Consider the following 57,671-nt stretch of genomic DNA (forward strand, 5'->3'; position numbering starts at 1 on the left):
TTGTATTGATATTAATTGCCTCTATTTTAATGGCGTCCATATCGGTGATTCAGTTTAAAAACGAAGCCCGAAGGTACCACCAAGAACGACTTGACCGAAAAGAAGATGCGGTAAAAGAACACATCAACTACATTTTATCCAATACCACTTATCCACTTACCGAGAGAAATCTTCCTTATATTTTTAAGGATAAAATTCATGAATTATCCGATATTCATAATGTAGAAATAAACATTTATAGTCTTACCGGAAATCTATTAAAAACCTCCAAAGCCTCCTTTTCTGTAGATAATGTTTCGCCTCCCATTCCAAAATACGTTGTTAAATTGGTGCAATCGTCTATCGAAAAGCGCTATGTAGATATTAAAAGTGTCGATGGCGTAAAAATTCGTTCTTCCTTTAGCCAAATTAAAGACGACAAGTTCAAACCCCTCGGAATATTGAATTTACCTTATGTAGAAGACGACAGTTTTTACGAAAATGAAATTCAGGATTTCTTAGTGCGATTGAGTCAGGTTTACTTTTTTATGTTGATTATTGCCTTTGCTTTGGCGTATTTTCTTGCGAGTTATATCACCAAATCGTTAAAAACCATTTCAGACAAAATTAACCAGACGAGTCTGGATCAAAAGAATGAAAAAATTGTCATTGAAGCCAACAGTCGCGAAATTAATTCCTTGATTAACGCCTACAATAGAATGGTGGATAAACTAGAAGAAAGTGCCACGATGCTGGCGCAATCCGAAAGAGAGCAGGCTTGGCGCGAAATGGCGAAACAAGTGGCCCACGAAATTAAAAATCCGCTTACACCAATGCGATTGACCGTGCAAAGTTTCCAACGAAAATTTGATCCAGAAGATCCCGATTTGAAACAAAAACTAAACGATTATTCCAAAACATTGATTCAGCAAATTGACACTATGAGTTCGGTGGCATCGGCATTTTCTAACTTTGCCTCCATGCCTGCACAGCAAAATGAAACTTTAAATGTGGTGGAAGTTGTAGAATTTTCTCTAGAAATTTTCAACGAAGAATACCTTCATTTTGAAAGCGAAGAAGAAGAAATCATCACCATCATGGATCGAACCCAATTGGTTCGAATCATCACCAATTTGGTCAAAAACGCCATTCAAGCCATCCCCGAAGAGCAAGAACAAAAATCGATTGTGGTAGCCGTAAAACGAGTAGATAATATGGTAAATATAACCGTGAAAGACAACGGAATAGGAATAGAATCCGAAAATATGGAGCGCATTTTCGAACCAAAATTCACCACCAAAAACAGCGGTATGGGACTTGGTTTAGGAATTATTAAAAACATCATTGAAAATTACAAAGGAACTATTACATTTGAAACCCAGCCCGGAAAAGGAACCACTTTTATTGTTTCCCTTCCTGTAATTTAAAATTTGTAGCGAACCGTTTGGGCATTTTAGTAAACATCGTTCCCGCTTTTCGCTGCAATCTCGCCAAGAAAAATGGCGAGGATTTCCGCTGCAATCGGGGCTAAACAGAAAAGTCCTTTTGTGAAAATAAAATTAAAAACAAAACATAAAACCAATACAAATTTGCACCATTTACAATTTGTGAAATTATCTAAATAATAAATTCGTGACAATTGGTGAAATTCGTGTTTAAAAAAACAAATTATGACCTTCGAAAACATTCTTATTACCTCCGAAAACGGAATTGGGCAAATCACCATCAATCGCCCATCTAAATTAAATGCTCTAAACGTTGCCACTATTAAAGAGTTGCACGATGGTTTGGAAAGTTTAAATAACAACACCGAAATTAGAGTGATTATCCTTACTGGCGAAGGAGAAAAAGCCTTTGTTGCTGGTGCCGATATTTCAGAATTTGCACATTTTTCAATTGAAGAAGGAGCAAAATTAGCACAACAAGGACAAGAATTATTATTTGATTTTGTTGAAAATTTAAGTACTCCCGTAATTGCAGCCGTGAACGGATTTGCACTTGGAGGCGGATTGGAATTAGCCATGGCATGCCATTTCCGAGTGGCCTCTGATAATGCCAAAATGGGCTTGCCCGAAGTTTCTCTTGGAGTCATCCCAGGTTATGGTGGAACCCAACGTTTACCGCAACTTGTTGGAAAAGGTCGCGCCATGGAAATGATTATGACTGCCGGAATGATAACTGCCGAAGATGCCTACAAAGCAGGATTAGTCAATCATGTGGTGCCACAAGCCGAACTTTTAGATTTTACAAAAACCTTGGCGCAACGTATTATGAGAAACTCTCCAGTTGCCATTGGCAAAGCTATAAAATCTGTAAACGATAATTTTAAAGATGGAGTGAATGGTTTTGAAACCGAAATTCAAAACTTTGGAGATTGCTTCGGTACCGACGATTTTAAAGAAGGAACTACTGCTTTTTTGGAAAAAAGAAAGGCCGCTTTTAAAGGAAATTAAGGGTAAATGTTCAGTCTCCAGTGTTCAGTGTTCAGTTAAAAAAAAATTTCAAATATCATTTTATTATAATTTTTTGATATTGTAATATCATTTTATTATACTTTTTTGATATTGTAATATCATTTTATTATATATTTGCATTGTAAATAGGTGTAAAATGATAAATAGAACGCAACAAAAAGAAATAGATTCCTATCTTTTTAAAGGAAAAGCAATACTACTATTTGGCGCAAGGCAAGTAGGTAAAACTTCTTTGATAAAAAATACAATTCGCAACTATCCCTATTTATGGCTAAATGGTGATGAGCCAGACACCAATCTTTTACTAGAAAACATTACAACCGATAGATTAAAAGCATTAGTAGGAGATAAAAAAATTCTAGTGATTGATGAGGCTCAAATGGTGCATAATATTGGTTTGTTAATAAAACGGATGGTAGATAATTTCCCTGAAATTCAAGTAATTGCATCTGGTAGTAGTGCCTTTGAACTCGCAGATAAAACCAAAGAAAGCATGGTTGGGCGAAAAGAAGAAATGCATCTTTTTCCGTTTAGTTATCAAGAAATGGTGCATCATACTAATTTTGTAGAAGAAACAAGATTAGTACCGCATCGATTAATATTCGGCTACTATCCCGAAGTCGTGAATAATCCTGGAAAAGAAGAAAAAATACTGAATGATTTGGTAGACGGCTTTTTGTATAAGGATATTTTGAATCTAGAAGGCATAAAAAAATCAAGCACTTTACAACGTCTAGTCCAAATATTGGCGCATAGAATTGGAAGTGAAATAAAATATTCTTCCTTGGCTAATGATTTAGGAATAAATAGATTGACCGTTGAAAAATACATTGACATCCTCGAAAAAAACTTTATCGTTTTTAGTCTAAATGCGTTTAGCAAAAATCAAGATAATGAACTAAAAAAAGGAAGGAAAGTATATTTCTGGGACAATGGATTACGAAATAGAATAGTTAAAAATTTCTCGCCAATTGAACTTCGAGACGATGTTGGCGCATTATGGGAAAATTTTATTATCAGCGAAAGAAAGAAAAAATTATCGCAAGAAAATCAATATAAAGATACTTTTTTTTGGCGCAATACACAGCAAGCAGAAATAGATTATCTGGAAGTTAAAAACAACGAAATCGAAGCATTTGAAATAAAATACAGTCCAAATATAACCGTAAAATTTACGAAATCCTTCACCGAAAAATACCATCCAAAATCAACTCAAGTAATTCATAAAGAGAATTTCTGGGATTTCTTATTGATTGATTTAAAATAAATTAAATCTATTTCTCCCCTTCCCATTCGGCATAAAACTGCGAAAGGAAATTTTCCATGAATTTATGCCGTTCTAAAGCAATTTTTTTTCCAGTTTCGGTATTCATTTTATCTTTTAGTAAAAGAAGTTTTTCATAAAAATGATTCAGCGTTGGTGCTTCACTATTTTTATATTCCTCTTTAGTCATGTGCAAATTTGGCGGAATATTTGGAAGATACAAAGGGCGGTTTTTAAATCCTCCGTAATTAAAGGTGCGTGCAATTCCAATAGCTCCAAGAGCATCTAATCGGTCAGCATCTTGCACAATTTCCAATTCTTTAGAGAAGAATTTCATTTCGAAATTGCCACCTTTAAATGAAATATTTTTAATAATTTGAACCACATGAGCAATAACCTCTTCGGATGCTTTTTGAGATTCTAAGAACTCACGCGCCATTTTTGGACCTATAGTTTCATCCCCATTATGAAATTTACTATCGGCAATATCGTGCAATAATGCTCCAAGTTTTACAATTTCTAAATTGCATTCTTCCGCATTAGCAATTAATAATGCATTTTTATACACTCGTTCTACATGAAACCAGTCGTGCCCCGCTTCGGCATTTTGTAGTCTTTCTTTTACAAAAAGGATGGTGTTATCTAATATCGACATAAAATTTGGGGTAAAAAAATCCTTTCTTATTAAAGGAAAGGATTCGGTATCTTTTTAATTATTTTTTCTAACTAATTAATGCGGGTTGTACCCATTTAAAAATATGCGTTTCTTCAGGAAGCACTAATCTTTCCGAAATTTTAGCCATTCTAGCAGGTAATTTCATTAAATAATCTCTTGCTTTTTCAGCTTCATCCGTAAGACTACCAATTTTATCAATTTGCCATTTTTCAATAAGTTTCTGCATAATATCTACATAATCATTGGCGGTATAAACCCCAAGTTTTTGTGCAGAATCTGAAAATTGATTGAAAGCAGTACTAATAGATTGACCAGATTCTCTTAAAAAATGTGCTGGCATAGTAATTTTTTGTTTCATCATGTATTGAAACGCCAACATCATTTCGCTTGGGTCAACTTTAAAAATTTGATTTACAAATTCGCTGTACGCATGGTGGTGGCGCATTTCATCGCCAGCAATCATTTTGCATACTTTAGAAAGTTTGTTATCGCCATATTGTTTTGCAATTTGCGAAACTCTATTATGCGAGACGTAGGTTGCCAATTCTTGAAAACTGGTATATACAAAATTCTTATAAGGGTCTCTCCCAGTTCCAATATCAAAGCCGTCGTTGATTAAATGTTGCGTAGTCATTTCTACTTCGCGCATGTTTACACGCCCCGACAAATAAAGGTATTTATTAAGCAAATCGCCATGACGATTTTCTTCTCCAGTCCATTGGCGAATCCATCTGGACCAGCCGTTGCGTTCTAAATTATCAATTCCTTCCACTTCCATCAACCAAGATTCGTAAGTAGGAAGCGCTTCTTCGGTAATGGTATCACCAACCATGGCTACCCAAAAATCATAGGGTAACTCTTTAGCAATTTCTCTTAATTCTTTAACGTCTTCGAAGAAAGTATCGCTTTGAGAATCGGGCAAAAAATCAGACGGTTGCCATATTTTTTCCACTGGAATTAAAAATTGATCTATGAAAGAATCAACGTTTTTTTCTAAAAACTGCATTACTTCCAAACGGATATTAGTTATCGACATTTATTTTAAATTTAAGATTTTGGGTATTAAACTATTTCGTATTCCTAATATAAGGATTTTATTATTGTTTCTTCTGTTTTGGTTATTAATTCTGCAAACGGATAGTCTTTAATAGCTAAAGGTTCGTGGATGATAAATTCCAATTTATTTCCTAATCCCATAGGAAAAGGTCCAAATTTAACCATTTTCCACGAATTATTGATAGAAATTGGCACAACATAAGCCGAAGGCGCGTATTTACAGAGAATTTTTAATCCACTTTGTGCGAATTCTTTTGGTTTTCCGTCTTTACTTCGGGTACCTTCTGGAAAAATTACTGCTGAACGATTATTAATTTCAATATATTCTGCCAAACCTTTAATTAAAGGAATCGCTTGTTTTGGATCTTTTCTATCTATAAGAATAGAGCCTCCGTGACGCAAATTATACGACACACTCGGAATTCCTTTTCCTAGTTCCTTTTTACTTACAAATTTAGTATGGTGTTTTCTTAAATACCAAATTATCCCTACGATATCATACAAACTTTGGTGGTTTGCTACAAAAATAACGGGTACATTTTCTGGAATTAATTCTCTGTTTTTAAATGTATAAGTAGTTCCAAGAATATTCGTACATCGAACTAAAAAAAAATTTAAATAATCAACACTTTTTTTATGTGCTTGGTATCCAAAAACGTTAAAACAAATCCACTGAATGGGATGAAAAACGGCCAAAAAAAGTCCGAAACAAAGGTAATAAACAGCCGAAATTGGATAGGAAAGTAACTTTTCCATAGGAGTAAAAAATTTGTTTGTAAAAATAAGAAATATATTTTGGTTAGAATTGTTTAAAACTCATTTTGATAAACTTCTTTTACTTCAAAAAAAATAATTATTTTTACGAAAAATACGAGCAATTTAAATGAAAGAAAAAATGAGTTCAGAAAAAGAAGCTAAATTAAAAGCATTACAGCTTACTTTAGACAAATTAGACAAAACTTACGGAAAAGGAACTGTAATGAAAATGGGCGATAAGGCCATTGAAGAAGTAGAAACTATTTCGTCTGGGTCTCTAGGAATCGATTTAGCGTTAGGCGTAAATGGATATCCTAAAGGTAGAATTATAGAAATATACGGACCAGAATCATCTGGTAAAACTACCTTGACGCTTCACGCAATTGCTGAAGCTCAAAAAGCAGGTGGAATTGCTGCATTTATTGATGCGGAACACGCATTTGATAGAAATTATGCTGAAAAATTAGGAGTAGATATTGAAAACCTTATCATCTCACAACCCGATAATGGGGAACAAGCATTAGAAATTGCTGAGAATTTAATTCGTTCGGGTGCAATTGATATTGTAGTCATTGACTCGGTTGCTGCCTTAACTCCTAAAAGTGAAATTGAAGGCGAAATGGGAGATTCTAAAATGGGATTACATGCGCGTTTAATGTCGCAAGCCCTAAGAAAATTAACAGGAACCATTAGCAAAACACATTGTACCGTTTTCTTTATCAACCAATTGAGAGAGAAAATCGGAGTAATGTTTGGAAATCCAGAAACTACCACTGGGGGAAATGCATTGAAATTTTATGCTTCCATTCGTTTGGATATTCGCCGTTCTTCTCAAATAAAAGATGGGGATAACGTAATAGGGAATAGAACCAAAGTAAAAGTGGTTAAAAATAAAGTGGCTCCACCATTTAAAGTGGCAGAATTTGACATCATGTATGGAGAAGGTATTTCTAAAACGGGAGAGATTTTAGATTTAGCGGTTGAATTTGAAGTAATTAAAAAAGCGGGATCTTGGTTTAGTTATGGTGAAACCAAACTTGGTCAAGGAAGAGATGCTGTGAAAGCTTTAATTAAAGACAACCCAGAATTAGCAGACGAATTAGAAGTAAAAATAAAAGCAATTATTAAAGAAAATAATGCTTAAAAATTAAGTCACGCCTTGAGCGTGATTTTTTTTATATTTAACGCAACCTTTTTTACTATTTTGCATCTAACAATAAAAATACGAATAACCATGAAATACATTTATTTACTTTTAGCCGTTGGATTTTTAACTGTATCCTGTGAGCCTAAATTCGATGAGCCAACAGAAACTTTAGAAACATTGCCAGTTAGTCAAGTAACTATACCTGTAAAATATGCCAAAGACAGCATCACTGAAATTCAAGTACAATATATTCGCCCAACGGTTTGCCATTCTTTCTATGATTTTTATTACGAAAGAAGTGGGCTTAATAGAACGGTTGCAATTATTGCATTTAAACAAAATGGAGGTACTGCTTGTCCACCAAGTCAATTATCTTACACGGCAATTTTAAAATTTAAACCAGCCAATTTAGGGACCTATCATTTTAAGTTTTGGACTAGTACGGATGCTCAAGGAGTGGATCAGTTTATAGAATACGATGCAATAGTTAATCATTAATGAAATTAATTTGACAATAGATCAACTTATAAATGATTGCAAAAAAAATGATATTAAAGCACAAGAACTACTTTACCGGCAATTTGCTCCAAAGATGTTCTCGGTATGCTTGAAATATTCACGGAGTTACGCCGAAGCGCAAGATCATTTACAAGACGGGTTTTTATTGGTATTTGAAAAAATAGATTTATTTGAATTTCGAGGTTCATTTGATGGCTGGATAAAAAGGGTTATGATTAACCATGTGTTACAGCAATATCGAAATAAAAGTTTTTTAAGTATAATTGATGAAAACACTCCCGAAGAAATTGAGGTAGAAATAGATTCCGAAATTTCGACCGAGTTTTTAATGAAGATAATTCAGGAATTGCCCGATAGGTATCGATTGGTTTTTAACTTAAATGTTTTTGAAAATTATACCCATCAAGAAATAGCAACGGCTCTAGGAATAAGTGTTGGAACCTCCAAATCGAATTTAGCAAGAGCAAAAATGATATTAAAAGAAAAAATAGAAACCACTACTGGTAGCGCAAAAATGCCCTCTATAAAATGAGTGAAAGAAAAAATATAAATAAACTTTTTCAAGAAAATTTTGAAAATTTTGAAATGCAACCAAACGAACTAGTTTGGGAAAATATCAAAAGAAAATTGGAAGAAAAGAAAAAAAAACGAAGAATTCTCCCATTTTGGTGGAGACTTTCAGGTGTTGCCGCAGCCTTAGTTATAGGGCTTTTGGTGTATCATAAAGAATCGGAAACTTTACCAAATAATGGTACTACTGTTGCACATCAAGAAAATGAAATTCCAAAGAAAGTAGATGCTTCTAATTCCGAAACTACATTTGAAAAAAACAAAGAAATTGCAGTTTCTAATAATGAAAAATCTACTTTAAATGCGGTTGTTGCAAATGGAGTTACAAACGAAGATAGCCATTTAAAAAACACCTCTAAATTTAAAAAATCAAATTTAAAAAAGAATTCGGAAGTGGTTTCTAAAACCGCTGTAGCAACTTCGGAAAATAATAATTATACTAGAAAAATAAATAAAAAATCTATTCTTACATCAAGTAAAAAAAAGACTGCCGCTGTTGCTTATACCAAATCTAAAGTAACAAAATCCAGAAATAAATCGCATTTTGTAACGTCTAAAAATGCTATTGCTTCGGCTGTTAATGAGAGAATAAAAACAAAAAAATCCAAAGCAGAAAGTACTATTCCGAATTCTAATTCAGAAAAAGAAAATATCGTTTACAATACTATTTCTTCAGAAAAAGAAAAATCAAGAGTTAATCCAAATATAAAATCGGAATCGACTTTAAATCTAAAAACAGATTCTATAAAAGTTGCAGCTGTAGTGCCAAATGCGCTAGAAGAATTACTAAAAGAAAAAGATTCTGCAACGACGATTACCAAAGCAAAATTAAATCGTTGGCAACTTTCTTCCAATCTTGCCCCAGTTTACTTTAGTTCTACTTCTAAAGGATCCCCACTGGACGCAAAATTAGACACCAACGACAAGGCCTATACCGCTAATAATACCAGTTATGGTTTGGGAGTAAATTATGTAATTAACAAAAAACTGAAAGTGCGAACTGGGGTAAATGTTTTGAATATAGAATATACAACTACCAGAATTGTATATTACCAAAACAACTTCGCTAGTGTTAATGGTAAATTGAATAATTTAAATCCTAATGCGGCAGGTTCTTTAATAACTATTGAAAGTTTGAATAATGTAAGATCTCCGTTAAATAAAATTAGTCAAAGATCAGAAGGTAGTTTGAATCAAAAGTTTGGCTATATTGAAATGCCTTTGGAATTGACTTATACAGTTTTAAATAAAAAATTTGGCATTGATGTTATTGGAGGAATGAGTACTATGGTTTTGAATAGGAATGAAATTTATTTGCAATCGCAGGATTTAAATTTAAAAATAGGAGATGCTAATAATTTAAACCAAGTTCACTTTAGTGGAAATTTAGGTTTGGGATTAAAATACGGCTTGTTCAAGAATTTAGATGCACGAATTGAGCCTATTATAAAATACCAATGGAATACATTTAGTAATGATTCTGGTAATTTTAAACCTTATATTTTTGGAGTATACTCCGGTATACTATATTCTTTTTAGTTATGATTATAATTAGTTAAGTTGTCATTGTTTTTCAGGCAATGACGAAAAAGAGCGCCTAGTTAGCGCTCTTTTTTATGGATTGTATTTATTTAGTTGGTCTAAAATTATAGTTCTTGTCTTGTCTTTAACTTCTTTTCGATTGTCTAAAGTCTTACCTTCTGTTTCTATAGAAGTATGCACACTGGCTCGTAACAGCCCTGGAGATCCACTAAAAAAAGTGTAGGATAATCGTTTCTTATTATCGGCAAAAGTCATCGGAACTATGGGTATTTGATGTTCTATTGCCAAACGAAAAGCACCATCTTTAAATTCGTCTAAAACTATCGATTCGTCGGGAACGCCACCTTCTGGGAAAATACAGATGCTAAGGCCTTGGCTGAGTCTTTTTTGGGCACGATTGTATACTTCAAAGCGGCTTCTAGAACTATTTCTATCCACCAAAATACAGGTTCTTTTATAAAAAAAACCAAATAACGGAATCTTAGCCAATTCTTTTTTGCCTACAAAAACAAACGGATTTCGTTCAATAGCCAACATCAACATAATGTCAATCATAGAGGTGTGGTTGGCTACAATCATGTAACTTTTTCGCAATTCCAATTCTTGCTCCCGGTCTACTTTATAATAAAATCCCATTCCGAGAAGGATTCCTTTTGCCCATATTCGTGCCATTACAAAAAAATACTGGTACCATTCTTCTCTCAGAATCGAAATTACCAAAAAAGGGAACATCAACACAATGAAAAAACCCATTAGAATGTAAAACCAAATGCGCCAAAGAGTCCAAAAAATAATTTTTACTATTCTCATAAGGTCAAAAATAAGGAATAGTAAGGTAATTTTAATACAAAGGTTTAACTTTGCATTAAATAAATTTACAATGGCAAAAATACTCACTGGAGTTCAAAGCACCGGAACCCCACATTTAGGAAACCTTTTGGGGGCAATTATCCCTGCAATTGAATTATCTGAAAATCCCGAAAACCAATCGTTTCTTTTTATTGCCGATTTGCATTCGATTACGCAAATAAAAGATGGTGAAACCCTACGCAACAATACCTACAGTACTGCTGCTGCTTGGTTGGCTTGTGGATTGGACGTTAATAAAGTGACTTTTTACCGACAAAGTGATGTGCCGCAAACTGCCGAATTATCTTGGTATTTGAGTTGTTTTTTCCCCTATCAAAGATTAAAATTAGCCCACTCTTTTAAGGATAAAGCCGACCGATTGGACGATGTAAATGCTGGACTTTTTTCGTATCCGATGCTAATGGCTGCCGATATTTTATTATACGATGCTAATTTTGTTCCGGTTGGAAAAGACCAGATGCAACACATCGAAATTACTCGAGATGTGGCTTCTAGATTCAATCATCAAATGGGAGAAACCTTTGTAATTCCGGAAGGGAAAGTACAAGAAGAAACCATGTACGTTCCTGGAACGGATGGTCAAAAAATGAGTAAATCCCGTGGCAATCTTATCAATATTTTTATTGATGATAAAGCATTGCGCAAGCAAGTTATGGGTATTGAAAGTGATAGTACGCCTCTAGAAGACCCTAAAAATCCAGATACTTGTAACGTTTTTGGTATCTACAAATTACTTGCTACCGAAGCAGAAATTGCTGCCATGAGACAAAATTATCTTGGTGGAAATTACGGTTATGGTCATGCAAAACAAGCACTTTTTGAACTTATTTGCGAAAAATTTAAAACCGAAAGAGAAAAATATAATTACTACATTTCTAATCGTGTCGAAGTAGACAGTTTGCTAAAACTAGGGGCTGCTAAAGCGCATTTAGTTGCTAATGAAGTATTGCAAAAAGTTAGAGTGAAACTAGGATTTGAGTAAAGACAACCAAAATTTACAGAGATTTTATTTTAGGAGTCTAATTCTTGTAAATTATTATGAATATCATCATAATCTTTTACTAAAACAATTAATAAATCCAACTCGTCACCCTCTGGTGTATTAGGTTTAGCGTGGAATATTTCCATTAATCTTATTGAAGCATTTTTGTAATCTACTTCAGTTTTTAATACATTCCAGTTCATCATTATTACTATTTAAAGTTTAAAAAATCTACTGACTACAACGCACCATCAATAATAGTAATCGAATTACAATAATAACCAAAGCAATAGTTCCTCCTGTAGTTAATGCCGAACTACTGCTAGAGGAGGTCTTTTGGGTTCTCGCAATAGTATCTTCTTTATTCATTTTCAAAAGATTAGCTAAATCGTGATCGTTTGTCTTATAATTAGCCATTGCCATTTTCATGGAATTATTGTATTCGGTTTGGATTCCGAAATTAGAGAAAGGAGTAAATTTTGATAATAACGCTTTTATTTTTTCGTCTATTTGTGGCGATTTAAAATGAGATAGTAAATCGTAAAAACTTCGGTATTTTATAAAATTTATACTGATTGCCTCATTTACCGAAGGGTTTTGCTCCAACGTTTGTAATACAAAATCAAATTTTTCTGAAAGTTTTACTTCTAATTTTTCTAATGATTTTTGTGGTAAATATTCTTTCACAACTAGAAAATCATCTATTTCTTCAAACTTTCCGTGGGCTACTTTTTGTTCGAAATAGGAGTCCAATTCGTCAAGCAAAAACTTTGCAATAAATGCTTGAATCGCTTCATTGGAAACCGAAACAACTCTATCGGTACTAAACCTGCCTCGGGAATGATTTGTTTTTGCGAAAAAATTGTATAGTATTCTATTATAGGCAATAAACCAAAGTTCGTTAGGATAATTTTTTAGGGCTTCTGTCAAATTAGATGCAACCGTAGTACCCAAATTTGGATTCTGTATTTTTTGTAGATCTATATATTTGGAAACTTTTAGAGTGTCTTCTAAAACAAATTCGGTAGCATTTTCTTGGTAAATACCTGCGGCTTCAAATAATTCAATACTATTCATAAGAAAAAAAAATAATGAAAAGCAAAAATATAATTTTAATTGTTTTGTCCTAATTTATTTACAAATTAATGTTTAAATCGCCTCAAACAATTTACCTGGAAGTGGTCGTATTACCCCTTTTAATTCCATATTTATCAAAAAAGAGGAGATTCTAAAAATTGGGAAGTCACATTCTAGCGCAATAATATCAATTTCTGTTTTGCCATTTTGAAGCAAATAATCATAAATTTTCTGTTCTATTTCATCCAAAGAAACGAATAGTTGTTTTTGGATGCCTTGGTTTTCCTCTTTAGTTTCTAGTTCCCAATTCAAGATATATAAAATATCGGCAGCCGAAGTCAATAAATGCGCACGTTGGGTTTTTATCAAATTATTACAACCTTGACTGTATTTATCGGAAGTTCTACCGGGCACCGCAAAAACATCTCTGTTATATTCATTTGCTAAGATTGCAGTAATTAGAGAGCCTCCTTTTTCGGCGCTTTCTATTACAATAGTTGCTTCGGAAATTCCTGCTACAATACGGTTTCTTTTTACAAAATTCTCTTTCTCTGGATTGGAGGTACTCCAAAATTCGGTAAGAAAACCACCGTTTTTTTCCATTTTGGCACAGTATTTTTTATGTGTTTTAGGATATACTTGATTCAATCCATGGGCCAAAACACCTATGGTTTGCAAATTGTTATCCATTGCGGCTTGGTGGGCAACAATATCTACGCCATAGGCAAATCCGCTAACGATAATGGGGTTTAAAGGAGCAAGATCTTGAATTAATTTTTTGCAAAATTCCATGCCGTAAGACGAAACTTGGCGGGTGCCCACAATGCTAATTACTTTTCGGGTGTTCCAATTTATGTTTCCCGAAGAAAACAAAACCACAGGCCCGTCAATACAATGTTTCAAACGTTCGGGATAATTTTTATCTAAATAAGAACAACAAGAAATAGCATTATCTTTAATAAATTGCATTTCTTTTTGAGCAATATCCAAAACCGATTTGTCTTTTAATTTTTTTAGCAATACCGCTCCAACGCCATCAATATTTTTTAAAAAATCGGATTTGGCTTGGAACACTTTTTCGGCAGAACCGCAATGATTAATAAGTTTTTTGGCTACTATATCGCCAACGCCTTCTATTTTTAATAGTGCTAAGAGGTGTATTAATTCCGTTTCGCTCATACTTTTAAATTGTGTAGTATAAAAATAAGGAATAAATTAAAATTGTTAACAAAATTTGTTGATAAAGTTTTGCGCTTTCCATTAAATACTTAATTTTGTAATTATGAAGATGGATTTATATATTTCGCAATTACTCTATCGGTACCAGTGTGTTACCGTTCCTGGCTTTGGTGCTTTTTTAACCGAAATCCAGTCGGCGCAGTTACACGAAGGGTTGCATTCGTTTTATCCTCCAAAAAAATTGGTTTCTTTTAATTCGTATTTGAAAAATAACGACGGATTATTAGCAAATCATTTTGCCCAATCGGAAAAGATATCTTACGAAGCAGCAGTTGCCATTATTGAAAATCAAGTGCTTAATTGGAAATCTAAATTACAAGATTTAGAAACAATTAGTATAAAAAATGTTGGTGATTTTTCTTTAAATGCTGAAAAAAATCTTGTTTTCACTCCTTCGGATTCGGTGAATTATTTAACGGATTCTTTTGGGTTGACTACTTACGTTTCTCCTGCAATTAAAAGAGAAGTCTTGCAACAAGTTGTTGAAAAACAAGAAGAAAAAGATCCAATTGCACTAGTTCCTGAAGAAAGAAATTCTAATCCGTTCTTGAAATATGCTGCCATCTTTGTTTTAAGTGCTGGCTTGCTTGGTGCTGGAGGGGTTTTAGGAAATAACTATTACCAACAAAAAGTGCAAGAGGAAACTTTAGCGGTTCAAACTAAAGTACAAAAACAAGTGGAACAAAAAATTCAAGAGGCTACCTTCTTTATTTCTAATCCACTTCCAGCGGTAACCTTAACGGTAAAAGGCAGTAAAATGCCGTATCATATTGTAGCGGGTGCTTTTCTAAAACAAGAAAATGCGGATAAAATGTACGAGGAGCTTATTCATCTTAAATATCCAGCTAAAAGGATTGCAAAAAATCAACACGGTTTATATCCTGTTATTTATAAGAGTTATTCTTCGTATAGCGAAGCGCAAACCGAAATGCAAAAAATAAAAAAATCACACAATCCCGAAGCGTGGTTGTTGATTGAAGAACTATAATAAAATCCCGAGGTATCGGGATTTTTTGGTTTTATGGTTTTTTTGACACGAATTGCAGGAATTTTCACAAATTATATTGTTGCAGATTTGCACGAATTGCAAGCCTCGTTTCCTAACTAAGATTAAAGAACAAATGCAAAAGATTTCGTGTTAATTCGTGAAATTCGTATTGCAAAAATTAAAATAAATACCTTTGCAAAAAAACAACATGACTCCAAAACACCCTATTGATTCCTTAACGATACTTACCGACTTGGTATTGCCAGGCGAAACCAATCCTTTGAACAATCTTTTTGGAGGGGAATTATTGGCTAGAATGGATCGCGCGGCCAGTATTGCTGCTAGAAGACACTCCAGAAGAATTGTAGTGACCGCTTCAGTAAACCACGTTGCTTTTAACCGTGCTATCCCTTTAGGAAGTGTGGTAACTATAGAAGCCAAGATTTCTAGAGCATTTACTTCCTCTATGGAAATTTACTTGGATGTTTGGATTGAAGATAGAGAATCTGGAATTAGAGCCAAGGCAAACGAGGCTATTTATACTTTTGTAGCAGTAGATGAAACGGGAAACCCTGTTTCGGTGCCCGCACTAGAACCTCAAACAGAAGAAGAAAAGCTGCGCTTTGATGCAGCTTTAAGAAGAAAACAATTGAGTTTGGTTCTTGCCGGAAAAATGAATCCACACGATGCAACCGAATTGAAGGCGTTGTTTGTGTAAACAAATTTATTTATTTGACTTTGTAATTGAAGTGGTTTAATTAAAAAGAGTAGCTATTTAATACTAGTATTAATGACACCCACAATCATCCTCACCACAATTTTTTTTAGGTTTAGCTCCGCTCTGTTCGCCTTTGGCTCGAGTTTTCTTCCCAAAAAATTTATTGTACAAATAAGCTAAGGCAATTCCTAGAGCGAAGTAAACGAGTATTTGTTGCATTTTTTAAATAAATTGATAGAGATTATTTCAAAAACTGGTAGGCTAAAAGTGCCGTTAGATATGCAAAACCACTCATAAATACCAACTGAATTGCTGGCCATTTCCACGAATTAGTTTCTTTTTTCACAATTGCTAAAGTACTCACACATTGCATGGCAAAAGCATAAAAAAGCAAGAGGGAAACCCCAGTAGCAAAATTAAAAGTCTTCGTTCCGTCTTCGCGAACCTCATTTTTCATTTGTTCTTTTATGGTTGCTTCTTCATCGCTATGGCTTCCCACACTGTAAATGGTTGCTAGTGTTCCTACAAAAACTTCTCGGGCAGCAAACGAACTTACTACGGCAATTCCAATTTTCCAATCGTAACCCAAAGGCTTAATTGCGGGTTCTATAGATTTTCCTAGAATTCCAATATACGAATGCTCTAGTTTGTATTCACTTACAAGATTATCTCTATTCGTTGCATTAATTTCGGTTTTTTGGGCAATTATTTTTTCGGCATTTCCAAAAGTTGCTTCTGGTCCGTGAGAGCCCAAAAACCAAAGGATTATAGATATTGCCAAAATGATTTTACCAGCACCAAAAACAAACGCTTTTGTTTTTTCTAAGATGTTAATGGCAACATTTTTAAATAACGGAATTTTATAACTGGGCATTTCTACCACAAAATACGATTTGGAACTTATTTTTAAAATTTTATTTAAAATATAAGCCGAAAATATTGCTATTCCAAATCCTAAAAGATACAAAACCATAAGGGTTAATCCTTGTAAACTTAAAAATCCGAAAATTCTTTTTTGTGGAATAATAAGCGCAATCAAAATGGCATATACCGGTAATCTTGCCGAACAAGTAATAAATGGTGTTACCAAAATAGTGATTAATCGTTCTTTCCAGTTTTCAATATTTCGAGCACCCATAATTGCCGGAATGGCACAAGCAGTTCCGGAAATTAATGGCACGATGCTTTTTCCGGAAAGCCCGAATCTTCGCATGATTTTATCCATTAAAAAAACCACCCGACTCATGTAGCCGCTTTCTTCTAAAACGGAAATAAACAGAAATAAAAAGGCAATTTGAGGTATAAATATCAAAATTCCGCCAATTCCTGGGATGATGCCTTCGCTAATTAAATTGGTAAATTCGCCTGCAGGAAGGTTTGTTTTTGCGTAGGAAGCTAAGTTTGCAAAGGAACTGTCAATGAAATCCATTGGGATGCTGCTCCAGTCAAAAATAGATTGAAAAATAGCAAATAATATTACAAAGAAAATCAAATAGCCAAAGACTTTATGAGTTAATACTCGATCTAGTTTTGCTCTAATATCGGAGGCTTTGGATTGATCAATTTTTTGACCTAATTTTAAAGTATCGTTTATAAATTGGTACCTCTTGATGGTTTCTTTTTGTTGTAATCGTTTTAGGTCGGCATGCGATTTAGTAAACGAACTTTTCATTTCGTTTCGGTCTAAATTCAAGAAATTTACATCTTGGGTAATCACCAACCAAAGTTTATAAACCAATTGGTTTGGGAATGCTTTTCTTAATTTATCAAAATATTCTGGGTCAATAGAAGAAGCATTTAAACAAGGTTCTGTTGAAAGGGATTTGTAATTTAATATTAATTCTTTTATTTTTTCAATTCCGATGTTTTTTCTGGAACTGATTAAAGCAATTTTGGTTTGAAGTTCTTTTTCTAAAAAGGGAATATCCAATTCAATCCCTTTCAGTTTCATGCGGTCGCTCATGTTGATGACCAAAATGGTAGGAATTTCTAAATCTTTAATTTGGGTAAAAAGAAGGAGGTTTCGTTTTAAATTTTCAACTTCAGTGACTACAACCACAACATCCGGAAAATTTTCGTCTTTTTTGTTCATCAATAATTCAATCACAACGTTTTCGTCAATTGAACTTGCATTTAAACTATAGGTTCCGGGTAAATCTAATATAATAGCTTTGGCATTATTGGTAAGTTTACACAATCCAATTTTCTTTTCTACAGTGATTCCTGGATAATTTCCAACTTGTTGGTGCAAACCCGTAAGATGGTTAAAAACAGAAGTTTTACCAGTATTTGGATTTCCAATTAAAGCTACTTTGATATTTTTATGTGCCATTAAATTTTAGAATCGATGACTACAGTTATTTCTTTTGCAGTTTCTAGCCTAATAGCCACATGCGAATCATTTACAATATAATATAAAGGACAACCAAAAGGTGCTATCTGAATTAACTCAACAGAATTGCCAGGAAGACAACCCATTTCAAGTAATTTCAACGGAATTTCATCGATATTAAAATCGGTGATAATTCCTTTTTGACCAATTTTTAGTTGAGCAATTGTAGTTTGCACGGCTTTATTTAGATTGAATTAAAATACAAAAGTACGTCTTTGCAATGTAAAATCTATGATAATTATCAAGTTTTAAGTTTTTATTTATACTTGTTTACAATAAAATTTAGGCTTTAGTTTTTTAATAGAAGGATTATTTTTCTTCTTCTATCAATATTGTAATGTCTTCCAAAAGTTGTTTCACATTTTTAATTCCAGGTTCTGTTACGCCATCAAGGTTGGTCCCGTCATAAAATCCGCGAACGCGACGTTTCGAATCTACTAAAACAAAATTTTCAGTGTGTACCATATCATACATTTCCGATGGTTTTCCAGTTTTAACTGCCAAATAGGATTTTCTAGCAATGAAATAAATGTCTTTTTTGTTTCCGGTAACTAAGTTCCATTTGCTGTCGATAACTCCTTTTTCAAGGGCATATTTTTTTAATACAGTAACATTGTCAATATCTGGTGTAACCGAATGGGAAAGCAATAAAACATTAGGATTATCTTTAAGTTGAGTTTGCAACCAAACCATGTTATTGGTCATTTTCGGACAAATAGAACCACAAGTAGTAAAGAAAAAATCGGCAACATAAATCTTGCCTTCATAGTCTTTTTGAGTAATTGTTTTACCATTTTGATTAGTAAAAGAAAAATCTGCAATAGTGTGGTCTATAGCCACATATTGAACAGTAGAATCTACCAATTCTGGATTTACATCACTTGGATTGAATAGGGCAAGTTTTGGTTTTGGTTTTAATACAGTGTAAAAAGCACTTATAGTAACAATTGAAAAAAGCACAAAAAAACCAATGAAAATTTTATATTCTTTAAGTTTGGATAGCATTTTTTTTTGCAAAGTTACAAAACAACTTTTGGAATACTAAACCTCAATACTCAAACCTTTTTTCATTAAGGGTTTTTTAACATTTTGTAAGTTTAAAATTAATAGATTTGTATAAACAATCAAAAAACAATATGAAACTTCAAACTACAATTAAGTTTGGCTTCTTGGCGGCAAGTCTTTTTGCTATCCACCAAGGCAATGCCCAACAAAAAATGCCAGGATTAGGCTTGGATTTAATGGATAAATCGGTAAAACCAAGTGATGATTTTTTTAAATTTGTGAATGGAACATGGTTAAAAAACACCGAAATTCCTGCAGATAAAACCCGTTGGGGTAGTTTTGATGAATTGCGTCAAAACACCGATAAAGATGCTTTGGCAATATTAAACGAAGCTTCTAAAAACCCAAAGTATAAGTCAAATACAGATCAGGGTAAAGCAATCAATATGTATAAAGCGGTTATGGATACTGTGGCTCGAAACAAGCAAGGAATTGCTCCACTTAAACCGTATTTAGTAAAAATTAATGCTGTAAAAAACATTCAAGATTTACAAAAATTAATGATGGAAACCGAAGCGCAAGGCGGAGGTGTTGGTTTTTATGGTGTTGGTGTTGGTGCTGATGAAAAAAACAGTACTAGAAATGTTGTGAGTGTTGGTCCAGGTTCTTTAGGATTACCCGATCGAGATTATTATGTTTCTGAAGATAAAGATTCTAAAGAAAAAAGAGAAAAATACGTACTTCATGTAGCTAAAATGTTGCAGTTTTTAGGCGATTCACCGGAAGATGCAAAAGTAAATGCAGAAAAAGTTCTAGCTTTAGAGATTCAAATGTCGCAACCAAGACTGGATAGAGTGGAACGCAGAGATAGTAAAAAACAATACAATCCTACGGCTATTTCAGATTTACAGAAAATGCTTCCTATTGTAAATTGGAATACCTATGTAAAAGGGGTTGGTTTTTCTAAATTAGACACTATAATTGTTACCCAACCAAGATATATGGCTGCGTTACAAACTATTTTTACTGAAAATAAAGTAGAATCTTGGAAGGCCTACATGCGTTGGACATTACTAAGAAGTGCATCAAGTCAATTATCAACAGCTATTGAAACTGCCAATTGGGAATTTTACGGAAAAACGTTGACAGGAGCTTTAAAACAACGCCCTCGTCATGAAAAAGCACTTCAAGTTGTAAATGGTACTGTTGGTGAAGCCTTAGGAAAATTATATGTTGAAAAAATGTTTCCTGCTGAGGCAAAAGACAAAGCATCTAAAATGATTAAAAACGTGATTCGTGCTTATGAAATTAGAATCAACAATTTATCTTGGATGTCGCCTGAAACCAAATTGAAAGCTATAGAAAAATTAAATAAATTAACAATCAAAATTGGATATCCAGACAAGTGGGAAGATTATTCCACTTTAGAAGTTAAAAGCCCTCTAGAAGGTGGAAGTTATTTTGATAATATCATGAATATTTCAAAATGGCAATGGAATAAAGATTTGGCTAAACTTTCTAAACCAGTAGACAAAACCGAATGGGGAATGTCTCCACAAACAGTAAATGCGTATTACAATCCTTCGTATAACGAAATTGTATTTCCAGCTGCAATCTTGCAACCTCCTTTCTACGATTATAAAGCAGATGAAGCAGTAAATTACGGTGGAATTGGAGCTGTAATTGGACATGAAATTTCTCACGGATTTGATGACCAAGGCGCAAGTTATAATGCCGACGGAAATCTTATTGATTGGTGGACTGCAGAAGATTTAACGCAATTTACAGCCTTAGGAACTGCATTAGCAGATCAATATTCGGCATTAGAGCCACTTCCAGGAACGCATGTAGATGGAAAATTTACATTAGGAGAAAACATAGGTGATTTAGGCGGAATTAACGCTGCTTATGACGGATTGCAATTGTATTTAAAAGAAAATGGAAATCCAGGACTAATTGATGGATTCACTCCAGAGCAACGTTTGTTTATTTCTTGGGCAACCATATGGAGAGGTAAAATTAGAGATGAAGCTTTGAAAAATCAAGTGAAAACCGATCCGCATTCTCCTGCAATGTATCGTGCTTATGTTCCATTAATTAATTTGGATACTTTTGTTCAAGCATTTGATATTAAAGAAGGCGACGGAATGTATGTAGCACCAGAAAAACGAGTTAAAATCTGGTAGTCTAAATAGTATTATATACAAAAGGTGCAAGAAATTGCACCTTTTTTTATAGCTTATTTTTGGAAAACAAATAGCCTAATACTTGTTCCACCTTTTCACTACTAATAAGTTTTCCAATGGAAGGTTTACTTTCGTTAAATTCAGGCAAAGGCAAGTTAAATTCTAATGCTTTCTGGATGTAATATTCTTTTCTAGTAGGATGAAATGGCGCAACCGCATTAAAGGTTTCGTTTTCTTTCGAATCTTGCTGAAGAATGGTTTCAATAATTCCGATGCAATCCATTTGATGGATTAAATTAATAGGTCCTCCCGGATTTTCAATATTCGTTCTGCCTGCAAGAAATTGTATCGGATGCCGATTTTCTCCTATCAATCCTCCAAACCGAATAAACGTAGTTTGAAAAGTTTTATTGCTTTGCAAAAGTTGCTCGGCTTCTAACAATTGTTTGCCACTTTCGGTGTCTGGATTTGGAAAGGTATCTTCGGTAATTGTGGTATTTTCCTCCGAATATACTGAAGTAGAACTCACAAAAAGGACTTTTTTCACAGAAGATTTTTCTATAAAAGGAATTAAATTTTGAATTTTAGCTACAAAATTTTCAGTAGAATTTCCACGCAATTTAGGTGGAATATCGATAATTAGAATTTCGGAATTTTTTAAAAAAGAAGCTATTTCACCTTCAATAGTGACATCCGATAAACGGATCAAAAACGGAGTAATCCCTGCATTTTCCAATACTGAAATTTTCTCTACCGAAGTTGTAGAGCCAGAAATTGTATACCCATTTTTAAGCAACGATTTTGCTAAAGGAAATCCCAACCAACCGCAACCAAGTATGCTAATTTGTTTCATTAAAGAGGAGGTTTGCTTTTATTTTTTTATTCAATTAATTTGTTTTTAATATCCATTCTTTCGTGTAAAACTCTTACAACTTCAATTTCATTATTTTTTGTCTTTTTGAAAAACACTAAATGCGATTTTACTTTTGAATATCGATAATCTTTTCGGATAGTCTCAAAATCTTTTGCTGTTTCAAAATTTGCGGCAACAAACTCTATTTCATCTAAAATTAAATTATAATAACGATTGGCCTGTTGGGTTGACCAATTTTCAGCAGTATAGTTCCAAATAGTATTAATATCCTCCAAAGCCTTTTCGCTGATACTATATTTTGACATTATTTCAGAAAATTGGCATTAAGTTGCTCTAGATTTTTCTCTCTATCAAAGTTTGTAATCTTTTTACTTTTTTCTCCTATTTGAAGTTCATTAATTAATGTTTTTGCTTGATTTTCTTCCTGTTCAAATAATCTCAAAGCAGTTCTAACCACTTCACTTACAGAATTATATTTCCCAGAAGCAATTTGTTCCTTAATAAAATTTTCAAAATACTCTCCTATTAAAATCGATGTATTACGTGCCATAATTTTTCTTTTTACAAATATACCAATTTATGGTATTTTTAAACGAATAATAATTATTTTTTATGGTTTTGGATGTTGCAAAGTGGCGCGCAATTTTTCCATAATCACCACTGCATCTGTCAATACAAATGGTTTCGGCATCATCCAATCTTTTCTTTGGTTCATTTTAAATTGGCTATTCGTCATTAAATCGAACGAACTTTCTACTAAATTCAAATCTAGTTTTTGACTAGCATGAATCGAGAACTCTAAAGTCAAAGGGAAATTATCCACCACGTAATAACTTAGCAATTTGTTGCTTTTTTTAGAAATAATATTGCTTTTAATATCCAATCCTTTAACACCATTCGCCACTAAATGATTAATAGTTAGTTTGTCATTTGCAAAAATATCATAGCGATTGACTTTTCTATTGGGAGTAATTACAATTTTAAAATAATGATTGGCTCCAAGGACGGAATCCGTAATAAATTCTATAGTTGGTTTGGCTATTTTTTTAGCGGGAGCATCTGCCATAAATGTATATTTCGAACCATATTTGCTATATAATTTATTGGTATTTAATACCTCGGCATTTTTTGGGTTTTGACCTAAATAGCCTCTAGTCCATTCGTCTAAATTAGTATCGTAGGTTGCCCAATTGGCTTTATTGGTATCCCCATTTACTATATAAACTAAACTATTTGGTTTTGCCGTTCCTTTGGCATAGCCCGAAGATTGGTGTGCTTTGGCAAAAAATCCAAAAGAAAGCAACAAGAAGAATGCAGCCCAAATTCCTTTTCGTGGAAACGAACCAAAAATTGGCAACAACAAACTAAAACTTAAAACGGTTAAAACAGAACTTCCAACGAGAATTTTTAGACCTAAACCTACCGGAAACATTGTAATAAAAGGCACAATAATTACCAAAGTCGGAATTGCCAAAAGCAGATTCAAATAGACATTTGTTTTTTGGGTGATAACAAAATAGCCGAAAATCAGCAAACTTGCAAGCACCGGAATAATTAAAAATGCGGCTCCTTTTAGCAATAGTACAATAGCAACATTAATAACCAACCAAACAAAAAGTGCAGGTATAAGCAAGACCATTTCGGAATTTTTCTTGGTATCACTTTTATAAAACCAAAAGCAAATAGCAAGCGACAAACTTATAAATCCGTACACATAATCGTGGCCATTATAGGTAAATCCTTGTAGAATATCTTGGTATTGGGCATAGCTCAATAAGATGATTTTCCAACCTATATAAGTAACCAATCCAGCAGAAAATAAGGCGCCAAAAAACGGAACAAACCCTTTAAAAATATCTTGAATAAAGAACATTCGTTTCCCTAATCCCAAAAAGAGAAACAATCCCCATAATCCAAATCCTAGTAAAACCATTGGAATAATCCAATAAAATGGATAGCGAACCATAAAAAACGGAACACTAAAATACACTTTATCTTCGGTAGAATTCAATTGGGTTAAATCGGCATTCGAAAAATATTGTAACAACGGAAAAAGATAGGTTCCTTGATGTGCCAGTGTATTTGGGTCGAGATGTTGGTAGGTATCTTGCTGGGTATGGTAGTTAAAATGGTTGTCAATAAAGGCAAAATTAAATCCTTGGATTTTTCCTTTCTCTCTAAAAACGGTCAAATCGGTATCGTTCGGAAGCATTTTATAGATGCTATACATTAACGAATTCGACACCGGATAACATGAATTTCCTTTGCAAAAAGCATCAATCATATTGGCATTGCCTTCGTTGGTTTCCATGAGCATATAACTAGGCCCCGAACTTCCTCGTGCTTCAAAATTAAGCACCAAACCAACCTTTTTTGCCCATTGGTGTTCGGTTACAAATAAAGTGGCACCGTTTAAACCCAATTCTTCCGCATCGGTAAAAAGAATAATAATATCATTTTTATGTTTGCTTTTAGAATACAAAAAAGCACGAACCGATTCCATAATGGTCGCCACTCCACTAGCATCATCACTCGCACCATAGGAATAGGAATGCGGAGCACTATCATAATGCGACAGCAACAACAATGCTTTGGTACTTGCCGATCCTTTAATGGTTGCAATTATGTTTTTGGATTTTACCAAAGTCCCTTTTTCGGTCATTGTAAATCCTTCTTGAAAGGCAGGTTGTAAACCTAAATTCTGTAATTCTTTCACCAAATAGTTCGCCACCACTTCGTGGTTTTCAGAACCCACAAAATGCGGTTTAGCAGTCATGGCTTTCACAGTTTGCAACGCCCGCGATGTAGAAAATTCCGATAGTGGTGCCTCGGTAGTGTCGTAACTTTGCGGCATTCTAAAATAGAAAATTCCCAATAGCAGCAATGCCAAAACCACTATAAGAGATACGGAAGTGAATTTGTTTTTCATAACTGCTAGATATCTTTTTTAACCAAAATAAAAAAATCATTTTCCAAAGCCATATAGCCTTGGTCGTAAACAAAACAGTACGTATTTCCTGACTTGGTATTTAAAATATTTGTAAAATATTCAAAATCAAATCCTTTGCCTAACATTTTAGATCGGGTAGTTTTCGACTTCCCATCTACATTTAATTCCGACAGAATTCTATAATTCTTCCGCAATTTATTGTTAGTATTGCGCATATAATTAGTGCTGTCTTTGTTAATTTTATTGTTGTAAGCATTGCGACAACCATCGCTACAGAACTTTTTGTCCTCACGACCTACAATTTTTTCGTTACATTCCAAACAGTTTTTATTCATACTATTTTCTTTTTTTAAGAGCAGATGTTTGGGGCATTATTTGGTTACTAAATTCCTGCTTTCCGTTCCAATCTGTCATTGCGAGGAACGAAACAATCCAATAGTACAATTTGTTTATCGCAATGCCAGGATTTCCACTGCAATCAGGGCTAAACACAAACGGTAGTGTTTATTTGTTTCATTTCCAATACCACACTACTATTACGATAGTAACAATATCAAATGTAATAAAAAATTTCCATTTACAAACGCTTACAAGTAGTTACAACCGAAAGTAAATGGTTACTTACCGAATAATATTGTTGAACCGTCGCAACTTTGCAATGTTGAAAGTGAGTAACATAATTACTACAACTTCCACTATTTAAAAACAATAATTTTAACAATTTAAATTTAAACGCCATGAATGCATTAAGAAACAAAGTACAATTAATTGGACATGTGGGTCAAGACCCTGAAATCAAAACTCTTGAAGGAGGAAAAAAAGTTGCAAACATTACCCTCGCTACCAACGAGGTATATTACAAAGAAAACGGAGATAAAGTAGAACAAACCGAATGGCACCGTGTATCTGCTTGGGGTAAAGTTGCCGACATTATTGAAAAATATGTAACCAAAGGCAAAGAAATTGCTATTGAAGGCAAACTCACTCACCGTTCTTATGACGATAAAAACGGAGAAAAACGCTACATCACCGAAGTGGTTGCCAATGAAATTTTACTTTTGGGTAAGTAAAAACAACATTAACCTAAAAGGCGAATTTTTTCGTCTTTTAGGTTTTTATTTATTTAACTTTAGTGTGTGTTTTTATGGTGTGGCTTTAGTGTTACTAATCTGAAATCTTATTATATTGCTAGTTTGTAATTGATAATGGGAAGAAATACATCCAAAATTTTATTTAATGACAATCTATGAGTTATAATCAATTTAAATTTAACTTAAACCCAATTTGAACAAGCAATTATAACTCGCTTTAATCTCTATATAATCCCTTCATTTCTTTTTCCAAAAGGGGTATATAGTCAATCTTTAACAAGCCAAGTCTCATAGCTGGCATAAATTCGTTAATTAATCTTTCCTCGCTATTAGAAACTTGTTTACTTTCATCTGTAGGTCTTTCTACTAATATTAAATTTAGATAAACATTTGATTTTGTTGAAATTCTATAATAGTACAGTTTGTTTAGCATTACATAAAGCCTTTCCCGGAACAACATTAATGGTGCACTTCTTAATTTAATTTCTATAAACATTTCACTATTTTCTGTTTCTACATATCCATCAAAAACGGGATTATGAATGCTAATTGGATCTATATCCTTTTGCGGAACTAGAATTTGAGCATTTTCTATAAATTTATACCTTTTTAATTCCTTATTTTCTATAAATTTATTTAAAACATATTGTTCTAATTTAGGTAAGTTTAATCTTTTTCTAGGCGCGCTTAGATTAGTTGTTTTTTCTTCTTCTTCAACAAGAATTTCCGAGATTTTTTCTTTTTGATTTTCTTCATTTTGAGTAGTTTCTTTGTCTGCTTTTATTACTGATGAAAGTATTGATTTTACTAATTCTTCAGAAATCCCATTATTATTAGTCATTGATTGCCCTTGGGAAATATTATTTGAAACTATTAGGTTGAATAGTTTTTCATTAGTTTCTTTTAATTCAACAATTTTTTCGTTTTTTTCAGCAACAGTTTTTTTTAATGAAATAAACTGGCCTAATGAAAAACTATCAAATATTTCACTTAGAGATAAAATTATCAATAGTCCTAAAAGTATTATTATCCCATTTGATATTTCACCTTTTGGTTCAAAAATATAAAATTTACTGATTATCAGTGAGATTATTAATACACCCAATATGACAATAAGCGTTCTTACAAAATAATTAATTTTAGACTTTTTTTTCTTTTTATTTTCCATTTTTGGCAAAGTGACTGATGTGTTTTATCCCCTAACTCAACTCAGGTTGTAACGCTATAGCATTATTACTCAGCATTTCATTTATTTGGTTAATTGCCTTCTTGGTTTTTTTGGTATTACACTCGTTAAGCAAAATATTTTTCCATCCATTTTTTAAATTTAGAATTAAAAACAGAGATTTAGTTGGTTTCCAAAATTTGAAATACGCTTTAATGATTTTATCCCAAAAAGTAAAACAGCGAATCAGTTCAATACTCTCAATTTCTTGAAAAGGTATTACATAATTGCCTTTAAAATAGTTAGAATTGTTTATAATTAAATAATTGTTTTCAAGGTATAATTCAAAAACTGGATTTGAGCTAATAATGTAATTGTTTTCCATCCTTTTTATATTTAAAATTGTTTTTACAATATTAATACTATAAATTACATTAACAAATTATTGCCAATGCTTTTTATCGTAAGTAAATTGTATATAAACGATTATTTATTAAAAATAATCTAAAATATATATAAATCAACTAATGTAAACGTCATTATATCATTTTTGTAAAAGCGAATTGCAATAGTCATAATTTAAATTTATGGCTAAAATGAATTGAGGATCTGCACAGATTTACATGTACGAAAATAATTCTAGAAGTAGTATTGTAATTAGCGACGGCGCCAACTGGACTTATTTCAATTAGGAATTAAGTAATTCTTGCAAACAATTAATAAACAACCCAACATGGTAACCATCCATCAAACCATGGTGCACATGAATGGATACTGCTATTGTTTTTTTACCGTTTTCTTCCATCATTTTTCCAAACGATATCTTTGGGCAACTATCGGGCCAAGTGAAACTTCGGGCATGTGAAAACGAAGTAAAATTTATCAAAGGTAAAGCCGAAAAGTGAATTAAATTCTCACCATATTCCTCCCGAGTGAATAACCCTGTGGTGGATTGAATTCGGGTAATTTCTTTCATTACGATTTCAGAAAATAGGATAGTATCTTCTTGATATTCCATCAACGAAAAGCCAAAAGTTTTATCTTCTCGTAATACCGTTGCCGAAGCATTTATTTGATCAAAAACATAAATGTCTTCTCCAATAATTCGGTACCGAAAAGCCTCAATAGTATTTACTGCCGTTAAAGTTTTATGCAAATAATAAGAAAAAAAAGAAACTCCTAAAGATGCCGCTTTATCATAAGCCATAGTGCAATCTATAGTAACAGTAATTCCAAAAAAAGGTTCTTCCATTTGTTTAAAAAACAAGAAATGTTCCTTACGGTTCCAAGTATCGAGATTAAGTTTTTCTTTCATATATACCATTTTTAAAATTTTAAACCATTAAGAAATTAAGTTTCATTAAGTCTTAATGTGTCTTAATTTCTTAATGTTTTAGAAAAATAAATTTGCTAAATTATTTTAATAGTAATGGCAAAACATCCGTAATTTTTTCGAACGTTTTAAATTGGGATGTTCCACTTTATGGCTTATTTTCTCGTGTTCCCAAGTGGTGTGGAACGGAATATGAACCGCATGACCGCCAATGGCTAGCACAGGCAAAACATCTGATTTTAAAGAATTTCCAATCATAAAAAATTCGGAAGCATTAATTTCCAATCGCAACAATAATTTTTCGTAATTGAGTTCTTGCTTATCGGCCATAACTTCTATATGGTGAAAATAATGTCCTAAACCCGAATCGTGTAACTTGCGTTGTTGGTCTTTCAGGTCGCCTTTTGTGGCAACTATAAGTTTGTATTTTCCGTGTAATTGTGCCAATGTTTCTTCTACACCTTCCAATAAAACAATAGGTTTTTGAAGTAATTCTTTTCCAGAAACAATAATTTTTTCAATAATTTCCATCGAAATGGTATTGTCTGAAATTTTCATCGCGGCTTCAATCATCGAAAGAATATAACCTTTGATTCCGTAGCCATACAAATCTAAATTCTGAATTTCAACTCTAAATAATTCTTGCGATAATCCTTGTTGCGATAAATAATCACTCATCAAAGCACAAAATTTTTGCTCGGTTTCTTGAAAATAAGGCTCGTTTATAAATAGGGTATCGTCAGCATCAAAAGCAATTACTTTTAGTTTCATTTTTTAATTATTTAAAGCATAATCATCCACTAAATTCATTAATTCTTGTTTGCGATTTTCTTCCAATAAAGAATATTGAAACGAATTTTTTGCCAAAAGAACTACCTCGGCTTTCGATAAATGTAATGCTTCTTGAATGGCAATAAAATTCTGATTCAAATAACCACCAAAATAAGCAGGATCATCGGAATTTACCGTGGCTTTAATGCCTTTATCCAACATCGTTTTTAAAGGATGGTCTTTCAAATCGTCAACCACTTTCAACTCTAAATTAGATAGTGGGCAAACCGTTAAAGCCATATCCCTTTGGATGATTTCGTTTACCAATTTTTCATCGGTCAAACAATTATTTCCGTGGTCGATGCGTACAATTTTTAATCCATCAATGGCTTCCCAAACGTATTCAGCCGGACCTTCTTCGCCAGCATGTGCCAACAATACATAGCCAGCTTTAGCAGATGCTTCAAAAACTTTATAGAATTTAGAAGGTGGATTTCCTTTTTCGGAGGAATCCAAACCTACAGCTTTTATTAAATGTTTAAATGGCAACGATTGCTCCAAAGTTTTAAATGCTGCTTCCTCGGGTAAATGGCGCAAATAACTCATAATTAAAAACGAAGAAATACCCCATTTTTCTTGGGCTTCGTTTCGTGCTTTTTGAATTCCGTTGATTACCGTTTCAAAGGCAATGCCGCGTTCCGTATGCGTTTGTGGGTCGAACATAATTTCGGTATGCACAATGTTTTCTTCGTGGCATTTGGTTAAATAGGCCATGGTAAGATCGTAAAAATCTTCCTCCTGAAGTAACACACTTGCACCTGCATAATAAATGTTTAAGAAATCCTGCAAACACGAAAATTTATAGGCTTCCTTAACTTCTTCAATGCTTTTATATGGAATTTCAATTGTATTGCGTTGCGCTAAAGCAAACATCAATTCGGGTTCCAACGAACCTTCAATGTGTAAATGCAATTCGGCTTTTGGAAGTTTAGAGAGGAAGTTTTTCATTTTTATTTTTTGAAAAAATTAAGACTTTATATGTAATTCAGTTATTTTTTTGGTCATAAACCATTAAGAAAGTTAAGCAAATTAGGGCTTAATGAAACTTAAATTCTTAATGGTTTAAAAAAATTAGTCTTAAAGTTATATTAACTAATCAACGCACCATTGGCAACGCCATCGGCATCTGGGTTTACAAAAACTAGTTTTCCTTCGGCATTGTTACTCATCAAAATCATCCCTTGACTTTCCACGCCGCGTAAGGCTCTTGGTGCTAAATTCACTAAAACCGTAACACGTTTTCCAATCACTTCTTCAGGTGAAAAATGTTCGGCAATTCCAGAAACTATGGTTCTTACATCCATTCCGGTATCTACTTTCAAAACTAAAAGTTTGTTGGCTTTGGGCATTTTTTCGGCTTCCAAAATAGTTCCCACACGCAAATCTAATTTTGAAAAATCTTCAAAAGTTGCGGTTTCTTTTTGCGCTTCTGTCTTTGCGAGAGACGAAGCAATCTCCTCTGTATTTGCTTTTTTAGTAGCCTCTAGTTTGTCTATTTGTTTTTGAATTTCCGTATCTTCTATTTGAGCGAATAATATTTCGGCTTCTCCTATTTGGTGTCCTGCCGGAATTAAATCGGACGTTTCGGCAACATCTTTCCAACTCAAGTTCAATTCTGTTTTTAAAATCCCCGATAATTTACACGCCGTAAACGGCAAGAAGGGCTCACACAAAACACGTAAAGCAGCAGCAATTTGCAAAGCCACATACATTTGTGTTTGCACACGCTCCGGATTGGTTTTTACCATTTTCCAAGGCTCTTCGTCGGCCAAATATTTATTTCCTAATCGAGCAACGTTCATCAATTCGCCTTGCGCTTCTCTAAATCGGTAGCGTTCAATAGAACTAGAAATCACCGCTGGATAAGCTTTTAATTCATTTAAAGTTTGTTCGTCCACCTCTGAAAATTCATTTGGTGACGGAACAATTCCGTTGTAGTATTTATTGGTTAAAACCACCACTCTATTGATGAAATTTCCAAAAATAGCCGCCAATTCATTATTATTTCTTGCTTGAAAATCCTTCCAAGTAAAGTCATTATCTTTATTTTCTGGTGCGTTCGAGGTCAATGCATAACGCAAAGAATCTTGCTTATCCGGAAAATCCAGTAAATATTCATGCAACCAAACCGCCCAGTTTTTAGAAGTCGAAAGTTTGTTTCCTTCCAAATTCAAAAATTCATTGGCAGGCACATTATCTGGTAAAATATAACTTCCTTCGGCTTTCAACATCGCAGGAAAAATAATACAATGAAACACAATATTGTCTTTCCCAATAAAGTGGACTAATTTAGTACCCGCATCTTTCCAATACGGCTCCCAGTCTTTTCCTTCACGAGCAGCCCATTCTTTGGTAGACGAGATATAGCCAATTGGCGCATCAAACCACACATATAATTTTTTTCCTTCGGCACCAGCCACAGGAACATCAATTCCCCAATCTAAATCGCGGGTAACCGCACGAGGTTTTAAACCATCGTCCAACCAGGATTTCACCTGGCCTAAAACATTGTTTTTCCAGTCTTTTTCATGCCCAACTAAAATCCATTCTTTCAAGAAATCTTGGTATCTATCCAAAGGCAAAAACCAATGTTTAGTAGATTTTAAAATCGGAGTATCACCAGTAATGGTAGATTTTGGGTTGATTAAATCGGTCGCGTTCAACGTCGAACCACATTTTTCACATTGGTCTCCGTATGCTTCTTCGTTACCACATTTTGGGCAAGTTCCCACCACAAAACGATCGGCAAGAAACTGATCGGCTTTAGCATCGTACAATTGTTCAGTAACTTCTTCAATAAAGTCGCCATTGTCGTATAATTTTCTAAAAAATTCTGAAGCGGTATCGTGGTGAATTTTAGAGGAAGTTCGGGAATAATTATCAAACGAAATTCCGAAATCGATAAACGATTTTCTAATAATTGCGTCGTATTTATCAATCACTTCTTGCGGTGTGATGCCCTCTTTTTTGGCTTTCATCGAAATGGCAACGCCATGTTCATCGCTTCCGCAAACGAAAAGCACATCTCTCCCTTGCAATCGCAAATAGCGCGCATAAATATCCGACGGGACATAAACGCCCGCTAAATGTCCTATATGAATTGGCCCGTTGGTGTAAGGCAACGCAGCCGTAATGGTATATCTTTTTGGATTTTCTAACATGATAATTTGGTATATATGATGCAAAAATAAGCAATTATTTTTTGTCATTACGAGGAACGTGGCAATCGGATGCTATTTCCTTCTTTACTCTGCAAATGAAATTCATCAAACGCCTAAAAAAATAAAATAATGTGAGATAATCTGTGTTAGGGCATTGGTTTTTATTGGAACTTAATTTATTAACCACATAGAAATATAGGTTTTATAAAATGGTTAAGGCGTTTCACTTTTTAGAGTATAACATAGTTATGTGAACCCAATTAATTGGGCTATCCAACTCTTTTTTTCTATGCTTCTATGTGGTTTAAATCAATTGGCACTTTATTTAACCACATAGAAATATAGGTTTTATAAAATGGTTAAGGCGTTTCACTTTTTAGAGTATAACATAGTTATGCGAACCCAATCAATTGGGCTATTCAACACTTTTTTCTATGCTTCTATGTGGTTTAAATCAATTGGCACTTTATTTAACCACATAGAAATATAGGTTTTATAAAATGGTTAAGGCGTTTCACTTTTTAGAGTATAACATAGTTATGTGAACCCAATTAATTGGGCTATCCAACTCTTTTTTCTATGCTTCTATGTGGTTTAAATCAATTGGCACTTTATTTAACCACATAGAAACATAGGTTTTATAAAATGGTTAAGGCGTTTCACTTTTTAGAGTATAACATAGTTATGTGAACCCAATTAATTGGGCTATCCAACTCTTTTTTTCTATGCTTCTATGTGGTTTAATTATTTTAATTATGAGTTTTTATTAATTGTATCCAACAGGTTAATTTATATATTTGTATTCGAGTTTCTAAAATCGAAAATGAAAAAATATCTATTCTATATTCTTATTTCTGTAGTCTCTAGTAACCTTCAAGCACAAAAAAAGATGATTATACCACCGTATTTAAAAAAAGGCGACACCATTGCTATAGTTGCAACTGCTCGTAAAAATGTGGAAGACAATTTGCAACCGGCTATAGAATGGCTCCACAATTGGGGATTGGAAGTAGTAATTGGTAAAACCATCGGCCTAGACAAAAATCAACTTGCTGGAACCGACGAAGAGCGTGCTGTCGATTTTCAAACCATGATGGACAACCCTAACATCAAAGCAATATGGTGTGTTCGTGGTGGCTATGGCACGGTACGCATGATTGATTTACTCGATTTTACTAAATTCAAGCAATCGCCTAAATGGGTAATTGGTTTTAGTGATGTAACCGTTTTGCACAGCCATTTAAACAATTTAGGATTTGCCTCCATCCACGGCATTATGCCGGTAAGCGTGAAAGCAACTGAAGAAGCCAAAGAAAGTTTGCGCAAAGCACTCTTTGGCGAATCTCTAGAATATACCGTTCCGTGTGAGCCAATGAACCGCTATGGTTCCGCCAAAGGCGAATTGGTTGGCGGAAATTTATCTATTTTATACAGCCTTTTAGGCTCTTCCTCAGCCATTGACTGCACCGATAAAATCCTTTTTATAGAAGACCTAGACGAATATTTGTACCATATTGACCGCATGATGATGAACCTAAAACGCAATGGTTGTTTGGAAAGTTTGAAAGGAATCATTGTGGGTGGCATGACCAAAATGCACGACAACGAAATCCCATGGGGAAAAAACGTTTTAGAAATTATTGACGATGTTACCAAGCCCTACCATATTCCGGTGATTTACAACTTCCCAGCAGGACATTCTGCCGATAATCATGCCTTGGTTCTTGGCAAACAGATTTATTTGGATGTAACCGATTTGGAAAGTAAAGTTTTATTTACGGATTAAATCCCAATAATTAAATTCCAAATTCCAATTTTGAAAGGAGTTGGATTTAATTTTTATATTTAACAAATAGATTGGAATTTGGAATTTATTTTTTTTGGAATTTTTAAATATTTATGGCCGAACACAACGAACTTGGTAAACATGGGGAAGAATTAGCCGTAGAATTTCTACAGCAAAAGGACTATGAAATTCTAGAAACCAACTGGACATTCCAAAAAGCCGAAATAGATATTATTGCGCAAAAAGAAAATACTTTAGCAATTGTAGAAGTAAAAACCAGATCGTCTATTGATTTTGGATTGCCCCAAGATTTTGTGAAACCCAAAAAAATCCAACTGCTCGTAAAAGCCGTCAACGAATATGTAATCGCTAATGATTTAGAGGTGGAAGTTCGATTTGATATTATAGCCATTCACAAAGAAGGAACGGAATATCATTTGGAACATATTGAAGATGCTTTTTATTATTTTTAAAAAAGGGTTTAACTTTAATCAAAAAGTTAAACCCCTGTATTTTTAAATTACACATTTTTTAGGATGGTGTCCCAGTTTTTTAATAATTTTTGAGTCTTTATTAAATAACTAAAATAGTTATTTTATTTATAAATTTATTTTGAAGATATATAATTTTGGATTTTTTTGTTTAATATTTGAAGCATTATCTTATTAATACTAATAGAATAATTCCTATTCTAATTACCACATGCTTTTCGAATAAAGTCAATTTGTTCCTTTACTAAATATGTCTTATATTTTAAAGATGAATTAAAATCTTTACAATAGTCATTATAACTTAAAGAATATTTCGCTACTCCCTTCATATACAATATAGAACTAATAATTAATGGATTATTTAATTTTTGCAAGTAGTATTGTTTTTCAGCAAGACACAAAGCATCTAAGCCTTTAATATTGTTTTTTTGTTGTATGTAAAGCCTTGAAAGATTATATATTGCATCAACATCATTAGGGCTTAGTATTAAAGCATTTTTAAAATCATCAATACCCTTTTTGGCATCATTTAAGTAACCATAGACACCACCTCTACCAATATATGCTAAAATTAAATAATTACTATCTTTTTCATTTTCTATTATAACAGAATAATCAAGAATTGCATTTTTAAGTAAATTTAACTGAATGTATGCTGAAGCTCTTGCCAAATATGCATCAGTGGATAGGTAATTTTGTTTTTTATCATCTTCGATTGTAATTGTAAATTGTTTTACGGCATTATTATAATCGCTATTATTGATAAAGTCAATTCCACTATTATAAGCGGAATTTGACTTTTCAGATGAAATGAATTTATTTTTTTCATTTCCTATATAAGACCTAAATTCATTGTTCTGGGAAAATGAATTTAAACAAATTAAAAGCATCAGAAAATAAATATATTTATATTTCATAATTTATTTATATTTTAAAAGTTAAAAAATATTTCAATTACAACTTTCATTAATATCTCTATAAGCATCATCTTCTCCTAATTCACCTGCTTTGTTTAAATCTTTGCAGCCTCCTTTTTTATCTTTTGTTAATATTTTTAATCTACCTCGATTAAGATAAGAGTTTCCGTCTTTAGGATTCAATTGTATGGCCTTAGAATAATCTGTAATTGCACCTATATAATTGTTAATATTAAATTTACATAATCCTCTACTATTATATAAGTAACTTTCATTTGGAGAAATTAATATAGCTTTATTATAATCTAAAATTGCGCCTTTATAATCTTCCAATTCTATTTTTAAATCTGCTATATTATCATAATAATCTGCATAATTTGGGTCTAATTCAATAGCTTTAGTATAGTCTTCAATAGCTCCTTTTACATCTTTCAATTCTTCTCTCCTTGAAGCTCTCGAACTATATTTGGATGCATCATTTGGATTCAAATCAATTGCTCTTGTGAGATATTTTATAGAATTTTGAAAATCATCAAATTCTTCAAATGAATAGGGAAATCCAATAGCAATAGCAGAATTTGCTTTTGCCTTATCGTTGGATTTTTCGATAAACTTTTCAAAATCGGAATTTGCACCTTTAATATCATTTAATTTATACCTTGAAAATGCTCTCCCTAAATAACTCGTTGAAGCTACTAAAGCTGTATCTGATTCTTTAGAATATAATTTTTCATAGAATTCAATACTTTTTGTAAAATAAGTTATAGCTGTTTTATAATCTTTAGTATACCATCTCGAATTCCCAATTCTTTGATACTCCTCATAAATTGGATTGGTACTGGCTTTAATATGTTTTTCAAAGTCAACATTAGCTCCCTCAGTGTCATTCAAAATTAATTTATATATACCCCTCATATAATAAACATCTTTATACAATGAATCTAATTCGATTACTTTATTTATATCATCAATAGAACCTTTAATATCCTTTAAATCTCTTTTCACCCTTGATTTTTCAAAAATAAATTTAGTATTATTTGGTTCCAATTCTAAGGCTATATTGTAATCAGATAATGCTCCATTATAGTCTTCTAATCGAAATTTAGAAAAACCTCTTTTGAAATAGGTTGATGCATCATTAGGATTCAAACTAATTGCTTTGCTATAATCAGAAATTTGAGCATCGAAATCAACAGGTTTTGATTCTGCCCTAGCTATATATGCATCTGCATATTTTGGATTCAATAAAATTGCCTTCGAATAATCTGAAATAGCACCATCCCAATCCCCTTTTTCATGTTTTAAATCCCCTCGTAATTTATATAATTTAGCATCTCTAGGATTTTTTAAAAGTTCTTTATTGATTGAAACTATAGATTTTGTTCTTAATTCTTCAGCTTTAACCTGAAATTTTACATTATTTCCTGTTAACTCTTCAAATTCTTCTAACACATTCCAAGTGATATTATGTTTACCTGAAACTACTTTATTACCAATATCACTACTAACTTTTTTAAGAGGCCCCTGCCAATTACTACCTCCATTTGTAGAAACATACAAACTCACTTTACATGGGGTTTTGGTTTCTAAATCATAGGATATAATTATATTGCTTTGCTCTTGGCGGATGTTGATATTGCTTACTTTTTGGGCATAAGAATTTAAACCTATAAGGCAAAGAAAAATGAAGTTTAAAAAAATATTTTTTACCATGTTAACGATTTCCATTTATCCCCAATTTCAGTTCCAGGCAAAACATCAGGCGTTTGTGTTTTACCGATTTTTAATACTTCTTTACTAACTTGATAATTCACATCTATAAACAACTCATTTAAAGTTCTAGCGCCTGCATATTCTTTTATGTTTTTTAAGAAAAAATAAGTGAAATATCCATGTTGTTTTTCTTTATATACTGCACTAGATTCAGTCCCTTTACTTGATGTGAAAACTACTAAATTACCTTGCACAGCATCAATTCTTGGTTTCACCTTAACCCCTTTCATGGCAACAAGCTCTTTGTTTCTAGCACCACCAGAAAAGCAAGCATCTAAAACTACTGTAGCTTTCAAAGTACGGAATTTTGTCAATTTTGAATACAAATCTACAATTGAAATTCCTTCTTGTGGGTTATTTCCATTTACATCAACAGGAATTAAAAAAGGTTCCTTAGTATTTTCATCAGGCAAACCGTGGCCGCTATAGTAAAATAATACTTCTGCTTTTCCTTTTTCAATTTCTATTGCCTTCTGAAGTTTTTCAATATTTTGTTTTATCTGTGAACTTGTTGGGTCAATGAGTAAATATACTTGGTCTTGCGGATAACCTAGTGTTATTTTTACATACTCTGAAAATACCCGAGCATCATTTGCGGCAAAATCAACATTTACTTCTTTGTCTAAACCATTTTGGTATTTAGCATAATCCTCACAACCGATTATTAAAGCATATTTTTTAGAATTTAAAGGTAATCCTTTAGGAATATCTTTGTCTACATCACTACGTAGGGACGCTTCTACAATATCAACTTTTACTTCGGCTCCTGCTTGAACAACTATTTTTTGTTGAGCCAAGGCTTGGTTTAAACTAAAACTTTTATCCCAATTCGAAGCAAACTTATTGTTTGATTCTTTCAAGGTTAGTTGAATTGGTAAACTACTCGCTGTATATTTAGAATTCAATATCATTTCATATTCAATACTTTTCTTCTCCCCTGGAGCTAGATTATCAAATTCTACAAAAGCTTCTCCATTTGTGATAAAAACATTATCAGGCACTTTAATAGCTGCAGAAACTTTATTAGCAATACCTTGCCCTAAATTTTGAACTAATAATTGAATTGAAAACGGTTTTTTCAACTCTAAGTTTGTACTTCCTGCTGCACCAGAAAAAATAACAAAATCAACCACTTTAACATCTGGAGCTAAAAATTTTCTAGTATTAACCTGCATGGTTACTTTTTCTGAACCAAATCCATTAGGTTCTTCTATTTCAATAGTAAACTCAATAGTTCCATCTACAGTATTGATATCGCTAGTAATGGGTAACTCATGGGTTTGAGTTTCTCCTAATTTTCCAACTTTTATTAACGATTGATTGTTTTTAAATGTAACACCATTTATACTTCCTGTAGCTTTTAATGCAGTAGTAAGATTTAATGCATCTCCTTTTCCAGAATTACGTAATTTGAATACAATACTGCATTTCTCATTAGCATTAATAGCTTTATTTCCATCAAAATCTACGAATGTTGGAGCTTCAAGAAACTCTAATAAAGGGGGTTCAATTTTTTTACGAATATCAAATGAACCCGATGATGATGTTGCCGTATTTTGCGCAAAAGTTGCGATGCTAAATACAAAACAAATAAAAAGTAAAATTGTTTTTTTCATAGTTAAAATAATTACATGAACTAATTGAATTGTTAATTTAGCTTGCAAAAATCTTGAAATCTCTTTAAAGCATTTATATTTGCTCGATGACTTTTATTTCCGAAATCAGCTTCACTTCCAAAATCATCATATTTGCTTACATAAAAATCAATATTTTCTTTAAGTTTATCAATTGTTATTAATTCTCTTACACAAATTTTTTCAACCCTATTACTATAATCATAAACTGTTGACGGCTTACCAGAAGAAGTTTGCTTACTATACCCTTCCTTGATTAAATAGTGTTCGAAGTAATCTAATTTATTAGATTTAGAATTTTCAGACTCAGTAGATTTATAGGATTTCATTTCTTTTATTTCCTTTCTATAGGAATCGTTTTTACCCACTTCAACCACCACTTTTACAATATTAGCTGCTTGCCAATTCCCATTTCTATATTCTTGACGAGACCTTAGGTTTCCAATTACATTAGAATTAGCATTCATTCTAGATGCATTCCAAATTTTAGAATCTTTATCTCCATTTTTATAAAAAGTGGTAATAATAGCTCTTTTTGTTTTTAATAGTGTATTTAAAAAAACTTCATTATTGTTTGGAATTAATTCAATTGGTAAAACAACATCTAGTTCTAAATCATTTGCCTTAATAGGTTGCTTACCATCCTTTTCGATAGAAATTGTATATTTATTTATTTTAATTTTCATGATTTGTTTGTTTTAAAATTAATTAGATTCAAATTCTGTCCGTTTTTAATATTAAATAGACTAATCCCTAATACAACGCACGGACAAACCTAATTGCTTATTTGAATTATTTCTGAATATGTTACCAATACTCCAATACAATTCTCTATCAAAAATATTATTTTTATCAAAATTTGATAATGACCACCAAATTCCTTTATATCCAATAACTTGAAAATCACCTAAGTTATCCCTGCAACCGCCAGGCAATGCCTCGAATCCACTGATATTATTTGCGTCTGAATTTGGTTCCACCCAAAATCTAGTTCCAATTGACTTCATTTTACTTCCTGCAACATTTTCTCCACCTAAAAAATCAATTAAAGTTTTCCATTCCTCATCGGAAGCTATATGAAATCCTTTAGGAGCAATACCTCTAGGGTCATTTATTGCATACCAGTTGTATAGTTTTCCATAATGGTATCCATTAACTGGTTTGTTATCATAGAAACACCAAGCCCCTTTTTTTAACTTTGACCATTTATCTGAATCTTTAACCTCATAAATTAAATCTCCATTATTGTAATATCTAGTATCTATATTATATTTCATCCATTCTTGAGTGCCAATTATAACCGTTTCAATATCATCTATAATAGCCGCTTTCACTTGAAATTTAATATTCTCTCCTTTTAACTCTTCAAATTCTTCTAAAACATTCCAAGTGATATTGTGACTTCCAGATGTTATTTTGTTTCCAACATCTCCACTTACTTTATTTAATGGTCCTTGCCATGTAGTTCCACCATTAGTAGATACATACAAACTTACTTTACAGGGTAATTCAGCTTCTAAATCATAAGAAACAATAATAGTACTTAGCTCCTGACGTGTAGTTATGTTACTCGCTTTTTGAGCAGTACTATAAAGACCAATAAAAAATATAATTAGTAGTAACTTTTTCATTTTTATCATTTTACAATAAATAATGTGTGATAATCTACTTTTCGTTGATCGGGCATAATAGAATAAATCCAACTAAAAATAGCCTCGCTACTTGTAACTTGGTCTTTATCCATTTTAATAAAGGGAATTTCGGTTTTTGTAAATACAAAAATTAATCTATTGGATTCCTTATCCTTTATGTTGGTCTCCAATTCATAATCTACATTACCTAAAGGAAATTTATAGGGTTGTTTTGCTAGTAATGAAGTATTTTTTTCATAAATATTTGGAAACATTAAAGTAGCTTCCGAATCATTAATATTAAAAATAGTCAAATAACAATTCTGTGATGTAGTTACGTTGAAAATTAGATTGTCATGATTATTATAAACCGCTTTTAAACCTTCAATATTTGCATCAAAAGTTATATCTGGTTTGGTTTCATATTTTATAACAGTTGCATCAATAGTTATTTCAATATATATTTCAACTTCACTTTTCTTAATTGTTGCCTCATTAACAATATTAAAAGACTCCACAGCCCCTTGAATTTCAGATTGAATACCTGAACTAAAGAACTGGGAGTAATCATTTTTCTCTTGACTAGTAAAAAGCAATTGGTAGGACTTAATATTTTCACCAACTCCTACAGCTTTAAGTGCGTTAATTTTAGCATCATTTAAAGCTAATTCCTTTGCTTGATTAGGACTGACATCCCTACTAATAAAAGCTTTTCCTTTTATTGTGCTAACTTTTATCTGTTTTTGGGCGGAAAGATTTAATGCAAAAAAGAGAATTAAAAAATAGCGCGAAAGATTATTGCTCTTTTGACATTTTTTCCATTTCGGAGTTAAAAACATCTTCAAATTTCTTTTTGTCATAATCCAGTTGGAGTTTTTCATTTTTACTAATCTTGGCTTCTACTCCATCTAAAATTGATTGTTTAGAAGTTTCAATTGCAACCCAGTAGGAAAATTTTCCGTCAGTTTCCTTAAATATTTTTTCATCTATAACTCTAACATCAGTGAGCGTTTGGTCAACAACTTCTCTTGCTAGTTCTTCAAATTTATTTTCAAAGTCTTGTTTATCACCAACAGTTCTTTGATTAGTATATTGGTCAGTAACTCTTTTAACAATTGCTTTTATATTTCCAGCTAATTCAGATTTTGCATTTTGAAGTGCTATTTTTTTAGAAGTTGCTAAATCTTGGCTTTTCCCCATTTGTTTAGCTCTAAAAAAATCTTTGTCTGTTTTATATTTGCTTTCAGAAAATGGTACTGAAATTTCTACTGCTCCAGTTGTTTTTTCAAGTGTTTGGGGAGTTTTACATGAAGTTACAGATAACATCATGAAAATGATTATTACTGAAATTAATAAACTTTGCTTTTTCATTTTTTATTTGTTTAAATTATTTTTTATTAAGTACTATTTTTCTTACGCAAGTTTACAAAAAATATTTGTATAATGTAAGTTACAGAATTGATATTTTAACTTTTATTCTTTATTACTATCCAATACTCTTTTGTAAATCACTTGTCCTGGTGCATCACTAACATAATCTGCTACCATAGTGTCTTCATCAATAAATATGAATTTACCAATTGCTTCCCAATTGTTTGCTTCATGGATTGTACTTAAATAAAAAAATCCTTTATTAAACTGATAACCTACAACTTTAAAATAATTGCCTGTTAAGTTTGAAAAATCCACAATTTTTAATTCTTTTTTATTTTCAATAGTAAATTCTATTTCATCACTTTTGGAAGTCCATTTACCTTCTAAGAATTTCTTAGTTATCTTTTGTGCATTAGCACTAATAGTTACTAAGCATACTAACAACAATACTATATTTTTCATGATACTTTTTTTAATTTATTTTTAAATCTTTCATACTAAAACTAGGATTCCCAACCAACGCAATATCGTAACTTTTAATTGTTGGAATTATTTTAACTGTTTTCTTGCCGTTTTCATAACTGTAATGAGTTGTAACGCCTTCGCTTTTATCACTTGAAACAAAAATTTGTTTTTTGTTATCATTTGTAAATGGCTTTTTCAATTCTGTATGAACAGCACCATAATTGGTAGACGCTTTATAGCATTCTTCTATATTTTTACCGTTAAAGAACTCCGTCAGGAATAAATCTACTCCACCAGTGTAATTGTCTGCAAAATAGCAACTAGCTCCTATACTAAAGAAAGGTTGAGCATAATCGGTAACTCGTTTTGTAGCTTCTACTATACCAATATCCTTAACATCTAAAGCAGAAGATCCAGCACCACCACAAACCGATTTAAATAACACTAGTGCATTTTTTTTGAGTTGGAACTCTTCTAGAATCTGTTTAGTGTAAATAAATTTTTTAAGACACAAACCACCAGTGGCACCATTAATTCCTAGGGTACTACCGTGTCCTGCATAAACAAAAAAGCTTGCTGTTTTAGCTGCAGCTTTTATAGATTCCCAATTGGTATCTTTATCATAAAACTTAGTAACTTTTACTCCGTTTTTGATAAATATCAAAGCAAGAGAATCCATTTCTACCATTGCAGATTTTGTGCTTTCTTCCGTGTTTCCAACTACAAGAACAGCTTCAAGTGATGAATTTGATACTTTAACAGAGTGCTTAAACTCTCCCAAAGTATTTGAATTTGTAATTGTAGTAAAACCAAATAAAGCAAAAACTAAAATTTTAATTGAAAAAAATATTACTTGATTTTTCATATTAAATTATTTAACTCTATTATAAATTATGGAAGCTCCTTCACAACCTAATATATCACATTTTAATGTATTATTATCAATAAAAGTATATTTTGCTTCTGACAATAAATTGGTTTAAATAAAGACTTTAAATACCAAGCATCCTCTTTTATTTCCATAGACAACAAAATTAGTGGCGTTCCGGATGTTGTAGAAAATTCAATTATTTGATAATGCCCATAAACGTCTTTCCATATCACCATTTGTGTCGCATTTTTATCTGGCTCCCAATATCCAATTAGAGAATCCATATTCATTTTTACTTGAGAGAATGAAATCGTGCTCAATAATAGTAGAGTTCCTAATACTAACTTTTTCATAACTTTAAATTTAGGTTAATAATTATGTTTTCAATGAAAAAGTACATTAGCTACATCTTCATAGGTTTTCACTTTTTCATTATGTAGGTGCATGCGTACTTTTTGCTTTGCAGGTGTATTTGCAATTGAAGAAAAATCTGCATTTTTTATATAAGCGATTTTATTGTCTTTAGTCAACCCCCACAATAAATTATCATTGTTTGGATTGTATTTTACTTTATCAGAATATCTAAATAGGGCATTCGTATTTTTTTCAACCAATACCACATTATTCAAAGTAATTGGCTTACCATTTTCATCCACATAAACAGGATTAAACTCCCCGCCAGATGGGTAATTTTTGGGAGCATCACAATTAACAAATCCGAAATTATTGATGGTTAAGGTTCTTAATATTTTTTCTTCTCCACTCAAATCTTTGATTTCAAGTTTTTGGAATGATTTTACAATACCATAATATTTATCCCATTCAAATTTGATTTTATCGGAAATTACCTTTCTTTCCTCTATTAACTTAGCATATTTCTTTTGGTAGGTTTTCAGAGCATTATTATAATCTTTACCTGCTTCAAATGCCAAATAACATTCACATTTACTTTCTTTTCTAAAGGAACCATACTTTAAAATTGAAGTCACTTCAAAAATGCCGTTTTTTAATGGTTTCACTTTCATTTCTTGGGCATCCGAAATTTTGCATTTTGAAATATCGATAGGCTCAAAATGAACATTTTTATAATCTTCCATCTCTGGGAATTCTTTAGTTTCATCCAGTATAGTAAAGGAAGCTCTAGTGGCTACTTTTGGTGCTGGAGGAATAACCGGCAATGCATTAGTATCGCCTGCAATGGTAGTTACATTTATAGCGTCTTTACCTTTTTCAATCCATTTTCCATTGGTTTTATCTAAATCATACAAATTGAAATCTTTCGATTTTGTCCAACTAAATAAGTCAACTGCAATTTTGTTAGCAGGGTTTACAAATAATTCTTGGTTTTTGGACTTTGCAGTCAATTCCACCATGCCACCAGATTCTAAAACTTTATCCACACCATCCTCCTCATAATTCATAGGGATTCCTGCTAAATAAAAATCTAGAGGATTATAGAATTCTCTGAAGGAAATTTCTACTTTTCCTTTGATTAGATTACCTACTTTATCCAAAAAGGCATTAGCAGGAATGTTGATTTTAGCACCAAATTTTGAGTAAACAACATTTGGCTTACTTGGATCAATGGTAAATGTTTGGCACGGAATATCCAAGCCAGGAAGCGGTGGATTGGTCAGTAAATAAATATTACTCGTTACTTTTTGCTTTTCAACTGATTTAGGTCTGTTGCAAGAGCAATTTCGGATGCTTAGTAGTGCAATGATTACAACACCTGTGGCAAGGATGATTTTGGTTCTGTTTTTCATGATTAAAAAATTAGTTAGTAAATAAAACGGTTTCGTCTATTATCAAACAGCTCTCGTATTAGCTTTGTAAAGAAATTGAAACGTATATTTTTTTAAGTAATTTTTAACTCATGAAATAAGATTTGGGTAGGTTTATATTAAATTAACGAAGTAATTGTTAAAATATTGTTATAGTTTTATTAAAAATTACAAAATATTGTGAAAAAAATTAATAATTTAAATAAATAATCTATAATAGTCAATAAGTTAACTTAAAAATACTGCAAAAAATAACATGTAATAAATATGGAAAATATTGATTTTCATGCTTGGAAGTGTGCAAGTGAAATACTTATAGAAAAGTATTTATGAATTTAATTAAAGTATATTCCTATTGATTTTGGATTGCCCCAAGATTTTGTTAAACCCAAAAAAATCCAACTCCTAGTAAAAGCCGTCAACGAATATGTAATCGCTAATGATTTAGAGGTGGAAGTTCGCTTTGATATTATAGCCATTCACAAAGAAGGAGCGGAATATCATTTGGAACCTATTGAAGACGCTTTTTTCTATTTTTAACGTCAACATTTTTTAAAAAAACAATAAATTTAGTTACGCTTTTTATAAAGTTATATGATTTTTACTAACTTTATATCAAAAAAATTACCAATTTTACTATGAAAAAAATTTTTACAATTGCTTCGTTGTTGAGTTTTGTTTTTCTATTTGCTCAAAATGAGGTGGCAAAAAAGATACAAGATTTAGAAAAACAACGTACCGTATTTAAACCAATCTCCGTTTTAAATGTTTCTCAGGATAATATAAATAATGAAGCTAATAAAGTAGTTTCCAATGCTACTTTTGCAAAAATTAGAACTGCTGCAGTCAACGATATTGTTAAAAATAAATATGAGTTTATAGAACTTACAATTCCTTATAACGGAACTGTAGTTACTCTTGATTTGTATAAAGTGAATTTGTTTTCTAATGGATTTCAGATCGATACAGATAAAAATAAAAATATTACCTACCAATCGGGAGTTTATTATCGAGGAATCGTGAAAGGAGATTATACTTCTGTGGCGAGTTTCAACTTCTTTAACAATGAATTAAATGGGATAGTTTCCAATAACGAATTGACCAATTTAGTGATAGGAAAGTTAGATAAAAAGAGCAATATCACCGATTATATAGTGTATGCCGATTCAAATCTAAAACAAAGTAGTGGATTTGAGTGTTCTTTTAAAGATCCTGAAACCCTTCATTCAGAAGCTCAAAATCCAATTGATAATAGAGATAGTAATAGCACTAGATGTGTGACGATATATTTTGAAATTGATTACGATTTGTACCAACAAAATTCAGAAGACACCACTACAACAACAAACTGGTTGACTTCTGTTTTCAATAATGTACAGACATTATATAATAATAATGGAATCACAATTTCATTGAAGTCGATGTTTATTTGGACCACTCAAGATCCTTATGAAGGAATAGGAACTTCATCTAGTGATTATTTATTCCAATTTAATGAGGTTAGACCTACTTTTAATGGCGATGTTGGACAATTACTTGGAATAGACCCAGGAGGATTAGGTGGTGTTGCTGTAGGAATAAATGGACTTTGTTCTCAAAATAATTTTAGTTATTCCGATCTTAATAATATTAGTGTAACATCAGTTCCAACTTATTCTTGGTCTGTTCAAGTAATTACTCATGAATTCGGACATTTATTAGGATCAAGACACACCCATTCTTGTGCTTGGAACGGTAATAACACTGCTATAGATAATTGTGCTTCATCAGCATTAGGTTCTTCTGCGGAAGGATATTCTTGTAGAACTACGCCACTTACAATTCCATCAACTACAGTAAAAGGGACAATAATGAGTTATTGCCATTTGGTTTCGGGTGTTGGGATAAATTTTAATAACGGATTTGGACCACAACCAGCAGCGGCAATTTTGGCAGCAGTTAATGGTGGAACCTGTTTGAGTACAGATTGTATAAATACGTGCATCAATAGTATTTCTTCTATTTCAATTGATGCTATAGGTACAAATTCGGCAACAATTACTTGGTTAGATTCGGGAACTTTTACGGCTTGGAAAGTAAGTGTATATCCTTATGGTGGAACTCCTGGGTCTTGGGTAAATGTTACCACTGCAAGTTATCCAGCAATAGGATTGAATCCTAATTCTTATTATGTAGTTGAGATCCGTCCAACGTGCACCTCAGGTTTAGAAATAGGAGGAAGACAATTGATTTTTGTTACCGCTGGTGATTTTTGCAATGGTGTTGTATTTACAGATACAGGTGGTAGTTCAGGAAATTATTCTGATATGGAAACAGTTGTTAGAACTATAATTCCTAATGTGCCTAACAACGCTATTTTGTTATCATTCAATGCCTTTTCATTAGAATTAGATTATGATTATCTATACGTTTATGATGGAAATTCAACTGCTGCACCATTATTAAATGTTGGTGGTTCAACTGGAACAGATATTCCTGGACCTTATACATCTTCAGCTCCAGATGGTTCTTTAACTGTGCAATTCTATTCAGATCAAGCGGTTGCTGATGAAGGATTTGTGGCAACTATTTCTTGTACACCAAATCTTAGTGTAAATAATGTTAATGGTTATATTGATTTTAGTTACTATCCAAATCCAACAAACGGAAAAGTAGCAATTACTTCTAAAACACTTATGTCAGAAGTTACAGTTTACAATGTTACAGGGCAATTATTATATGAAAATAAAATAAATAATCTAAATACCAATGTAGATTTAGTCTCTTTTGCTACAGGAACTTATTTCTTCAAATTGAAATTTGATAGTGATAAAGAAGTCAATTTTAAAGTAATTAGAAATTAAAATTTACTCTGATTTAAAACAACAAAAACCATCTGACTTAGATGGTTTTTTTGTTTTAAATTCTATTCATTAGCTCCAATGCTTTATTTCTAGACTTTACATTTTCAAAAGTCAATAACAATCGCAAGCCGTTTTGCTTATTCTTTTTTTGGGATAGGATATTGCTATTAAGAGAAAAATAAAAGTGACACATTTTTAAGTGGTTTTTTGTAACTTTGTTTTTTAAATCAATCCTTATGACAAATATTGCATTAAAAATAAATGAGCGCACCAAAGCAGGTAAAACATTACTTTCTTTAATTAATTTATTTTCTAAAGAAAACAAAGGGGTTGAGATATGCGATATTCCAAACTTTGAAACCGTTAAAGCAATGTATGATGCTGAAAACAAAATAGCAATTACAAAAACTCAAAACTCCAAAGACTTGTTTCAAAAATTAGGCATCTAATGTACAGCTTAGTATATACTTCAAGGTTCAACAAGGATATTAAAGTTTGTAAAAAAGAAACTATAATTTCTCGAAACTTAAGACAGTAATAGAGATATTGGAAACTACGGGTAATTTACCGCAAAAATACCATCCTCATATATTAAGCGGTAACTATTCCAAACACTGGGAATGTCATATAAAACCAGATTGGCTTTTAATATGGTTGCACGATGAGAAAGCCAAAGAAATTACTTTGGTAAGAACAGGAACGCATAGCGACTTATTTTAGATTATAATTTCTACATCCTATTCATCAACTCCAATGCTTTATTAATAGACTTTACATTTTCAAAAGTCAATAACAATCGCAAGCCGTTTTTGGTTTCTTTTTCTTTCATTTTACAAAGGTTGCTGTTGTGTTGCACAAATTGCACCATCTTAATAAAACGATTGGATTGGTAAAAATCGCTTTGCTGGTCGCCCACAAAATAGCCCACCATTTTACCTTGTTTCAAGATTAATTTTTCAATTCCGATGCTGGTGGCTTTCCATTTTATACGGATGGAGTTAAGCAACGCAACGGCTTCTTTTGGCAAAGCGCCAAATCTATCGGTAAGTTTTTGTTCGTATTGTAAAAGCGTTTCTTCGTCTTTAATAACGCTCAGTTCGTTGTACAAACTCAAGCGCTCGGTAATGCTGTTAATGTAATTGTCTGGAAACAGCAATTCGAAATCGGTGTCAATCTGTAAATCTTTTACGTATTCTTTGGTTTCGATATTGTTTTCCGTTGGATATAATTCTTTGAATTCGTTTTCCTTCAATTCTTCAATGGCCTCGTTCATGATTTTTTGATAGGTATCAAATCCAATATCATTGATAAAACCACTTTGTTCGCCACCTAATAAATCTCCAGCACCACGAATTTCTAAATCTTTCATGGCAATGTTGATGCCGCTTCCCAATTCTGAAAATTGCTCTAATGCCTGAATACGTTTTCGAGCATCATCGGTCATTGCCGAATAAGGAGGCGTGATGAAATAACAAAAGGCCTTCTTGTTGCTTCGTCCCACACGACCACGCATTTGATGCAAATCGGACAAACCAAAATTATTGGCATTGTTGATGAAAATCGTATTGGCATTTGGTACATCCAATCCGCTTTCAATGATGGTGGTAGCAACCAAAACGTCGAATTCGCCATTCATAAAACCCAACATCAGTTCTTCCAGTTTCTTCCCATCCAATTGCCCATGACCAATCCCAATGCGGGCATCGGGCACCAATCGTTGGATCATTCCGGCCACTTCCTTAATATTTTCAATACGGTTGTTGATGAAGAAAACTTGTCCGTTACGCTGAATTTCATACGAAATCGCATCCCGAATTAAATCTTCGTGAAAACGAACCACATTGGTTTCTATAGGATATCTATTGGGCGGTGGCGTAGTAATTACCGATAAATCTCGGGCTGCCATCAACGAAAACTGCAAGGTTCTCGGGATAGGAGTTGCGGTTAATGTCAGGGTATCTACATTGGCAGAAATCGTTTTGAGTTTGTCTTTTACGTTCACTCCAAATTTCTGTTCCTCGTCAATAATCAGCAATCCTAAATCTTTAAATTGTACATTTTTATTCACCAATTGGTGGGTCCCAATAATAATATCGAGTTTTCCTTCGCCTAATTCTTTAAGAGTTTCGGTTTTTTCTTTTGCGGTTCGAAAACGGTTCAAATAACCAATGGTAACCGGCATGTCTTTGAGTCGTTCGGTAAACGTTCTATAATGTTGGTAGGCCAAAATAGTGGTTGGCACCAAAATAGCAACTTGTTTTCCGTTATCCACTGCTTTAAATGCGGCACGAATAGCGACTTCCGTTTTCCCGAAACCAACATCGCCACACACCAATCGATCCATCGGACGATCGTTTTCCATGTCCATTTTAACATCGTTGGTAGAAGTAATTTGATCGGGCGTATCTTCGTAAATAAAGGAACTTTCGAGTTCTTTTTGCAAATAACTATCGGGTGCACAAGCGAATCCTTTTTCCAATCTTCGCTTGGCGTACAATTGAATTAAGTTGAATGCAATGTGTTTAACTCGTGCTTTTGTTTTTTGTTTTAAGGCTTTCCAAGCGCCCGAACCCAATTTATAAATCTTTGGTGGCGCGCCATCTTTACCATTATATTTTGAAATTTTATGCAGCGAATGGATGCTCACATACACAATATCATTATCGGCATACACCAGTTTTATGGCCTCTTGGGTTTTGCCTTCCACCTGAATTTTCTGCAAGCCACCAAATTTTCCAATTCCGTGATCAATGTGGGTAACATAATCACCAACGGCCAAAGAGGTCAATTCTTTTAGTGTGATGGTTTGCTTTTTGGAATACCCATTTTTGATGCTAAATTTATGGTAACGTTCAAATATTTGGTGGTCGGTGTAACAAGCAATTTGGTGTTCTTCATCTACAAAACCTTGGTAAAGCGGAAAAACGACGGTTTTATATTTGGAATTTGGAATTTCAACATTGGAATTTTCGTCGCCGATATCTTCAAAAATATCATGAAAACGATTCGCCTGACTTTCATTGGAACAGAATAAATAATTCTTAATTCCGTTGGAATTATTGTCGTTTAAATTATTCAAAAGCAAATCGAATTGCTTGTTGAAAGAGGGTTGGGGCTGGATATGAAATTCCAACGTTTTATCAATGGCAAATGTTGGTGCATTGTTTAATTCTACTACCGAAAAGTAAAGCGCTTTCTTCAAAAATTGCTTCTGATTTAAAAACAATTCTTCGGGTTGCATCCTTTTTATAGTGGTGTCCAATTTAGAAAATGCTTCGGTTGCTTTAGCAAAAAGTTTGTCTAATTGTTGTCCGAGCAAATCGGTATCTTGAATAAAAAGCACCGTTTTTTCGTGGATATAATCCAAGAAACTTTCGCGATTTTCTTCAAAAAATTTATTTTCCACGTTTGGAATGATGGAAACTTTCTTTAATTTTTCAATGGAAAGTTGGGTTTCCACATCAAAACTTCGGATGGAATCTACTTCATTTCCAAAAAACTCTATCCGATACGGATTGTCATTAGAAAACGAAAAGACATCTACAATTCCACCACGAACCGAGAATTCTCCTGGCTCGGTAACAAAATCAACTCTTTTGAAATTGTATTCAAATAAAACTTCGTTGATAAAATCAATCGCCAATTTATCGTTTACCGAAATCTTGAACGTGTTTTTTTCGAGTTCTTTTTTGGTGACTACTTTTTCAAAAATTGCTTCGGCATACGAAACAATAATAGCGGGTTTTTTGCGGGAATTAATTCGGTTTAAAACCTCGGCTCTAAGCAGTATATTGGCATTGTCGGTTTCGTCTATTTGGTACGGTCGTCGGTACGAACCTGGATAAAACAAAACGTCTTGGTCGTTAAGCAGTTGTTCTAAATCGTTGAGGTAGTAAGCTGCTTCTTCCTTATCGTTAAACAACAAAAGAAAAGGCACTTCGGCTTTTTCAAATGTGGCTTCTACCACCAAGGACAGCGCCGAACCCAATAAACCTTTGGCATTTATTTTAATGTCGCGTTGTTGTAAAGCGGTTGCTAATTGCTGGACTTTAGCCGATTTTTGATAAACAGAAGTAATAGTGCTTTTACTCAAGAGGGTGGTTTTAGTAGGTTTTAATTTGGGATTGCTCTAGTGGTGTCCTTCATTTTAATAAGGTCTTGCTCGCCTTCTTCCACCGGGATTTGGCTTCTTTTTACAATTTCCTCCATTTGCAATTGCAAAAAGTCGATTTCGGTATTTATTTCGCCAATAAGTTTTACTACTTTTTGATCTGGAATTTGACGCAAATGAATGTACAAATCCATCGTTTTAATTTTGGTAATAAGCACCGTAATGCGGGTTTTCATTTGCGGTTTATTAAATTCTTCCGGAATATTTAACTGTAAATCCATTGCCTTTTTAGACAAAACGGAAGCCTTTTTTTGAAATGCGCCAATAGAACTTTTTGGTTTTTGGTTGATTTCGGTTAAAAAATTCCGCCATTCTACCCAGTTTTGTATTTTGTTTTGTGTAGTTGCTTCTAGTGGACTAATATCAAAAACCCAACCTCGGTTGATGGTATTAAAAACAACCTCTTTTTTTTGGGCTTCTTTTTGTTGTTCGATAATTAATTGCGAGTCGTCGTCTTTACAAGAAACAATTAATAGCGCAAAGAATAGTAGGTAGAAAGATTTCAATTGCATCAGCGAAATTTGAATTAGATTACAAAAATACAAAAGTAGTAGTTTTGTTTTAGAGATTTTGTGAAAGGTTTGGTAAATGTTTGGAAGTAGGAAGCGGGAAGATGGAAGATGGAAGCAGGAGTTTCCACTATTCTTAAACGAAAACCTTATATTTGTATCACAAACAAACAAACTTATGACTACTAAAATATTAATCATCGGTGCTTGCGGACAAATAGGTACCGAACTCACCATGAAACTCCGTGCCGTTTATGGAAACGACAATGTGATTGCATCCGACATTAGAAAATTAAATAGCGATATTGTCAACAAAGGGATTTTCGAGGTAGTAAATGCTTTAGATTATAATCAAATTGAGCATTTAATTGAAAAATACCAAATTACGGATGTGTATTTAATGGCCGCTTTATTATCGGCTACAGCCGAAAAAAACCCTGCATTTGCTTGGGATTTAAACATGAATTCGTTGTTTCATGTTTTGAATTTAGCGAAAGCCAAAAAGATTAAAAAAGTATTTTGGCCATCTAGTATTGCCGTTTTCGGACCAACAACTCCGAGAGAAAATACGCCACAATACACCATCATGGAACCTACCACAGTTTACGGAATTAGTAAACAAACCGGGGAACGCTGGTGCGAATATTACCACCACCAATATGGAGTGGATGTGCGAAGCATTCGCTACCCTGGGTTAATCAGTTGGACCACCGAGCCAGGAGGAGGGACTACCGATTATGCTGTGGATATTTACCATAAGGCTTTAGAAAACGGAACTTTTGAATGTTTCCTTTCGGAAGATACCAAGTTGCCTATGATGTATATGGACGATGCCATTAGAGCAACCATAGAAATCATGCAAGCGGATAACGAAAAAGTAAAAATTCGTTCGGCTTATAATTTGGCTGGAATTAGTTTCACGCCTGCGCAAATTGCTGAAGAAATTAAAAAACACCTTCCAAATTTCACGATAACTTATAAACCCGACTTCCGTCAAAAGATTGCCGATAGTTGGCCTGCTTCCATAGATGATACTTTAGCAAGAGAAGATTGGGGCTGGAAACACCAATACGAAATGGATTCGATGACCACAATAATGTTGGAGAATTTAAAGAAATAGTATTAGCAACTTAAAAAATGAACCACATAGTGACATAGAAAAAAGTACTACATAGCCCATTCATGGGCTCACATAACTATGCTTTCTTATTAAAGTGAAACGCCTTTCGTTTTTTTTAAACTATGAATCTATGTGGTTTAAAAATCACACACAATGAGTTAAAAAAGACAAATCCTAATTAATTGCTTAATTAGGATTTGTCTTTAAAATAGAATAATGATTATTTTGCTAAATCGTATCTTCTAGTCACCTCTGCCCAATTGATAACATTGAAGAATGCTTCAATATAATCCGGACGACGGTTTTGGTAATGCAAGTAATAAGCATGTTCCCAAACGTCCATAGCAAGAATTGGAGTTCCACCACAACCAATGCCTGGCATTAAAGTGTTATCTTGATTTGGCGTTCCGCATACTTCCAGTTTACCATCTTTTACACAAAGCCAAGCCCAACCCGAACCGAATTGTGTTGCTCCCGCTTTAGAAAAAGCAGTTTTAAATTCTTCAAACGAACCAAAATCTTTTTCGATAGCTGCTAATAATTCGCCTGTTGGTAAACCGCCACCATTTGGAGACATTACAGTCCAAAATAAATTGTGGTTGAAAAATCCACCACCATTATTTCTAACAGCCATTTTAGTCATATCAAGATTTTTTAGAATTTCTTCAATAGATTTTCCTTCTAAATCTGTTCCTGCAATAGCAGCATTTAAGTTGGTAGTGTAAGCGTTATGATGTTTAGAATGGTGAATTTCCATTGTTCTTGCATCAATATGTGGCTCTAACGCATCGTAAGCGTAAGGTAATTGTGGTAATTCAAATGCCATAATATTTTTGTTAAAGTTAGTATTAAAATTGACTTCAAATTTATACATTTATCTTTATAAAAGAAAACACTTTTTTTACATAAATCACATGAGAAGTGTAATTAGTAAAATTAGTGTCTAAATAATTAAAATTGAATTACATTTATCCAATTAAATTTTAAACCTTTCGGAGATATATTATGACGATCCATAAACCAGCATTTTCTATATACGACGCATCGGCAGGCTCCGGGAAAACCTATACTTTGGTAAAAGAATACCTTAAAATTATTCTGCTTGCCACTAAAAACGATGCCTACCGAAACATACTTGCCATTACGTTTACCAACAAAGCGGTGCACGAAATGAAAAGTCGGGTGGTAGAAAGTCTGTCGGAATTTGCTTCAGACACTCCTTCGGAAAAAGCGATGCAGTTGATGCAAAATATCCATGCAGAAACCAATTTGAGTTTGATAGATATTAAGGCCAAAGCCAAAAGCATCATCAAAAATTTGATTCATAATTATGCTGCTTTTGATATTTCTACTATTGATAAATTCACACACAAAGTCATTCGGGCATTTGCACACGATTTAAATTTGCCAATAACTTTTGAAGTTTCTTTAGATACCGAAAATCTTTTAACAGAAGCCGTGGATGCTATTATTGCACAAGCCGGTGAAGATGAAATTTTGACTAATTTGTTGGTAGATTTTACCATGGAAAAAACCGACGAGGATAAATCGTGGGATGTTTCTCGGGAAATTATGGATACTGGAAGAATGATTTTGAACGAAAACAATCGCGAAGAAATCACGCATTTTAATACTAAAACAATTACCGAATTTGTAGAAATTAAAGCCAAACTAGGTGCTCTTTCTAAAGAAATTGAAGACGAAACCGTTGCTTTAGCAAATGAAGCCTTGGATTTAATTGACAAAAACGGAATCGATTTAAAATCTTTTTCTGCTGGACATTTTCCTAGACATTTGGTGAGTATTCAAGAGCGAAAATTCAACCCTGCCAATAAAATGTATAGCGAAGTTGATGATATAAAAATCAACAAAACGGCTAAGGATTCGGCTAGTATTGAAACTATAATTCCCGATTTATTGGCATTATTATTAGATATTTATCAAAAATTTGAAAAGCGAAATTTCTACGAAGCCTTTCTGAAAAATATTACGCCACTTTCGTTGTTGAATACCGTTAGTAACGAGTTGGCTAAAATCCAAAAAGAACAAAATATTCTTTCTATTGCCGAGTTCAATAAGTTGATTAACGAACAAATTCAGAACCAGCCTGCGCCTTTTATTTACGAGCGATTGGGAGAACGGTACAAGCATTTTTTCATGGATGAATTTCAGGATACTTCCGAAATGCAATGGCAAAATTTGATTCCGTTAATTGATAATGCGCTAGTGAGCGAAGACCTGCAAGGGGAACGAGGTTCGTTGCTTTTAGTTGGCGATCCCAAACAATCTATTTACCGATGGCGTGGTGGAAAAGCCGAGCAATTTATAGAGTTAAGCAAAGACGAAAATCCGTTTAACAACCCCGATAAAAAGGCATTTACTTTAGATACTAATTATAGAAGTTATTCGGAAGTTATTGATTTTAATAATGATTTCTTTCAGTTTTTATCTAAGGAATTTGAAAACGAAGATTATAAAGATTTGTATTTGAACCATAGTCGTCAAAAAACCAATAGCAAAAAAGGAGGATTGGTGTCGATTTCGTTTCTTCCAAAAATAGAGGAAGAGGAATTCGATGAAGATAGTTTGGATAAAAACGAACTGTATTTGGAGGCTACTTTTAAGAAAATTGAAGAAGCAAAAACCAATGGTTTTAAGAATAAAGATATTGTTATTTTAACCCGAAAAAAATCGCAAGGAACTGCCATTGCCAATTATTTAACCGAAAACGGAATTCCGATTCTTTCTTCTGAAAGTTTGTTGCTTGGTGCGTCGTCGGAAGTGCAATGTGTGATTAATATTTTACGTTATTTGAAAAATAGTAACGATCAAGAAGCCAAAGCCAATTTCTTGTATTATTTGGCTAATAACCAACAAGACCAACTAGAAATTCATGATTTTATTGCAAAAGGAATTGCGCTAAAAAACGAGAAGGAGTTCCAGACTTGGTTAATGCAATTCGGATTGGATTTTTCTTTTGAAAACAGCAGAAAAAAATCCTTGTATGAGGCAACAGAAATTATTATTTCGAAAGTAATTCTTGTTGCAAAACGAAATGCGTATGTTCAATATTTTCTAGATATTGTTCTAGAACGCGACATTAAAAACCAAGCAGGAATATCGGATTTCTTGAATTATTGGGATAAAAACGGAGAAAAATTAAGCATTCCATCGCCAGAAGGCAATGATGCTGTTCGGATAATGACCATTCATAAATCGAAAGGATTGGAGTTTCCGGTAGTGATTTTTCCTTTTGCAGAAGAAGATTTTAGCCGTGGTCCGAAGGAAAAAATTTGGCTTAATGCCGATGAGGAAATTGTTGGTTTACCCAAAGCACTAGTCGATAAAAGCAGTAAAGTAGAAGGTTATGGAGCAGAGGCTTCCCAAATTTATAACCAGAAAAAGCAAGAAGATTTGTTGGATACGGTTAACGTGCTTTATGTTGCTTTAACCCGTG

The 57,671-nt window shown here is 32.9% G+C and carries 54 protein-coding genes and 1 pseudogene (2 of these 55 only partly in view); 20 read left to right on the plus strand and 35 right to left on the minus strand.

Translation table 11 applies throughout. The annotated features are described in order from the left end of the window. The 3 genes from ACIQ2J_RS01615 to ACIQ2J_RS01625 all read left to right on the plus strand — a co-directional run. A protein-coding gene (locus ACIQ2J_RS01615; protein ID WP_396165891.1) for a sensor histidine kinase crosses the window boundary here: on the plus strand, positions 1-1,406 show its 3' portion. 61 nt of this gene lie to the left of the window's left edge; only the last 1,406 of its 1,467 coding nucleotides appear in the window; the start codon falls outside the window, past its left edge; its stop codon occupies positions 1,404-1,406. 243 nt (positions 1,407-1,649) lie between these two features. Further along, on the plus strand, positions 1,650-2,432 hold the full coding sequence (locus tag ACIQ2J_RS01620; RefSeq protein WP_396165893.1) for an enoyl-CoA hydratase/isomerase family protein: 783 nt from the start codon (positions 1,650-1,652) through the stop codon (positions 2,430-2,432). A 157-nt stretch (positions 2,433-2,589) separates the two neighbouring features. Then, positions 2,590-3,720, plus strand: coding sequence for an ATP-binding protein (locus ACIQ2J_RS01625; RefSeq protein ID WP_396165896.1), 1,131 nt, complete (start codon positions 2,590-2,592; stop codon positions 3,718-3,720). Positions 3,721-3,727: 7 nt separating this feature from the next. Here ACIQ2J_RS01625 and ACIQ2J_RS01630 read toward each other — a convergent pair whose 3' ends face one another. The 3 genes from ACIQ2J_RS01630 to ACIQ2J_RS01640 all read right to left on the minus strand — a co-directional run bounded on the left by ACIQ2J_RS01630 (position 3,728) and on the right by ACIQ2J_RS01640 (position 6,205). Then, a complete protein-coding gene (locus tag ACIQ2J_RS01630) occupies positions 3,728-4,372 on the minus strand; it encodes an HD domain-containing protein (protein WP_396165898.1) in 645 nt (214 codons plus the stop codon). Positions 4,373-4,439: 67 nt separating this feature from the next. Further along, positions 4,440-5,429 carry an acyl-ACP desaturase gene (locus ACIQ2J_RS01635; protein ID WP_396165900.1) on the minus strand — a complete coding sequence of 330 codons (990 nt, stop codon included), beginning with the start codon at positions 5,427-5,429 and terminating at the stop codon, positions 4,440-4,442. A gap of 44 nt (positions 5,430-5,473) precedes the next feature. Then, complete coding sequence (locus ACIQ2J_RS01640) at positions 5,474-6,205, minus strand: lysophospholipid acyltransferase family protein (protein ID WP_396165902.1); 732 nt, start codon at positions 6,203-6,205, stop codon at positions 5,474-5,476. Positions 6,206-6,344: 139 nt separating this feature from the next. On the opposite strand from ACIQ2J_RS01640, the gene recA reads away from it, so the two are divergent. The 4 genes from recA to ACIQ2J_RS01660 all read left to right on the plus strand — a co-directional run bounded on the left by recA (position 6,345) and on the right by ACIQ2J_RS01660 (position 9,980). Continuing rightward, on the plus strand, positions 6,345-7,349 hold the full coding sequence (recA, locus tag ACIQ2J_RS01645) for a recombinase RecA (RefSeq protein ID WP_396165904.1): 1,005 nt from the start codon (positions 6,345-6,347) through the stop codon (positions 7,347-7,349). A gap of 90 nt (positions 7,350-7,439) precedes the next feature. After that, the gene (locus ACIQ2J_RS01650; RefSeq protein ID WP_396165906.1) at positions 7,440-7,850 is read left to right on the plus strand and encodes a hypothetical protein; all 411 of its coding nucleotides are present in this window, start codon (positions 7,440-7,442) and stop codon (positions 7,848-7,850) included. A gap of 10 nt (positions 7,851-7,860) precedes the next feature. Further along, the gene (locus ACIQ2J_RS01655) at positions 7,861-8,403 is read left to right on the plus strand and encodes an RNA polymerase sigma factor (RefSeq protein ID WP_396165908.1); all 543 of its coding nucleotides are present in this window, start codon (positions 7,861-7,863) and stop codon (positions 8,401-8,403) included. Further along, positions 8,400-9,980 carry a hypothetical protein gene (locus tag ACIQ2J_RS01660; RefSeq protein ID WP_396165910.1) on the plus strand — a complete coding sequence of 527 codons (1,581 nt, stop codon included), beginning with the start codon at positions 8,400-8,402 and terminating at the stop codon, positions 9,978-9,980. The genes ACIQ2J_RS01655 and ACIQ2J_RS01660 overlap by 4 nt, the downstream gene beginning before the upstream one ends. A 75-nt stretch (positions 9,981-10,055) precedes the next feature. Here the strand turns inward: ACIQ2J_RS01660 and ACIQ2J_RS01665 are convergent, their stop codons facing one another. Then, positions 10,056-10,793 (minus strand): lysophospholipid acyltransferase family protein, encoded by a 738-nt coding sequence (locus ACIQ2J_RS01665; RefSeq protein WP_396165912.1) that lies wholly within the window; start codon positions 10,791-10,793, stop codon positions 10,056-10,058. 70 nt (positions 10,794-10,863) lie between these two features. Between ACIQ2J_RS01665 and trpS the strand changes: the two genes are divergently transcribed. Next, positions 10,864-11,835, plus strand: a complete 972-nt coding sequence (trpS, locus tag ACIQ2J_RS01670) for a tryptophan--tRNA ligase (protein WP_396165914.1) — start codon at positions 10,864-10,866, stop codon at positions 11,833-11,835. Between the two features lie 29 nt (positions 11,836-11,864). Here the strand turns inward: trpS and ACIQ2J_RS01675 are convergent, their stop codons facing one another. The 3 genes from ACIQ2J_RS01675 to dprA all read right to left on the minus strand — a co-directional run bounded on the left by ACIQ2J_RS01675 (position 11,865) and on the right by dprA (position 14,091). Continuing rightward, positions 11,865-12,041 carry a hypothetical protein gene (locus ACIQ2J_RS01675; RefSeq protein ID WP_396165916.1) on the minus strand — a complete coding sequence of 59 codons (177 nt, stop codon included), beginning with the start codon at positions 12,039-12,041 and terminating at the stop codon, positions 11,865-11,867. A 25-nt stretch (positions 12,042-12,066) separates the two neighbouring features. Further along, on the minus strand, positions 12,067-12,912 hold the full coding sequence (locus tag ACIQ2J_RS01680) for a hypothetical protein (protein ID WP_396165918.1): 846 nt from the start codon (positions 12,910-12,912) through the stop codon (positions 12,067-12,069). A gap of 72 nt (positions 12,913-12,984) precedes the next feature. Then, the gene (dprA, locus tag ACIQ2J_RS01685) at positions 12,985-14,091 is read right to left on the minus strand and encodes a DNA-processing protein DprA (protein ID WP_396165920.1); all 1,107 of its coding nucleotides are present in this window, start codon (positions 14,089-14,091) and stop codon (positions 12,985-12,987) included. Positions 14,092-14,194: 103 nt separating this feature from the next. Between dprA and ACIQ2J_RS01690 the strand changes: the two genes are divergently transcribed. Both ACIQ2J_RS01690 and ACIQ2J_RS01695 read left to right on the plus strand, forming a co-directional pair. After that, entirely contained in the window at positions 14,195-15,139 is a 945-nt protein-coding gene (locus ACIQ2J_RS01690) for an SPOR domain-containing protein (protein WP_396165922.1), read from the plus strand. A gap of 208 nt (positions 15,140-15,347) precedes the next feature. Next, on the plus strand, positions 15,348-15,857 hold the full coding sequence (locus tag ACIQ2J_RS01695) for an acyl-CoA thioesterase (RefSeq protein ID WP_396165925.1): 510 nt from the start codon (positions 15,348-15,350) through the stop codon (positions 15,855-15,857). A gap of 241 nt (positions 15,858-16,098) precedes the next feature. Here the strand turns inward: ACIQ2J_RS01695 and feoB are convergent, their stop codons facing one another. The 3 genes from feoB to ACIQ2J_RS01710 form a co-directional block, all read right to left on the minus strand. Beyond that, positions 16,099-18,189, minus strand: coding sequence for a ferrous iron transport protein B (gene feoB, locus ACIQ2J_RS01700; protein ID WP_396165927.1), 2,091 nt, complete (start codon positions 18,187-18,189; stop codon positions 16,099-16,101). After that, positions 18,189-18,425 (minus strand): ferrous iron transport protein A, encoded by a 237-nt coding sequence (locus ACIQ2J_RS01705; RefSeq protein ID WP_396165929.1) that lies wholly within the window; start codon positions 18,423-18,425, stop codon positions 18,189-18,191. Before ACIQ2J_RS01705 ends, feoB begins: the two co-directional genes overlap by 1 nt. 133 nt (positions 18,426-18,558) lie before the next feature. Beyond that, positions 18,559-19,254: an SCO family protein gene (locus ACIQ2J_RS01710; RefSeq protein WP_396165931.1), complete on the minus strand. Its 696-nt coding sequence runs from the start codon at positions 19,252-19,254 to the stop codon at positions 18,559-18,561. Positions 19,255-19,385: 131 nt separating this feature from the next. Between ACIQ2J_RS01710 and ACIQ2J_RS01715 the strand changes: the two genes are divergently transcribed. Further along, positions 19,386-21,440: a M13 family metallopeptidase gene (locus ACIQ2J_RS01715; protein ID WP_396165934.1), complete on the plus strand. Its 2,055-nt coding sequence runs from the start codon at positions 19,386-19,388 to the stop codon at positions 21,438-21,440. Positions 21,441-21,486: 46 nt separating this feature from the next. Here ACIQ2J_RS01715 and ACIQ2J_RS01720 read toward each other — a convergent pair whose 3' ends face one another. Genes ACIQ2J_RS01720 through ACIQ2J_RS01740 form a run of 5 tightly spaced genes read right to left on the minus strand, consistent with a single transcriptional unit; the run spans position 21,487 to position 25,599 of the window. After that, positions 21,487-22,293, minus strand: coding sequence for an SDR family oxidoreductase (locus ACIQ2J_RS01720; protein ID WP_396165936.1), 807 nt, complete (start codon positions 22,291-22,293; stop codon positions 21,487-21,489). A gap of 26 nt (positions 22,294-22,319) precedes the next feature. Next, positions 22,320-22,619: a type II toxin-antitoxin system RelE/ParE family toxin gene (locus ACIQ2J_RS01725; protein ID WP_396165938.1), complete on the minus strand. Its 300-nt coding sequence runs from the start codon at positions 22,617-22,619 to the stop codon at positions 22,320-22,322. Next, positions 22,619-22,864 carry a type II toxin-antitoxin system ParD family antitoxin gene (locus tag ACIQ2J_RS01730; RefSeq protein ID WP_396165941.1) on the minus strand — a complete coding sequence of 82 codons (246 nt, stop codon included), beginning with the start codon at positions 22,862-22,864 and terminating at the stop codon, positions 22,619-22,621. The genes ACIQ2J_RS01725 and ACIQ2J_RS01730 overlap by 1 nt, the downstream gene beginning before the upstream one ends. A 60-nt stretch (positions 22,865-22,924) precedes the next feature. Beyond that, complete coding sequence (locus ACIQ2J_RS01735) at positions 22,925-25,243, minus strand: M28 family peptidase (protein WP_396165943.1); 2,319 nt, start codon at positions 25,241-25,243, stop codon at positions 22,925-22,927. A 5-nt stretch (positions 25,244-25,248) separates the two neighbouring features. After that, complete coding sequence (locus ACIQ2J_RS01740) at positions 25,249-25,599, minus strand: hypothetical protein (protein WP_396165946.1); 351 nt, start codon at positions 25,597-25,599, stop codon at positions 25,249-25,251. Positions 25,600-26,001: 402 nt separating this feature from the next. Between ACIQ2J_RS01740 and ACIQ2J_RS01745 the strand changes: the two genes are divergently transcribed. Beyond that, complete coding sequence (locus ACIQ2J_RS01745) at positions 26,002-26,334, plus strand: single-stranded DNA-binding protein (RefSeq protein WP_396165948.1); 333 nt, start codon at positions 26,002-26,004, stop codon at positions 26,332-26,334. Between the two features lie 238 nt (positions 26,335-26,572). On the opposite strand, the gene ACIQ2J_RS01750 is transcribed toward ACIQ2J_RS01745, so the two are convergent. The 6 genes from ACIQ2J_RS01750 to metG form a co-directional block, all read right to left on the minus strand. Next, on the minus strand, positions 26,573-27,523 hold the full coding sequence (locus ACIQ2J_RS01750; protein WP_396165951.1) for a hypothetical protein: 951 nt from the start codon (positions 27,521-27,523) through the stop codon (positions 26,573-26,575). A 31-nt stretch (positions 27,524-27,554) separates the two neighbouring features. Continuing rightward, positions 27,555-27,905, minus strand: a complete 351-nt coding sequence (locus tag ACIQ2J_RS01755) for a hypothetical protein (protein ID WP_396165953.1) — start codon at positions 27,903-27,905, stop codon at positions 27,555-27,557. A gap of 303 nt (positions 27,906-28,208) precedes the next feature. After that, positions 28,209-28,835, minus strand: coding sequence for a CatA-like O-acetyltransferase (locus tag ACIQ2J_RS01760; RefSeq protein ID WP_396165955.1), 627 nt, complete (start codon positions 28,833-28,835; stop codon positions 28,209-28,211). Between the two features lie 105 nt (positions 28,836-28,940). Then, a complete protein-coding gene (locus ACIQ2J_RS01765; RefSeq protein ID WP_396165956.1) occupies positions 28,941-29,624 on the minus strand; it encodes an HAD family hydrolase in 684 nt (227 codons plus the stop codon). A 3-nt stretch (positions 29,625-29,627) separates the two neighbouring features. After that, positions 29,628-30,632, minus strand: a complete 1,005-nt coding sequence (locus tag ACIQ2J_RS01770; protein ID WP_396165958.1) for an adenosine deaminase — start codon at positions 30,630-30,632, stop codon at positions 29,628-29,630. 140 nt (positions 30,633-30,772) lie between these two features. Then, entirely contained in the window at positions 30,773-32,845 is a 2,073-nt protein-coding gene (gene metG, locus ACIQ2J_RS01775; RefSeq protein WP_396165959.1) for a methionine--tRNA ligase, read from the minus strand. 823 nt (positions 32,846-33,668) lie between these two features. Here metG and ACIQ2J_RS01780 point away from each other — a divergent pair. Continuing rightward, positions 33,669-34,631 carry an LD-carboxypeptidase gene (locus tag ACIQ2J_RS01780; protein WP_396165961.1) on the plus strand — a complete coding sequence of 321 codons (963 nt, stop codon included), beginning with the start codon at positions 33,669-33,671 and terminating at the stop codon, positions 34,629-34,631. Positions 34,632-34,744: 113 nt separating this feature from the next. Next, positions 34,745-35,104 (plus strand): YraN family protein, encoded by a 360-nt coding sequence (locus ACIQ2J_RS01785; RefSeq protein WP_396165963.1) that lies wholly within the window; start codon positions 34,745-34,747, stop codon positions 35,102-35,104. A gap of 218 nt (positions 35,105-35,322) precedes the next feature. Here ACIQ2J_RS01785 and ACIQ2J_RS01790 read toward each other — a convergent pair whose 3' ends face one another. From ACIQ2J_RS01790 to ACIQ2J_RS01840, 11 genes are all read right to left on the minus strand, one after another. Next, positions 35,323-36,039, minus strand: a complete 717-nt coding sequence (locus ACIQ2J_RS01790; protein WP_396165966.1) for a hypothetical protein — start codon at positions 36,037-36,039, stop codon at positions 35,323-35,325. A gap of 33 nt (positions 36,040-36,072) precedes the next feature. Beyond that, entirely contained in the window at positions 36,073-37,767 is a 1,695-nt protein-coding gene (locus tag ACIQ2J_RS01795; RefSeq protein ID WP_396165970.1) for a tetratricopeptide repeat protein, read from the minus strand. Then, positions 37,746-39,428, minus strand: coding sequence for a caspase family protein (locus ACIQ2J_RS01800; RefSeq protein WP_396165972.1), 1,683 nt, complete (start codon positions 39,426-39,428; stop codon positions 37,746-37,748). Before ACIQ2J_RS01800 ends, ACIQ2J_RS01795 begins: the two co-directional genes overlap by 22 nt. A 32-nt stretch (positions 39,429-39,460) precedes the next feature. After that, on the minus strand, positions 39,461-40,132 hold the full coding sequence (locus ACIQ2J_RS01805) for a hypothetical protein (RefSeq protein ID WP_396165974.1): 672 nt from the start codon (positions 40,130-40,132) through the stop codon (positions 39,461-39,463). Positions 40,133-40,192: 60 nt separating this feature from the next. After that, entirely contained in the window at positions 40,193-41,077 is an 885-nt protein-coding gene (locus ACIQ2J_RS01810; RefSeq protein ID WP_396165976.1) for a fibrobacter succinogenes major paralogous domain-containing protein, read from the minus strand. A 5-nt stretch (positions 41,078-41,082) separates the two neighbouring features. Beyond that, entirely contained in the window at positions 41,083-41,937 is an 855-nt protein-coding gene (locus tag ACIQ2J_RS01815; protein WP_396165978.1) for a DUF4384 domain-containing protein, read from the minus strand. After that, on the minus strand, positions 41,873-42,448 hold the full coding sequence (locus ACIQ2J_RS01820; protein WP_396165980.1) for a hypothetical protein: 576 nt from the start codon (positions 42,446-42,448) through the stop codon (positions 41,873-41,875). The genes ACIQ2J_RS01815 and ACIQ2J_RS01820 overlap by 65 nt, the downstream gene beginning before the upstream one ends. Before the next feature lie 102 nt (positions 42,449-42,550). Further along, complete coding sequence (locus ACIQ2J_RS01825) at positions 42,551-42,913, minus strand: hypothetical protein (protein WP_396165982.1); 363 nt, start codon at positions 42,911-42,913, stop codon at positions 42,551-42,553. 10 nt (positions 42,914-42,923) lie between these two features. Further along, positions 42,924-43,781, minus strand: a complete 858-nt coding sequence (locus ACIQ2J_RS01830) for a hypothetical protein (RefSeq protein WP_396165984.1) — start codon at positions 43,779-43,781, stop codon at positions 42,924-42,926. 62 nt (positions 43,782-43,843) lie between these two features. Continuing rightward, positions 43,844-44,140 carry a hypothetical protein gene (locus ACIQ2J_RS01835; RefSeq protein ID WP_396165986.1) on the minus strand — a complete coding sequence of 99 codons (297 nt, stop codon included), beginning with the start codon at positions 44,138-44,140 and terminating at the stop codon, positions 43,844-43,846. 30 nt (positions 44,141-44,170) lie between these two features. After that, positions 44,171-45,553 carry a hypothetical protein gene (locus ACIQ2J_RS01840; RefSeq protein ID WP_396165988.1) on the minus strand — a complete coding sequence of 461 codons (1,383 nt, stop codon included), beginning with the start codon at positions 45,551-45,553 and terminating at the stop codon, positions 44,171-44,173. Between the two features lie 372 nt (positions 45,554-45,925). On the opposite strand from ACIQ2J_RS01840, the pseudogene ACIQ2J_RS01845 reads away from it, so the two are divergent. From ACIQ2J_RS01845 to ACIQ2J_RS01860, 4 genes and pseudogenes are all read left to right on the plus strand, one after another. Further along, positions 45,926-46,111, plus strand: a pseudogene (locus tag ACIQ2J_RS01845) (endonuclease); the annotation flags it as partial. Between the two features lie 98 nt (positions 46,112-46,209). Then, positions 46,210-48,414 carry a M12 family metallo-peptidase gene (locus ACIQ2J_RS01850; RefSeq protein WP_396165989.1) on the plus strand — a complete coding sequence of 735 codons (2,205 nt, stop codon included), beginning with the start codon at positions 46,210-46,212 and terminating at the stop codon, positions 48,412-48,414. A 236-nt stretch (positions 48,415-48,650) separates the two neighbouring features. After that, the gene (locus ACIQ2J_RS01855) at positions 48,651-48,863 is read left to right on the plus strand and encodes a hypothetical protein (RefSeq protein WP_396165991.1); all 213 of its coding nucleotides are present in this window, start codon (positions 48,651-48,653) and stop codon (positions 48,861-48,863) included. Positions 48,864-48,960: 97 nt separating this feature from the next. Next, positions 48,961-49,134 carry a type II toxin-antitoxin system YafQ family toxin gene (locus tag ACIQ2J_RS01860; RefSeq protein WP_396165993.1) on the plus strand — a complete coding sequence of 58 codons (174 nt, stop codon included), beginning with the start codon at positions 48,961-48,963 and terminating at the stop codon, positions 49,132-49,134. 10 nt (positions 49,135-49,144) lie between these two features. Here the strand turns inward: ACIQ2J_RS01860 and mfd are convergent, their stop codons facing one another. Then, positions 49,145-52,426 carry a transcription-repair coupling factor gene (mfd, locus tag ACIQ2J_RS01865; protein ID WP_396166025.1) on the minus strand — a complete coding sequence of 1,094 codons (3,282 nt, stop codon included), beginning with the start codon at positions 52,424-52,426 and terminating at the stop codon, positions 49,145-49,147. A gap of 101 nt (positions 52,427-52,527) precedes the next feature. Further along, positions 52,528-53,097: a hypothetical protein gene (locus ACIQ2J_RS01870; RefSeq protein WP_396165995.1), complete on the minus strand. Its 570-nt coding sequence runs from the start codon at positions 53,095-53,097 to the stop codon at positions 52,528-52,530. Between the two features lie 175 nt (positions 53,098-53,272). On the opposite strand from ACIQ2J_RS01870, the gene ACIQ2J_RS01875 reads away from it, so the two are divergent. Beyond that, entirely contained in the window at positions 53,273-54,214 is a 942-nt protein-coding gene (locus ACIQ2J_RS01875; protein ID WP_396165998.1) for an L-threonine 3-dehydrogenase, read from the plus strand. Positions 54,215-54,434: 220 nt separating this feature from the next. On the opposite strand, the gene ACIQ2J_RS01880 is transcribed toward ACIQ2J_RS01875, so the two are convergent. Next, the gene (locus tag ACIQ2J_RS01880) at positions 54,435-55,040 is read right to left on the minus strand and encodes a superoxide dismutase (RefSeq protein ID WP_396166000.1); all 606 of its coding nucleotides are present in this window, start codon (positions 55,038-55,040) and stop codon (positions 54,435-54,437) included. Positions 55,041-55,225: 185 nt separating this feature from the next. On the opposite strand from ACIQ2J_RS01880, the gene ACIQ2J_RS01885 reads away from it, so the two are divergent. Next, on the plus strand, positions 55,226-57,671 hold the 5' portion of the coding sequence (locus tag ACIQ2J_RS01885) for a UvrD-helicase domain-containing protein (protein ID WP_396166027.1). Its footprint extends 701 nt past the window's final position; 2,446 of the gene's 3,147 nt are visible here — the first part of the coding sequence; the start codon lies at positions 55,226-55,228; its stop codon lies off the right edge, out of view.

Source organism: Flavobacterium sp. (assembly GCF_044357305.1).
Lineage (GTDB): Bacteria > Bacteroidota > Bacteroidia > Flavobacteriales > Flavobacteriaceae > Flavobacterium.

What these genes read in the sequence shown, in the direction of transcription:
- ACIQ2J_RS01620 (WP_396165893.1), top strand. Translation starts at nt 1,650, where the DNA reads ATGACCTTCGAAAACATTCTTATTACCTCCGAAAACGGAATTGGGCAA.
- ACIQ2J_RS01625 (WP_396165896.1), top strand. Translation starts at nt 2,590, where the DNA reads ATGATAAATAGAACGCAACAAAAAGAAATAGATTCCTATCTTTTTAAA.
- ACIQ2J_RS01630 (WP_396165898.1), bottom strand. Translation starts at nt 4,372, where the DNA reads ATGTCGATATTAGATAACACCATCCTTTTTGTAAAAGAAAGACTACAA.
- ACIQ2J_RS01635 (WP_396165900.1), bottom strand. Translation starts at nt 5,429, where the DNA reads ATGTCGATAACTAATATCCGTTTGGAAGTAATGCAGTTTTTAGAAAAA.
- ACIQ2J_RS01640 (WP_396165902.1), bottom strand. Translation starts at nt 6,205, where the DNA reads ATGGAAAAGTTACTTTCCTATCCAATTTCGGCTGTTTATTACCTTTGT.
- recA (WP_396165904.1), top strand. Translation starts at nt 6,345, where the DNA reads ATGAGTTCAGAAAAAGAAGCTAAATTAAAAGCATTACAGCTTACTTTA.
- ACIQ2J_RS01650 (WP_396165906.1), top strand. Translation starts at nt 7,440, where the DNA reads ATGAAATACATTTATTTACTTTTAGCCGTTGGATTTTTAACTGTATCC.
- ACIQ2J_RS01660 (WP_396165910.1), top strand. Translation starts at nt 8,400, where the DNA reads ATGAGTGAAAGAAAAAATATAAATAAACTTTTTCAAGAAAATTTTGAA.
- ACIQ2J_RS01665 (WP_396165912.1), bottom strand. Translation starts at nt 10,793, where the DNA reads ATGAGAATAGTAAAAATTATTTTTTGGACTCTTTGGCGCATTTGGTTT.
- trpS (WP_396165914.1), top strand. Translation starts at nt 10,864, where the DNA reads ATGGCAAAAATACTCACTGGAGTTCAAAGCACCGGAACCCCACATTTA.
- ACIQ2J_RS01675 (WP_396165916.1), bottom strand. Translation starts at nt 12,041, where the DNA reads ATGATGAACTGGAATGTATTAAAAACTGAAGTAGATTACAAAAATGCT.
- ACIQ2J_RS01680 (WP_396165918.1), bottom strand. Translation starts at nt 12,912, where the DNA reads ATGAATAGTATTGAATTATTTGAAGCCGCAGGTATTTACCAAGAAAAT.
- dprA (WP_396165920.1), bottom strand. Translation starts at nt 14,091, where the DNA reads ATGAGCGAAACGGAATTAATACACCTCTTAGCACTATTAAAAATAGAA.
- ACIQ2J_RS01690 (WP_396165922.1), top strand. Translation starts at nt 14,195, where the DNA reads ATGAAGATGGATTTATATATTTCGCAATTACTCTATCGGTACCAGTGT.
- ACIQ2J_RS01695 (WP_396165925.1), top strand. Translation starts at nt 15,348, where the DNA reads ATGACTCCAAAACACCCTATTGATTCCTTAACGATACTTACCGACTTG.
- feoB (WP_396165927.1), bottom strand. Translation starts at nt 18,189, where the DNA reads ATGGCACATAAAAATATCAAAGTAGCTTTAATTGGAAATCCAAATACT.
- ACIQ2J_RS01710 (WP_396165931.1), bottom strand. Translation starts at nt 19,254, where the DNA reads ATGCTATCCAAACTTAAAGAATATAAAATTTTCATTGGTTTTTTTGTG.
- ACIQ2J_RS01715 (WP_396165934.1), top strand. Translation starts at nt 19,386, where the DNA reads ATGAAACTTCAAACTACAATTAAGTTTGGCTTCTTGGCGGCAAGTCTT.
- ACIQ2J_RS01720 (WP_396165936.1), bottom strand. Translation starts at nt 22,293, where the DNA reads ATGAAACAAATTAGCATACTTGGTTGCGGTTGGTTGGGATTTCCTTTA.
- ACIQ2J_RS01725 (WP_396165938.1), bottom strand. Translation starts at nt 22,619, where the DNA reads ATGTCAAAATATAGTATCAGCGAAAAGGCTTTGGAGGATATTAATACT.
- ACIQ2J_RS01730 (WP_396165941.1), bottom strand. Translation starts at nt 22,864, where the DNA reads ATGGCACGTAATACATCGATTTTAATAGGAGAGTATTTTGAAAATTTT.
- ACIQ2J_RS01735 (WP_396165943.1), bottom strand. Translation starts at nt 25,243, where the DNA reads ATGAAAAACAAATTCACTTCCGTATCTCTTATAGTGGTTTTGGCATTG.
- ACIQ2J_RS01740 (WP_396165946.1), bottom strand. Translation starts at nt 25,599, where the DNA reads ATGAATAAAAACTGTTTGGAATGTAACGAAAAAATTGTAGGTCGTGAG.
- ACIQ2J_RS01745 (WP_396165948.1), top strand. Translation starts at nt 26,002, where the DNA reads ATGAATGCATTAAGAAACAAAGTACAATTAATTGGACATGTGGGTCAA.
- ACIQ2J_RS01750 (WP_396165951.1), bottom strand. Translation starts at nt 27,523, where the DNA reads ATGGAAAATAAAAAGAAAAAAAAGTCTAAAATTAATTATTTTGTAAGA.
- ACIQ2J_RS01755 (WP_396165953.1), bottom strand. Translation starts at nt 27,905, where the DNA reads ATGGAAAACAATTACATTATTAGCTCAAATCCAGTTTTTGAATTATAC.
- ACIQ2J_RS01760 (WP_396165955.1), bottom strand. Translation starts at nt 28,835, where the DNA reads ATGAAAGAAAAACTTAATCTCGATACTTGGAACCGTAAGGAACATTTC.
- ACIQ2J_RS01765 (WP_396165956.1), bottom strand. Translation starts at nt 29,624, where the DNA reads ATGAAACTAAAAGTAATTGCTTTTGATGCTGACGATACCCTATTTATA.
- ACIQ2J_RS01770 (WP_396165958.1), bottom strand. Translation starts at nt 30,632, where the DNA reads ATGAAAAACTTCCTCTCTAAACTTCCAAAAGCCGAATTGCATTTACAC.
- metG (WP_396165959.1), bottom strand. Translation starts at nt 32,845, where the DNA reads ATGTTAGAAAATCCAAAAAGATATACCATTACGGCTGCGTTGCCTTAC.
- ACIQ2J_RS01780 (WP_396165961.1), top strand. Translation starts at nt 33,669, where the DNA reads ATGAAAAAATATCTATTCTATATTCTTATTTCTGTAGTCTCTAGTAAC.
- ACIQ2J_RS01785 (WP_396165963.1), top strand. Translation starts at nt 34,745, where the DNA reads ATGGCCGAACACAACGAACTTGGTAAACATGGGGAAGAATTAGCCGTA.
- ACIQ2J_RS01790 (WP_396165966.1), bottom strand. Translation starts at nt 36,039, where the DNA reads ATGAAATATAAATATATTTATTTTCTGATGCTTTTAATTTGTTTAAAT.
- ACIQ2J_RS01795 (WP_396165970.1), bottom strand. Translation starts at nt 37,767, where the DNA reads ATGGAAATCGTTAACATGGTAAAAAATATTTTTTTAAACTTCATTTTT.
- ACIQ2J_RS01800 (WP_396165972.1), bottom strand. Translation starts at nt 39,428, where the DNA reads ATGAAAAAAACAATTTTACTTTTTATTTGTTTTGTATTTAGCATCGCA.
- ACIQ2J_RS01805 (WP_396165974.1), bottom strand. Translation starts at nt 40,132, where the DNA reads ATGAAAATTAAAATAAATAAATATACAATTTCTATCGAAAAGGATGGT.
- ACIQ2J_RS01810 (WP_396165976.1), bottom strand. Translation starts at nt 41,077, where the DNA reads ATGAAAAAGTTACTACTAATTATATTTTTTATTGGTCTTTATAGTACT.
- ACIQ2J_RS01815 (WP_396165978.1), bottom strand. Translation starts at nt 41,937, where the DNA reads ATGACAAAAAGAAATTTGAAGATGTTTTTAACTCCGAAATGGAAAAAA.
- ACIQ2J_RS01820 (WP_396165980.1), bottom strand. Translation starts at nt 42,448, where the DNA reads ATGAAAAAGCAAAGTTTATTAATTTCAGTAATAATCATTTTCATGATG.
- ACIQ2J_RS01825 (WP_396165982.1), bottom strand. Translation starts at nt 42,913, where the DNA reads ATGAAAAATATAGTATTGTTGTTAGTATGCTTAGTAACTATTAGTGCT.
- ACIQ2J_RS01830 (WP_396165984.1), bottom strand. Translation starts at nt 43,781, where the DNA reads ATGAAAAATCAAGTAATATTTTTTTCAATTAAAATTTTAGTTTTTGCT.
- ACIQ2J_RS01835 (WP_396165986.1), bottom strand. Translation starts at nt 44,140, where the DNA reads ATGAAAAAGTTAGTATTAGGAACTCTACTATTATTGAGCACGATTTCA.
- ACIQ2J_RS01840 (WP_396165988.1), bottom strand. Translation starts at nt 45,553, where the DNA reads ATGAAAAACAGAACCAAAATCATCCTTGCCACAGGTGTTGTAATCATT.
- ACIQ2J_RS01850 (WP_396165989.1), top strand. Translation starts at nt 46,210, where the DNA reads ATGAAAAAAATTTTTACAATTGCTTCGTTGTTGAGTTTTGTTTTTCTA.
- ACIQ2J_RS01855 (WP_396165991.1), top strand. Translation starts at nt 48,651, where the DNA reads ATGACAAATATTGCATTAAAAATAAATGAGCGCACCAAAGCAGGTAAA.
- ACIQ2J_RS01870 (WP_396165995.1), bottom strand. Translation starts at nt 53,097, where the DNA reads ATGCAATTGAAATCTTTCTACCTACTATTCTTTGCGCTATTAATTGTT.
- ACIQ2J_RS01875 (WP_396165998.1), top strand. Translation starts at nt 53,273, where the DNA reads ATGACTACTAAAATATTAATCATCGGTGCTTGCGGACAAATAGGTACC.
- ACIQ2J_RS01880 (WP_396166000.1), bottom strand. Translation starts at nt 55,040, where the DNA reads ATGGCATTTGAATTACCACAATTACCTTACGCTTACGATGCGTTAGAG.